The organism is Thermanaerothrix solaris (genome assembly GCF_032334255.1).
GTDB lineage: Bacteria > Chloroflexota > Anaerolineae > Anaerolineales > Anaerolineaceae > Thermanaerothrix > Thermanaerothrix solaris.
On record NZ_JAUHMF010000001.1, the window covers coordinates 287,854 to 345,524 of the forward strand.

The window sequence follows — 57,671 nt, forward strand, 5'->3', positions numbered from 1 at the left end:
TTATCAGGAAGGCGATACGAAACCCACGTTTCGGCGGGCAGATGAGGTAAAAGAACCTTCGCTTCAAGAGCAACCTGCCGAGTCTTCTAGAAGTTAATACCTGGGGGAAGTAAGTAAAAGAAAATAGTTGAGGGTGCGCATGACCTTCGCACCCTCAATTTTTTGATGGTATCGAATTTAAGATCTTATACGGTTTCCAGGAAGCGTGCCAGTTCCCAGTCGGTCACCTGGATACGGAATTCGTCCCACTCGGTTAACTTGGCGCGGCGATATGCCTGATACAATATGGGGTCAAAGGCACCTTTAATAACCTCATCCCGATCAAGTTCCTGGAGGGCTTCATAGAGAGAGCCAGGCAGTTCGCGGATTCCCATTTCTTCCCTTTCTTCGTGATTTAATTCGTAGACATTGACGTTGTTGAGAGGGGGGGGACAGGGAGTTTGGCTATCTATGCCATCCAGCCCTGCGACGAGCATGGCGGTGAATGCCAGATAAGGATTAGCCGAGGGATCAGGGAAACGCAACTCGGCCCGAGTGGCTTTGTGCTGTCCGGCGGTATAGCGAGGAATCCGAATGAGCGCGGAACGATTGATTTGTGCCCAGCAAATATAGACCGGTGCCTCATAACCAGGAACTAGTCGCTTATAGGAATTAACCGTGGGGGCAACAATAGCCGCTAAAGCGCGCGCATGGGCAAGTTGCCCGGCGATAAAACCATAGGCCACCGATGAGAGATGAAATTCATCGTTGGGATCAAAGAAGAGATTATTTCCCTGCAAGTCGAACAGTGATTGGTGGCAGTGCATCCCTGAGCCGTTAATCCCAAAAATAGGTTTGGGCATGAACGAAGCGATTAATCCATGTTGGGCGGCAATCGCCTTGACAGTGTATTTGAGGGTGAGAACATTGTCAGCGGTGCGTAGCGCATCCGCAAAGCGAAAATCAATCTCATGCTGTCCTAAAGCCACCTCATGATGTCCAACTTCAACTTCTAACCCCATGCTTTTCAGGGCCGCCATCAGTTCGGTGCGTACTCGCACAGCCTCATCATCGGAGGAAAAATCAAAATACCCAACAACGTCATGTGGGACCGGACGAATGGTTTCGGGACCATTGCGACGAAAAAGGAAAAATTCCGGTTCAGGACCAACGTTGTACACCCATCCACGCTCTTCACGTAATTTTGCCAAGATGCGCTTTAACGTACCACGTGGATCGCCAGGGAAGGGTGTGCCATCGGGTTGATAAATATCACAGAAGAAACGTGCGCGACGCATATCGGTGGGTGTCCAAGGTAGAACGGCGTAGGTATCTGGATCAACATGTAAGTGCATGTCGCTTTCTTGAATTCGGGCGAAACCCTCGACTGAAGAGCCATCGAACCAGACCCCGTTTTCAAGCGCTCCTTCTAATTGTTCAACGGGGATGTCTACGCTCTTAACAGTTCCAACCACGTCCACAAATTGGAGAGAAATGAACCTGACATTATCTTCTCTAACCCGGGTAAGTATCTCTTTGGTATCCATAGCACTATCCTCCTTGGCTTAAAAAGTTTATGGACATGCCTGGCATGCCCATTAATGCGGTGAATGGGTGCCCTTCTGTGAGTATCAAGCCAATTACAGGTGAAAACCCGAATTGACTACCACTGGTGGGGTTTTGGGCGAGAGATTGTCTCGGGTTTGAACCCACACCTGTTTCCGAAGGGAGAAAGAAGCCTGTGGTCGGGCTTCAGAGGCATCCGCTGATCTATCCGATTTTCCCCTGCATTTCACCCCCCGCAGGGTTAGCGCTCTCCTCGCGGAGAGGAACCTCCACCTCGTCGCCTTTCAGTAAAGTCCTGAAAGGTTCAGTCGCTATTTCCCCGTTATTCACTTGTCAGGTGCTTCAAAGCTTTATAAATAATGGCAAAATGTTACAGAGGATTTTATATCTTGTCAAGGGGAAAAAACGAGAAATTATGAAAATTTAAGGTTTCTGGGCATAAGCAAAAAAGGTAGGCACGAAAAGGACACGTTCACCTTTTTCCCAGGCGTTGAGGTCAAGCGCTTGCCAGTGGTCTATATCTTCAGCGGGTAGAATGGATTGTAAATCTAATCTCAATCCTAACCACTCACTGGAGGTGATCTCGAGATCGGGAGGGTATTTCCAATATGCCCCAAAGACACCTATATGTAGGTTAATAAGCCCGCTATTAGAGAACAATGAAGCCAGTTTTCGCCCTATAAAGGGATCGCCGCCTGCTTTTTGAATAGCGGTAATTTGTAATTGACCTAGTTTTTCCAGAGGAGAAGGATAGTCAATGCGTCCACCATAATCCGGTTCGGCCAGGGCTGCAATAAAACCACCTGGTCGAGTAACACGCATAAGTTCTCTCATTACGTGCGCTGGGTTAACCCACAAGAAAAAATAGTGCGTATAGCAAAGATCGAATGTGTTCGCTGCAAAGGGTAGATTATAGCCATCACCTTGGCACAAATGGCTAGAGGGAAGCAGGTGTTTGGCATGTGATAGAAAGGAAAATTGTATATCCAGACCGTAACGGAGATAAGGCTCCCAAATAGAATCTGAGAGAACTGCTCCAGTGCCGCAACCCACTTCGAGAATTCGTCTAATCGAGTGGTTTCCAATTTCTTTCAGGAGGTGTTGTCGAATTTGAGCACTCCACCCCGCTTGGGTGAGGAATCGTTGATGCCAGAACAATAGATCAACGTTGTTTGGCATGTTTCCAAATCATTTCCCAGGGATCAGTAAGTAAATTTCCCAGGATCTCTGTTGCCCCTTGGAATGGTAATACATCACCGTCTGGTTCTACATAGAGCCATACAATACCAGCCCCCTGGGGAGGGGACTCAGGTGATACGTTTATCTCTAGCGAAACGGGGTTTAAGTGTGAATAGGGGACGGGTAGATCCCATACTAGATGCAGGCCCAAACGGGCTACGAGGTCTCTGGCTTGTTGTAAGGTTTCACCAAAGTGAGGATGACTGGCCGATAGGCTAATTCGGGTAACTTTCATGTGTGCAAGGCGTTCGATGAGGTTCTGGACTTGGGTTTTATTTTCCGGGGTAATGGTTAAGTGCACTGTAAGAGCGAGATCAGCGGCCAGGACATCACGAATGGCTTCCCACGAGATTTCGTTCATGGGATCAAGGACGATCATGACATGGTCTAAGCCGCTGGCTAAAATGCGGTTGAGGTACTCTTTTTCAACCAACCGTAGGCCAGTGGTGAGCAAACCACTGACCATTCCCAGGGATTCTACAAAAGCAATTAGATCAATCAAATCTGGCCGTAATGTTGGTTCACCGCCGGTAAAGATGACGTGCGGGATACCTGCCTCCCAGGCTTTGCGCAAGCATTGCTGCCATTCTTCGTAGATCAGTTCGCGTCGCACATGTTCGACCGGGGCGACGTGGCGAATAGATTCATCCTCGGTTCGATATGTTAAAGCGCAATCTAAGCGTAGAGGAGCGCTTAGGAATTCCTGATAAGGGGTATGTCGTTCCATATCCAGATAAATTTCGGGGTCCAAATCAGGGGTGGTGAGTAGTGTTTCCAACCGTTCTAAAAATGCCGTGTAATCTGCCTGAACCTGAGCTTTCGATACGCGGTATCGTTTTGAAATTTCTCGGCTCACTTCTTCAATTGGCGTGCCTTTGATACGATGATAGGCAAATTCGGTGGCTGTCTGGTTTAGATGTAAGACGGTTGAGGCATCCAAAATCAGGATGCCTTCTCCATTTGGTTCGATTCGCAGGTGCATTCGGTGCGGTTGAGGTGCGTCGGGTGGCGATTGCCAGTGATAAACACCGGGTGGAAGCGGGTTAAATGGAGGTGGAAATAATTGGTCAATCCATTCACGCCATCTGAATTTCATATCTGCCTCCACCAATGGAGTTTTAGAGGTTTGGATTGGGTGAAACAACCTGATTGAAGGCATAGGTTAGTGGGCACCCACCCCCGCATTCCTGGAGCAATGCACATTTCTCACACGCGTCAGGTACATAATGGCGTTCACGCAGAGCAACCGCCAGATCGTGATTCCATATGCTTTCCCATGGGGTATTTAGAATATGCCCTAAGGGATGGTAGTAAGACTGACAAGGCAAAACGAAGCCATTTGGCTCAATACACATGTTATACCAAGCCGCTGTGCATCCTTTAAGCCCTAAGCCATTCAACACAGGGTCAAAATGACAGTAACGAGTGGGGGTATACCAAATTAAACGCTGGCCGTGCTGAGCGGTTTTTTCGCGGGCCAAGGCAAGCAAATCTTGCAATTGTGTTTCGGGAATGCCGGTATTAACCTTGGCACCTCCTCCGGAGTGGATTAGGCCGTTAATGCCCACCGTGGGTACCCCTAATTCGGCCAAAAAGTCCAGGGTTTGAGCAAGGTAGGGGGCGTTTGAAGAAAGCAAGGTAGTGTTGGTCATGACAAAAAGGGGGGTTCTCAGGGCATTACAAATGCCTTGGACGGTTTGTGCCCAGGCCCCAGGGCGACCCACAATGCGGTCGTGAATGGTTGGATCGTGAGATTCGAGGGTAATTTGTACATGATCCAAACCGGCTTCATATAAAGTGTCAAGGTAGCGGGGATCATGCAGTCGTCGTCCGTTAGTATTCAAACCTGTGATTTGTCCTCTACTTTCAGCATGGGCGATCAGCACAGGTAGATCTTGGTGCAAAGTAGGCTCGCCGCCGGTAAAAACGATATGGGGGATTCCTATCTCCCATAGGCGATCTATCACCTGTTTCCAGGTTTCGGTTTCTAGTTCTGGATAATTCCGGGGTCTGGCGTTGTAGCAATGGGCACAATCATTATTACAGCGATAGGTGAGCGCTAGGTCCATTCGGTAAGGGGCGATAGAACGGGAAGAAAACGGTGGGAGTGTTTCTAAATCCAGGTCGCATATGGGGCACACGTTTTCGGGTTCAATGAGTGCGTTAAGGTGCAAACGGAAATTGTCGAGATCTGCCTTAATTTGAGTGGCTTGGGTTCTAAAATGGGCGACCAGGGTTTTAATGATCACATTCTCAGGATAACCCGACAAGATAAAAAAAGCCATTAACGCTGCGGTTGCATTGAGATGATAAATCCGGCTGGCGTTTATCAAAAGACTACCTTGCCCGCTGGGTTCAATACGTAAATGAACGCGCACTTTGTTCTCAGAGGATTGGTGCAAAAAGTGATAGATCCCCGGCAAGGGCAAATTAAGGGCTTTTTGCATAGGGAAGAGTGCGTTCCACCACCCCATGGTTATTTCTCACCCTTATCGCCCACCGCCTGCACACGCGCAGGCACAACCCGCACAAGCGCACGCACATGCGCAAGCACACGAGCCACCTCCTCCACCCCGACGCGCCATTGAGGAAGAGGTTGGGGGTGGGGGAGGATTGGTGCGGGCGGTAATCTTGCCAGTAAACTCGGTCACATTGCCGATAACGCTGGCTGAGAAAGTTTCAACCCCACGCACCATCGAGGCTGCAAAATCAGAACCTGGTAGTTTGGGAAGATTAATGGTTGTTTTTGAACCACCGCTAGGCGTAGAAACGGGGGCCGCTGGCGTAGAGCGGCGGAAGACCGGGTCATATCGTCCCCACCAGGTCGGCACAAAGACTGGTCCAGGGGCGAAGACCTCGCGGGTTTGGTCTTCCCAGCGCCGGTCCAACATGGTCCAATCCATCACTTCGTCATAGGTTAGTGCACGGACTTCTGGAGTTTCGGCAGCTTTGACTTGATCCCAGGCTTTTTTAACGATACTTTCGTAATAAGCAATGGTTTCCTTGCGGCTGAAGCCGCGCATTTTCTCCGAAACTGTATTGATGAGGTTGACCATCAACTCTTGTAAGCCCTTCTGTCGTTCCTTGGCATCTTTAAGTCGCATGGCCTCAAGGAATTCAATCTCATAGGGCTGTAAACCTTCGGGCAGGGGTTGAGAAATCTCGAGTTCAAGTGGCTCCTGTTTAATGACCGTTGCAGCCCCTTTTTTGAGAACGGAGAACAAAATCATGGTGAGAATTTTGTCCACTGGTTGTTCCATTAAAATTGCGGCTTCGACTGCTGTTAGGCCGCGTTTGATCCCATGGCCTTCAATTGCAATCTTGGGAGGCAGGTATTGCAAACGTCGTTTTTGGCTCGAGCGATAACCCACATAGGCAATTGCCACAAAGAAGCCCATAAAACCCAGACAACAGAGAAGGCCGATTAAATCCTCACTAATTTGGAACGATCGTGAATTGGGAACCTCAGTGGCAACGATGGCGGCGGCAGGAATCAGCCGCGCAGGAAAGCTGGCGCCAAAGGTGTATTGCGTATAGACATTAGCTTCGGTTGAGCGCCAGGAATAATAAACACGCCCTTGAGCATCAAGGTTGGTGTAAGGTTCGTCACTACCCGGCCAATTGCCACTGGGTTTGTGATATCGCGGCTCTTCTGTTGTTAGACCGGGTGGCAGGATGATAGTCATTGTGTAGTCGGTTTTTCCTCGGACGAAGGCTTTATCAAACCATGAGGGGCTGAAGACAATACTGGCGTAAGGTTCGGATAGTTCCAGGGTTGATTTGCCAATTGCTCCCTCAATATCTGGGATGGTTACCTTAAGCGTTCCTGTGGATCCCGGTGAAATGGTATGGTTACCTAATGTAATGGCAATCCCCGGTTGCACATAAGGAGAGGGTTCGATGTCCGTAAGAGGAACACCGTCAATTTCGGCTTTTACCTTTGAAAGGCGGTAATTTTCATTGGGAAGGCCGATGTCCACGACATCAATGGGACTGGCTCCGGGCTGGTTGCGAAATTCAATTTCGTAATAGATGGTGATTGTTCCATTTGGGTTAACGTAAAGGTCGACCTCTTGACGCGGGACTTCAAAAGCATAACTTTGTGCTAAGGCGATTGGGGATTGAAATCCCAATAGACCTATCAGCCAAAAGAGAATAAAAATTGGAAAGCCCCACCGTTTCATTGTTTTCCTCAATTGGATAATTTACTGGAGTGAATAACTTACCACTTTGGCTCTTCGGTCAATTGGTAGGTCGTGCCACAATAAGGACAGGTTACCACAGGGGCCCCGGCTACCATTTTAATGTTTTCGGCTTTCAACGCACCACCGCAGGATTTACACTTAAGCGTATCCAGATTGATATTACCAGGAAGATCCACCTTGAGAGTTACCTGTGGGAGTACATCTTGCTTGGGGCGCCGCGCAGCCCAAAAAATCAGCACTAATCCTAGAGCAATGGTGATCAGTCCCACCGGAATCCACATCAGGTCACCTTGATCCCCGGTTGCCCCCCAGATAAAAAGCACCCCAAAGAAGATCAAGATGGCGGCTACGATGTAAGCGATAATCTTTCCAGCGCTCATCGCATTCTCTCCTCGAATCTAAACTCTAAGGATTAGTTTAGCATGCTTCTTGGTCGGGCACAATTGGATTAACCTCACATTGGTTAGCAGAATTGTCACACTCATCCTCGCCAATGAGGACCTTTGGAGGGCGGAGTCTAATCGGCCTGCTATAATTGAAAAGAGGAGGGCAGATGGCTATGGAAACGACATCTCTGGAAGCACTGCGCGATGAATATGAGCGCTTGAAGCGCGAGATTAATTACCATAACTATCGTTACCATGTTCTGGACTCCCCCTTAATCAGCGATTATGAATTCGACCGGTTGATGGCGCGCTTACGCGAAATTGAAGCAGCCCATCCCGATTGGGTGACTCCGGACTCGCCTAGTCAGCGTTCTGGTGGTCCACCGTTAGAGCGTTTCAACAAGGTGCGCCATCCTCGCCCTATTCTCAGCCTAGCCAATGCTTTTACGTTAGACGATGTGCGGGCTTGGTATGAACGCTTGGTGCGCCTGGATGAACGCGTACGCCAGGCTGATTTCGTGGTCGAACCTAAAATTGACGGTCTAACCGTGGTGCTTCATTATCATAATGGCCAGTTTGTCTTGGGGGCAACGCGGGGCGATGGAGAGGTGGGTGAGGACATTACGGCGAATTTGCGCACAGTACGTGCCTTGCCCTTGCGGATTCCCGTTCAAGAGTCAGCGCCAAAGCCGCCAGAACGCTTAGTGGTGCGAGGTGAAGCCTTTATCACCATTAAGGACTTTGAGGAACTCAATCGGCGGTTGATTGAGGCCGGTGAAAAACCCTATCTTAATCCGCGTAATACAGCCGCCGGGTCTTTGCGCCAGTTAGATCCCTCGCTTACGGCCTCTCGACCTTTGACGCTGTTAACCTATGCGATTGTTGATGCCAGCGATTCAGTCCCAACGACTCAATGGGAGACTTTGCAGTATCTCAAGGAATTAGGATTTCCAGTAACAAAAGATGCGGAGTATTGTGCCGACCTCGAGGCGGTGCTTGATGCGTGTGCACGCTGGCTGGATAAACGTGATACGTTGCCGTTTGAGGCGGATGGGATTGTGATCAAAATCAATGATTTACGTTTACAAGATTCTCTTGGGGTGGTAGGCAAGGATCCGCGGGGTATGCTGGCTTTTAAGTTCCCAGCGCGTGAAGTGAGCACAATTCTGCGCGATATTGAAGTCAGTGTAGGGCGAACGGGAGTGCTAACGCCCACAGCAGTCTTAGAACCGGTTGAGATTGGTGGGGTTATCGTTAAGCAAGCCACACTACATAACTTTGATTACATTGCTGAAAAGGATATCCGCATAGGGGATCGGGTGTTGGTGAAACGCGCCGGCGATGTGATCCCCTATGTTGTAGGGCCTATCGTTGAGGCACGCACCGGGCAAGAACGCATTTTTGAGCCCCCTCAGACATGCCCGGCTTGTGGACAGCCGGTTCAACATTACGAAGGTGAAGTGGCATGGTATTGCGTTAACGCCGCCTGCCCGGCTCAAATCATTCGGAATGTTGAGCATTTTGTATCGCGTTCGGCGATGGATATCACCGGCTTGGGCATTAAAATCGTGGAGCAATTGGTTAAAAAAGGACTGGTTCACGATGTTGCGGATTTATATTATTTAACAAAGGCTGATTTGTTGACCCTTGAGGGCTTTGCAGACAAAAAGGCAGATAATATTCTACGGGCAATTGAAGCCTCAAAGAGTCGCCCTTTGGCGCGCTTGATAAATGCTTTAGGAATCCACGGAGTTGGTGAGGTAATGGCGGCTACGTTGGCGGGGATTTATCCCGACCTGGATGCTTTGTCTCAAGCAACTGAAGAGGAGTTACAGCAAATTGAGGGGATTGGCCCAAATATTGCCCAAAGTATTGTGGATTGGTTTTCGCGCCCAACTAACCGCAAGGTTCTGGAAAAACTAAAAGCCGCTGGCGTTTGGCCGGTTGAGAAGAAACAAGTTGCTCCCGAGGTTCCGCTTCCTTTGGCCGGTTTGACCTTCGTCGTGACAGGCACACTCAAACGTTTTTCACGCGAGGAAGTTAAGGAGTATATTCAATCCCACGGCGGCAAGGTGAGCGAAAGCGTATCACGGAACACCAGTTATTTGATCGTGGGAGAGAATCCAGGGTCAAAACTCGAACGCGCCCGGGCTCTTGGTGTGCCCATCCTCACTGAAGAGGAATTAATCGCTATGGTTGAACATTCATCTGCTCGGAGCCAATAAGTGGGTATCAAACGACTTATCCTAAAGCCGGGGCGAGAGAAGTCTGTGCTTCAAAAGCACCCCTGGATTTACTCGGGGGCTATTGAGAAGGTTGAAGGTAAGCCAGAGCCTGGTGAGACGGTCGCTATTTATTCCTCCCAAGGGCAGTGGCTGGCATGGGCTGGCTACAGCCCACGTTCCTCAATCCGGGCGCGTATTTGGAGTTGGGATGTAAACGAAGCGATTAGGCCCGAGTTTTTTGAGGGACGGATTGCAAAAGCCATTTCGCGGCGGTGGCATCTTCAAAATGATTCATCTACTACCGCTTACCGATTGATCCACGCCGAATCGGATGGTTTACCCGGACTGATAGTGGATCGTTACAGAGATTGGTTGGTCGTACAAATCCTGACTGTGACCATGGAGGTCTGGCGCGATGTCATTTTCAAGAGTTTGCGCCAGTCAACCGGGTTTGATCATATCTACGAGCGTTCGGATGTTGAAGTTCGATCGCTGGAAGGCCTAACCTCACGAGTTGGCCCCTGTGGGGAAACTTTGCCCCCACCCGTGGTCGAAATTCAAGAGAATGGGCATCGTTTCTGGGTGGATATCCAGCATGGGCAGAAAACCGGTTTTTATCTCGATCAGCGTGAGAACCGACGCATAGTTGGCCACCTAGCGGCAGGAAAAGAGGTATTGAATGCTTTCTGCTATACAGGGGCTTTTTCGGTCTATACCCTGGCTGGGGGTGCCAAATCGGTTTGTTCGATTGATGTATCAGGTGAAGCGTTACGGCTGGCTCAAGAGAACTTGAAGTTGAACGGTTTCGATCCTGAACAACATGAATGGGTAGAGGGGGATGTATTCCAGGTGTTGCGGCATTTTCGGGATGTGGGGCGCAAATTTGATTTGATCATCCTTGATCCGCCGAAATTTGCACCCGCGACGGCACAAATTGCCCGGGCGGCGCGAGGGTATAAAGACATCAACTGGTTGGCGTTCCGGCTTCTCCGGCCTGGCGGACTTTTAGTCACATTTTCTTGCTCGGGGGGCGTGACTCCGGAATTATTTCAGAAAATCGTCGCCGATGCCGCACTAGACGCAGGGGTTGAGGGGCGTATTCTTATGCGCCTGTATCAGGCCTCGGATCATCCGGTGGCTCTTAACTTTCCGGAAGGTCTCTATCTGAAAGGCCTGGTGGTTGAGATATAAAAGCGAGCCGCGCATACATTGCTGGCTCGCTTTTGGGAGTGGAGATGGCGGGAATCGAACCCGCGTCCGAAAGATTCGACCCTCGAACATCTACGAGCGTAGTTGGTCTTTGCTTTTCGCGCTACTCCCGACGACCAACAGAACGGGAGCCACGCTAGCCGCTTTATCTTTCGCACAGCCCGCGGCTTGCTGTGCGGCAGCCTGGCTTTCTCACGCCCGCTCTACCACCGGCCAGGCAGCGGGGTAGGCAGACGTGGCCTCACACTTAGGAGGCCAGGGTGCTCGCCCTTATTGGCTTACGCAGCCAGGGGCAGAGCAGCGTAATTCGTGCGGTTGGCACTTATTTTTTGCGCTGATTTTACGAGGTCGGCGCCTCTCGGCTCGCCGTTCGGGATCAGCCTCTTCCGTCGAAGCCGTTCATCCCCTTGGCAATTTTATTATATAATATGTTGTCAAGTCTGGCAACCGCTTCATTACGGAGGTCATGGATGCGTCTGGTGCGTTATCTTCACGAGGGGGAAATTCATTATGGATGGGTGTACGGAGATTTTGTGGGACCAATTGAAGGGGATCCTTTCAGTGAATATCGGCGCCTGGAAGCACGGTTGCCGATTACCGCCGTTAAACTATTGGCGCCAGTTCAACCCAGCAAGATTATTTGCGTAGGGCGAAATTACGTTGAACATGCTCAAGAGCACGGTGTTGAAGTACCTGAGGTACCCTTATTATTCCTCAAGCCTCCCTCTTCGGTGATAGGTCCAGGAGATTACATTGTCTTGCCACCCCAGTCTCAACAAGTTGAACATGAAGCGGAACTTGCGGTCGTTATTGGACGGCGGGGAAGGTGGATCAGTACGGATGAGGCGGATAAGTATGTGTTCGGCTATACTATTGGAAACGATGTAACTGCGCGTGATTTGCAGCGCCGTGATGGACAATGGACACGCGCTAAAGGTTTTGATACTTTTTGTCCCTTAGGACCATGGGTAGAAACAAATCTGGATATAAGAGATTTGCCTATTATCTGTCGAGTGAATGGTGAGGTCCGTCAATTTGGCTCGACTCGTGATATGGTTTTCTCGGTAGCCCAGTTGATTGCTTTTATTTCCTCAATTATGACTTTGGAGCCCGGCGATGTTATTCTTACTGGTACACCGGCAGGTGTATCACCAATTTATCCAAACGACCTTGTTAGCATCACCATCGAGGGCATTGGTGAGTTAAGCAATCCAGTTAGCGTTGAAACCACGGTGCAGTAAGATATGATCATCCGTGATTTGACAGGGAGGGTCGGGTGAATACAATAAACTCTGGCGCAAGGCGAAAATCGGGGGGCACACTAACTCAACCGATTTTTGCTTAACCGAAACCCAATCATTTTTTGGAGGCTGGTATGGATATACTGGGTCTTTCCAGGCACGGATTGACGACACCATTTGAACAACTGGGCGTGCTTGGAGTATTGGTTGTCGCTGTCATTAGTTTACTTTATGCTTGGTTCCTGCGTTCCAAGGTTGTTCGTTACGATAAAGGAACGCCCCAAATGCAGGAGGTTTGGGAAGCCATTCGACAAGGGGCTGAAGGCTACCTCAATCGTCAACTGCGGACAATACTGCCCGCAATTGCGCTTTTGACCATTGCCTTGTTCTTGAGTGTGGCCATTGTGGAACCAACCCCTGAGGCCACCCGTGAGTTTGGCTACTTGGGCGAGCGCAATGTGGTCCTAATTGTTGCCGTTGGCCGAACGGTAGCCTTTATTATGGGGGCTACATTTTCTCTTCTCGTTGGGCAATTGGGAATGCGCATGGCGATTCAGGCCAGTGTGCGTGCGGCTTCTGCAGCGCGACGTAGTTTTAATGAGGCTCTGACGGTCGCTTACTACGCCGGGACCATTACCGGAATGCTTACGGACGGCCTGGGCCTCATGGGGGGAACGCTCATTTTTATCGTCTTTGGCCGCGCCGCACCGGATGCTTTGTTGGGCTTTGGCTTCGGTGGAACGCTATTGGCGCTCTTTATGCGCGTAGGAGGCGGTATATACACCAAAGCCGCAGATGTTGGAGCCGACTTGGTCGGAAAGGTTGAGAAGGATATTCCCGAAGATGATCCGCGCAATGCTGCAGTGGTTGCCGATCTGGTGGGGGATAACGTGGGAGATTGTGCCGGAATGGCGGCAGATATCTTCGAATCCTATGAGGTAACCATTGTATCGGCGTTGATCCTGGGGTTGGCGTTATTTGAAACCACGGGTGAAATTAAATGGATTGTCTATCCATTGCTCATTCGCGCCATTGGAGTCATTAGTTCGATCATTGGTACCTTCACGGTGCCAATTTGGGAGCGTTTCCCGCTCAAGTTTTTGCGTGCTCACGATGCTGAAGAGGCGATGTTCCGTTCCTACGAGGTCTCCAGCGTCAACACCATCCTTTTCTCGTTCCTGCTGGCTATTTTCTATGCCCATGACTGGCGCTTGGGATTGCTGACCACGTTAGGGGTGGGGTTAGCGGTAGCATTCAATCCGTTGACTTCCTACTTTACGTCAACGAAGCGAGCACCAGTGCAAGAAATTGTCAAAGCAACCAAGACCGGCCCTGCCACCACAATTCTCTCCGGTTTAGCCGTTGGGATGGAATCAAGTGTCTGGGCGCTGGTGGTGATTGCGATTTCGTTTGTTGGTGCGCTACTCATTTACCAGGCAGATGGTCCACAGTTTGTCTTGTATGCAGTCTCGATGATCGGCATTGGTATGCTCAGCCATACCGGTAACAACGTCGCCATGGATTCTTATGGCCCAATCTCCGATAATGCCAATGGGATTGCCGAGATGGCCTGGCACGACATGACCGATGAGGTCACACTTAAGGCGCGGCAAATTATGGCCGATTTGGACGCTGTGGGTAACACGACTAAGGCCATAACCAAGGGGATTGCAATCGCTTCGGCAGTAATTGCGGCGGTCAGTCTCTTCGCCTCTTATATCACCGATGTCAATCGAGTCATGCCCGGTGCTTTGGAGTCCATCCGGGTTTCGGATACCACCGTGTTCATCGGTTTCCTTTTGGGTGGGGCTCTTCCTTGGCTCTTCAGTTCTTTGTCCATTCGCGCGGTTTCGCGCGCAGCAGGACAAATTGTGGAAGAGGTGCGTAATCAATTTAAGATTCCTGGCATCATGGAAGGGACACGGAAACCCGATTATGCACGCGTGGTATCAATTTCGACACGGTCGGCACAGAAGGAACTCATCCCATTGGCTGTTATCGCTATTGCGATGCCGTTGCTCGTGGGCTTGATCTTGCAAGTCGAATCCCTCGGTGGATATCTGGCGGGTGTCATCCTCAGTGGTCAGTTACTGGCAGTCTTTATGGCCAATGCTGGCGGCGCTTGGGATAACGCCAAGAAGTCTATTGAGGACGAACCCCGCAATTTAGAGCAAAATACTGGCAAGGGTTCAGAACGGCATAAGGCCGGTGTGGTCGGTGATACCGTTGGTGATCCTCTAAAGGATACGGCTGGTCCAGCGCTTAACCCGATGATTAAGGTGGTCAATCTGGTCAGCCTCTTGGCGGCGCCGTTGATTGTGCGGGCGCGGCTCGGCGATCCGATCATCTGGGTAGCCATTGTGATTTTGTTTGCTGGAATGGTCTGGGCCATTTACCAAAGTAAGCGCCCTGTCCCTGAACTAGAATAGGACATCTAAGTAAATTACCGCGAGAGGATGAATAGCAACATCCCGGTTGACAATGGCCGGGATGTTGCTTTATTTACATCTAAGGATCTCGATCAGGGTTGAGAAGTCAGTAGGATACGATGCAACCACAGTAATCTCTCTGGAGGATTGGGAAGGGTGGAAAAAGGTCATCGCATACGCATGAAGGGCAACCCGCTCAAAATCAGGGGTGTCAGTGGGTAAAAGAAATGTGGGATATCTTTCCGATATGGGATGGGGTTTATAAAGTTTGTCTCCAAGGATTTGAAGACCAATGCTCGTAAGATGGGCGCGAATTTGGTGCGTGTAGCCACTCAAGGGCTGCGCTTCAACCAATGAAAATTCCCTTCCCAGAGAGCATAAATGGCGAAAAATCGTACGGGCTGGCTTACCACGAGAGAGGTCTACGACTGTGCGATGCCGTCGGTCACCATTTACCATAAGCGGGTAGTTGACCTCGATTTCTTCATGTGGCAAGCGACCAAAGGTGACAAGATGGTAAATTTTTCGCACTTGTCGTTGCTCGAATTGGTCATTAAGAGCACGATGTGCCTGTGGGGTGCGCGCAAAGAGCAATACGCCGCTTGTATCCCGATCCAAGCGATGAACGGTCCACAGCTGTCCAAATTCTTCTCTGAGGAGGCGAGTTAGAAAAGGTTTATCGGGATCATAACCATCTGGGATGGTCAGGATGCCAGCGGGTTTATTAATGACCAATATGTCCTCATCAACGTAGACGATCTCAATATGTTCCATTAGAGCGCCTCATCATTTACCTGCCAAAATTTTATCAGACCCTCAATAGGACTCTGAGATAAAATAATGATAATGTTATTTTCACAGCAGAGTCGGAGGTTAGCCATGCATATTGTTTTCGTCCATGTGCACGTTAAGGAAACAAACGTTGATGATTTCATTCAAGCGACGTTAGAAAATGCCCGTCACAGTGTACAAGAGCCGGGGATTGTGCGATTTGATGTCCTGCAGCAAGTAGAAGACCCCACCCGTTTTGTTCTAGTTGAAGTCTATCGTCAACCTGAAGACCAGGCTAAACATCGAGAAACCGCCCATTATCAAAAATGGCGCGACACTGTGGCAGATATGATGGTAGAACCTCGTCAAGGGGTTCGTTACCTTAACCTTTTCCCAAGCGATGAGGAATGGCAATGATGGCCTTTGAGTTTGCCACAGCGCATCGTATTCGCTTTGGATGGGGTGTCTTTGAAGAAAGCGGTCGTATTGCCAGCATGCTGGGGAACGTTGCGTTTTTAGTCCGGGGCAAATATCACCCAGATCAGGATAGATTGAGAGACCTTCTTCGTGAAAACCAGGTCTTATTTCACGAATTTATTGTTGATGGTGAACCCACGGTTGATTTGGTCAAGCAAGCCGTCGCCCAGGCTATAGAGGGTGGTTGTAATTGTGTGATCGGTTTTGGTGGCGGTAGCGTTATTGATACGGCCAAAGCGGTTTCGGCAATGTTGACTAACCCGGGACAATTGGAAGATTATTTAGAAGTAATCGGCGCAGGTAAAACTTTAGAAGTACCGGCGGCACCATGTCTTGCGATTCCAACCACCGCTGGAACTGGCTCTGAGGTTACGCGTAACGCCGTTTTAGGGATTCCTGATGTTGCGATCAAGGTGAGTTTACGTAGCCCTCTTATGTTGCCTGCCGTGGCTTTAGTGGATCCTGCTTTGACTCGTTCTGTACCCCCCTCCATTACGGCTTATACTGGCATGGATGCTTTGACCCAAGTTTTAGAACCCTATGTTTCTGTGCGTGCCAATGTGATGACGGATATGTTTTGCCGAGAAGGTTTACAACGAGTAAGTAAAGCGTTACCCGCTGCCTTCAAGGATGGTGCGGATCAAGAGGCGCGCAAAACAATGGCATGGGTAAGTCTGTTGGGTGGATTAGCCTTGGCCAATGCTGGTTTAGGGGCAGTGCATGGCCTGGCAGCTCCCATTGGTGGAATGTTTAAGGCACCCCATGGGGCAATTTGTGCTCGCTTGCTACCATTAGTGGTGCGAACAAACCTCAAAGCCTTGCGGAGTCGCCAGCCTGAAAACCCTGCGCTTGAGCGCTATCGTGAAATCGCGGGTTGGTTAACTCAACGCCCAGATGCTCAACCTGAAGATGGGGTAGCATGGTTAGAGCAGATGGTCAGCCAATTCGGAATCCCTGGTCTGGGCACGTATGGAATGACAAGGCAAGATATCCCGGTGGTGGTGGAGCGAAGTCTCCGCGCCAGTAGTATGAAAGGAAACCCGATCCCACTGACATCGGATGAACTTACGGCGATTTTAGAAGACGCGTTGTGACTTATCCCTGAGTGAAGTAACTCACGGCCAGGACACCGGGCCCCGCATGAACCAAGATCGCGGGTGGAAGATCGCAAATGGCGACTCGGCTCAATCCAAGATGTCTCTTAAACTCCTCGGCCAGCCTTTGAGCCTCTTCCAAGGCATCACCATGCATGATTGCTAGGTATGCCTCATCATTGTGTGGACAGTCTGCGTAAACCAGTTCTTTTAACCGCTCAATTGCGCGGCGCTTAGTCCGCTGGGATTCGACCGGCTCGGTGCGACCATTCTTAAATTGGAGAATTGGCTTGATCTGAAGCAGGCTTCCCACCAGCATTTGCGCCCCTCCGATGCGGCCCCCTTTATGCAGGTATTCCAACGTATCTACGACAAAGTAGACCCGCTCTCGAGCTGCCCACTCTTTGACCTTCTGTACAATGGTATCAGCATCCATGCCCGATTGAGCCCATTGATGGGCTAAGCGCACTAAGGTGCCAAGGCCTGCACCAATGGTTCGAGTATCCACAATGCGGATGTCGGCATGGGGAAAATCTTGCGCAGCAACCTCAGCGCTACGATAGGTACCGCTTACCTCCGCTGATGGGGCGAGCACAATAACTGTATTACCGGGTTTAGCGTATTCCTGATAAATGGGGTAATACAGGGCTGGGGGTGGGGCTGCCGTTTTTGGGAGTACTGGAGAGGTTTTCAGCCGTTGCAAGAAAGTTTTGGAATCCATTTCATAATCATCACGGTAGGTTTCGTTACCGATGACGATGATCTGAGGAATATAAGGAATGCCTAGTTGCTTGGCTTCTTCAGTAGGGATTGTTGAGGTGGTATCAGCAACAATGATAACCATATGTGATAATTCCTTTCATTTATTCAAAGGTTAGAAAATTATACTCGAGGATGAGAACGAATTGCGCCCCATTCCCCAATGGTATAGAGTAGCGCGAAATTAGGAGGGCGACGTAAGCCAACCGGAAAGCCGGTGATAACTACAACTTGTTGACCCGGTCGAATGGTGGTAGCAGAAAGAATGGCGGCTTCGAGACTAAGGATCATCCCCTCTACGGTTGAAGCGAAGGGAACCAAGAAGGGGGTAACGCCCCAGTACATCCCTAAACGGCGATAGGTCCGTTCTTCAGGTGTAAATGCTAGGATGGGTACCTCGGGACGAGATTTTGACATCAAAAGGGCGGTTTTCCCGGTTTGGGTGAATACCGCGATCCCGGCGGCTTTACGGTCGTGAGCCAGTTCCCGTGCGGCGCGAGTGATGGCAAAGGCATCTTCTTCACTGGCATCGGTAGGGCTCGTGGTGTAATGTCCCCAGGTTTTGGCGTTCGCCTCGGCTTCACGGATAATGCTGTCCATCATTTTGACACTTTCAACCGGGTATTTACCACTGGCTGTCTCACCTGATAACATCACGGCATCCGTCCCATCAAAGATGGCATTCGCCACATCTGAGGCTTCAGCACGCGTGGGGCGTGGATTATTGATCATGGAGTCAAGCATTTGAGTGGCAGTGATCACATATTTGGCATGACGATTGGCCATATCAATAATGCGTTTCTGGACAATCGGAACGCTAGAAGGCGAGGTTTCCACGCCCAAATCCCCCCGTGCAACCATGACCCCATCGGCTGCGTGAATAATCTCATGCAAGTTTTCAATAGCTTGGGGCCGCTCGAGTTTGGCAATAATAGGTGTATCGGCTTTATCGGGCGCCATCTGACGAATGGCTTCACGCACGGTTTCAACGTCTTCCGCGGTGTGAACAAAACTGATGGCCACTGCGTCAACCCCTGCTTGGAGACCAAATTCTAAGTCCGCGCGGTCTTTTTCGGTAAAGCAAGGAATCCCCAATGATACACCAGGCAGATTTACACCTTTATGGGAATATAGGATCCCTCCCAGAACAACTTCAGCCTCAATGATGCCATCTTTAACGTCTAGGACCTCCAATTCGAGGTGGCCGTCATCCAGCAAAATACGGTTACCTTTTTTCACCGCTTGGGCAAGGTTGGGCACTTCCATAGGGATAAGCGTATGTTCACTATAACGATAGGCAAAATCCCGTAGTTGTTCGCTCGGGGCCAGCAATATTCGTTCGCCCTCTTTAAGAGGAATGCCTTCTTTAGGCAAATCACCCACCCGCATTTTTGGGCCTTGGAGATCCTGTAGAATGGCGATCGGTTTGTCTAACTCTTGAGAAATTCTACGAATAGTAGCAATTCGGACGGCGTGTTCCTCGTGAGTGCCGTGGGAGAAATTAAGTCTAGCGACATCCAAGCCCGCTTCGACGAGGCGGCGTAGGATATCTTCGCTTTCAGATGCGGGACCAATTGTGCCTACAATTTTTGCTCTACGTTCCATGAAACCTCCTTAGTTGATTTAAGGATAACATTAAAATTTGGAACGGAGTGTGGAAGGTTGGCAGAATTCGGGATGATGTTTGGCACTTATTCGATCCATAATGGATTCGATAAGATGATTAGAAGGATTGAATGTGTTTTTTCCCTCGGAAAGGGTGGTATCAAATGGCCAAATGGGGTTATGTGGATAATGAGGGACGCTTGGTCATACCCGATGAACTTGCGCGGGTGTATGGATTGAAACCCGGAGCGAAGTTTGTTGTTTCGGAAGAACAAGATGCGCTTCGCTTAAATCGTTCTGTTTGGCAATTAAACCGAATTTACTTAGAGGTCACCAATCAGTGTAACCTCTCATGTGCGATGTGCATAAGACGTACCTGGCATGAACCGGTTGGATTCATGAGCGAAGAGACCTTTGCTCAACTAGAAACGGCCTTGCGGGACATTGAACCTAAGCCATCCGTTTGTTTGAGTGGATTGGGAGAACCCCTTTTTCATCCAAAGGTCGTCGAGTGGGTGCATCGGTTGAAGCAGGTTGGAGCAAGTGTTGAGATTATCACGAATGGCACATTGCTCTCACGTGAACGTTCAAAAAAGTTGATCGAGGCAGGATTAGATATCCTGTGGTTTTCACTAGATGCAGAAGATCCCGAGCAATATCGGGCGATTCGAAGCGGAGCGGTTTGGGAGCAAGTGATTGAAAATATCCAAAATTTTAAAGCGTTGCGGCCGCCCAGTCATAAACCCAGACCACAGATAGGTCTCGTATTCGTAGCGATGAAGAGTAATATCCACGAGTTGCCGGGGGTCTTGGAATTGGGACGTAAATTAGGAGCGATTTACTTCATCGTTAGCAACGTGTACCCTTATTCGGCCGATATGGATGAAGAACGATTATACGTTCATTCGCCTAAAAATATCGCCTTTTTTAAGTCTCCGTGGATACCGGTATTGCGATTTCCTAAAATGGATTTTGAAACGATGGAAGAAACTCAAAAAGGACTGCAACTGGCGCTCAGCGGCCTTTGGAATCTCGAGTTTGGTGGCATAAATCTAAACCAGACCTGCGACCATTGCCCATTTATCGAGCGTGGTGCAGTTGTGATCGGCTGGGATGGATGTGTTAGCCCATGCTTAGTGCTCTTACGCTCGCACACCACCTATCTTCATGGAAAATCCAAATCAGTGCGGGCTTATCACGTAGGAAATTTGAACTCCTTGCCTTTGAAGGAAATTTGGGAATCTCCAGACTACGTGGCATTTCGTGAACGCGTACATGCTTTTTCCTTCTCTCCCTGCACATTTTGCGGAGGGTGTGATTTATCTGAGGCTAATGAAGAAGATTGTTTGCGTAATACCTTCCCTACTTGTGGAGGGTGTTTTTGGGCTCAGGGAGTTATTCAGTGTCCATAAGGGGTCTCAATTTTTTACTTGATCTATAACCCTGGAGTAGTCATTGTCGCCCATGATATACTTTGGACATAACCTCATCAATCCCATAATGCTCGGAGTGAACCATGAAGCGAGATTTCATTCACGTTTCGGATTATTCTGCTACCGAGTTGCAAGCCATGCTGGATTTGGCCGTGCAACTCAAAAAAGAATGGCAAGCGGGTGGTAATCCGCCTTTGCTCAAAGGTAAAGTCTTAGGAATGATTTTTCAAAAACCGAGTCTACGGACACGGGTAAGTTTTGATATGGCTATGCGTCATTTGGGAGGTGATGCGCTTTATCTCTCTCCCAATGAAATCGGGTTGGGCCAGCGTGAATCAATAGCCGATGTCGCGCGCGTGCTCTCAGGATATGTGGATGCCATAATGGCACGAGTATTTGCTCATGACCATGTGCTGGAATTGGCTAAATGGTCAACCGTGCCTGTTATCAATGGGCTGAGTGATTACAACCATCCCTGCCAGGCCATGGCCGACGCGTTGACCATCCAGGAAGAGTTTGGCAGTTTGAAAGGACTTAATGTCACTTTTGTGGGTGATGGAAACAATGTAGCCGTTTCGTTAATGCATATTTGCACCAAATTGGGGGCGAATTTCACCATAGCCTGTCCTGAAGGTTATGATTTACCACCCCAGGCGGTTGAACTGGCTCGTTTCTTCGCTTCAACCAGCGGGAGCCGCTTACGCTTCTTGCGAGATCCTCACGAAGCCGTGCGCGATGCTCACGTCATCTATACCGATACCTGGACCAGCATGGGACAAGAGGCCGAAGCCAAAAAGCGTGAGGCTGTATTCCCTCCTTACCAGGTCAATGCAGCTTTGGTTGCCGAAGCACGGCCCGATGTCATTGTGATGCACTGCTTGCCGGCCCATCGCGGGCAGGAATTAACGGACGAAGTAGCAGATGGACCGCACTCGCGCATTTTCCCTCAGGCGCATAACCGTTTACACGCTCAAAAGGCGATCTTGGTGAAGTTACTAGCAAGTTGAAATTGGAGTTTTAAGGGATAAAAATATGCTGACAAAAACTCAGGAATTAATCGAGTTAGAAGAACTGCATGGTGCTCACAATTACCATCCCCTGGACGTGGTGCTCACACGAGGTGAAGGAGTATGGGTGTATGACGTGGAAGGAAAGCGCTATTTGGATTGCTTGAGTGCCTATTCTGCGCTCAACCAGGGGCACGTGCATCCGCGCATTCTTGAAGCGATGATTGAACAGGCTAAAAAGATCACCCTCACCTCGCGGGCGTTCCGAAATGATCAATTACCCCTATTTTACAAAGAGATTACTGAGTTAACCGGCTACGAGATGGTGTTACCCATGAATAGCGGTGCAGAAGCGGTCGAGACGGCGATCAAAGTTGCCCGAAAATGGGCGTACCAGGTTAAAGGGGTGCCACGTTATGAGGCCGAGATTATTGTGGCTGAGGGCAACTTTCATGGGCGCACCATTTCGGTTATTTCCTTCTCGACTGAACCACTGTACAAAAAGGACTTTGGTCCCTTTACCCCGGGTTTCGTGATCGTACCTTTTGGTGATGCCAACGCTATTGAACGGGCAATAACACCAAATACCGCGGCGGTATTGCTAGAGCCTATTCAGGGAGAGGGTGGAGTTAGAATTCCACCTGCAGGCTACTTGAAAGACGTTAGCCGCATTTGTCGTTCTCATAATGTGCTTTTCATTGCCGATGAAATTCAAACAGGCTTGGGGCGAACCGGTAAGTTGTTCGCCTGTGATCATGAGGGGGTGCGTCCTGATATGATGATTGTGGGCAAGGCACTCTCAGGCGGTTTTTACCCCATTTCAGCCGTGCTTGCTGATCGCGATATAATGGGTTTAATTCAACCGGGAGAGCATGGTTCTACGTTTGGCGGGAATCCGTTGGCGGCAGCGATTGCCCGCGCTGCTTTACGCGTGATTGTAGAAGAAGGCTTAATTGAAAATGCGGCGCAAATGGGGGAGTATTTCTTGGAACGACTGGCGGAAATCCCTCAACGGAACATCAAAGAGGTTCGTGGTAAGGGACTTTTGATCGGGGTAGAACTGAAGCATGAATTGGGCAACGTGCGGCGATATTGTGAAGCGTTACGCGAACGGGGTATCCTGGTTAAGGACACTCATGAGCACGTCATTCGCTTCGCACCGCCCCTGATCATTAGCCGGGATATTATTGATTGGGCTATGCCGCACATCCAAGAAGTGCTCACGGCCAATCTTTAATCATGAGAGAACGATCAAGATTGCTCCTGAGGAGGAAAACCGTCCTTGGGAGCATTTTTAAAAATGGAATATTTCAAAAAATTTGAAGGAGTTTTATCCTTTTGAGGCCTTTGGGTTGGAAAAGCGCTCTCGGAAAATAATCCCTTTTTTTGTTCTTCTTCTTGGCATCTTGGCAATATCCACCGCATCCATTCTGATCCGTTTCGCCCAGCGCGAGGTGCCCTCATTAGTTATTGCCGCCTATCGTTTAGGTATTGCAACACTGCTTTTATTCCCCCTGGGGTGGAAACGTAAATACACCGCTAACCTCAAGGGCAAAGATTGGGTGTGGCTCGTTCTGGGTGGTTTTTTTCTGGCCTGTCATTTTGCGGCGTGGATCACCTCTTTAGAACACACCACTGTTGCCAGTTCGGTGGTGCTAGTAACCACGACGCCGCTTTGGGTGGCACTTCTGTCCCCTTTAGTTTTGCATGAGAAACCCGGTTCATCTGTCTGGTTAGGGTTGATTATGGCAATGGTGGGCAGCATTTGGATCGGCCTGCAAGGAAATTGCGCCTTTGAGGGGATGAGTATTTCCTGCCTGATGGGAGATTCGATCCAAAAACGAGACTACTTGGTGGGTAATCTCCTCGCCCTATCCGGGGCTCTTTTTGCTTCAGGTTATATGTTGGTAGGCCGGTATTTTCGTCCCCGAATCTCACTATTGCCATATATTACGATCGTGTATGGTGTGGCAGCAGTGTGTTTACTGGGCTTTGTCGGGATCGCCCACCAACGCCTATGGCCTTATTCGGGGCGGGCCCTGATCATTTTAGTAGCGTTGGCGATCGGACCACAGATTCTGGGACATTCAGCCTTTAATTGGGCCCTGCGCTTTCTGCCGGCTTCTTTCGTAACCCTTGGTTTACTAGGTGAGCCAGTGGGAACAATGATTTTAGCCTCGTTATTTCTGGCAGAATTGCCTACCTGGGGGGAAATTGTGGGAGGCGGGATTATTCTTGCGGGAATTTACCTCGCCTCCCGTTCTACCCTTTCCACGCCAAATTAATTGGTTTGAAGATCTACCTCACCTGACGGTTGAAGCGAGTTTTCGGAAGAATCACGGCGGAAAATGTAATTAATCTCCGCTAAGCGTTCTGATAATGCAGGATTGAGGTCATTACTTTTCATACGCCAGGTCCAATTCCCATAGGGGCGCCCTGGGTAGTTCATGCGTGCTTCGTTCCCCAAGTTAAGCACATCCTGCATTGGGGCAAGAGCCATAATGGCAACGGAAGACCAAATGGCTCGTATCATGTACCAAGCGATGTCGTGATCGGAACAAGCCAGATAACGGCGGGCGTAATCACGGGCTTTTTCGTCAACGCGGTTGTACCATCCACGAGCGGTATCGTTATCGTGAGTTCCGGTATAAGCCACACAGTTTTTCTCATAGTTATGAGGCAAGAAAGGATCCTCGGGCCCTCCCTCAAAACCAAACTGGAGGATTTTCATACCTGGAAAGCCAAAGCGCTCCCGTAACGCGACAACGTCTGGGGTGATAACCCCCAGATCTTCGGCAATAAAGGGTAAGTCGCCGAGTGCTTTCTGCACGGCTTCAAAGAAGTGCAGACCAGGACCAGATACCCATTGTCCTTTCTCTGCTGTAGGGTTACCGGCGGGAACTTCCCAGTACGCTGCAAACCCACGGAAGTGATCCAAACGGATGATGTCCACAAGTTGAAGCGTAGAACGAACGCGTTCAATCCACCAGGAATATCCCTCTTGGGCGTGGTAATCCCAGCGATAAAGTGGATTACCCCATAATTGGCCGGTAGGAGAGAAATAGTCCGGTGGAACGCCAGCGACAACGGTTGGGTTTCCGGCTGTATCCAGGTAAAACAGATTGGGATTTGCCCACACATCACTGCTATCGTACGAGACAAAAATTGGAATATCTCCAATGATCTGGATTCCCTTACTGTGGGCGTAGTCACGGAGAGCATTCCATTGCCGGAAGAATAAAAATTGAGAAAACTTAAAACTATCAATACGCCTGGAGTTTTTTTCCTTGAATTCCGCCAAAGCCTGAGGATGACGTTGACGAAATGCGGGATCCCATTTATTCCAAGGAGCGCCTTGGTGCGCAGTTTTCAAAGCCATGAAGAGCGCAAAATCATCTAACCAATAGGCCTGTTCATTTTTGAACCTCTCGAACTCTTCCGCCCATGGAGCGGGGTTCTTTTCATATTCTTGAAAAGCACGGTCGAGCAGTCCCAACTTCCAGGGGATTACTGCACCGTAGTCCACAGCGTTTTCTGGAAATGCCGGTCGCTGGCTCAAGTCGTTTGTTTGGAGTAGTCCTTCTTCATATAGAAGAAACGGGCTGACAAGATATGGATTTCCGGCAAAGGCGGAAAAACATTGATAGGGTGAATCTCCGTAACCGGTTGGTCCCAGAGGGAGCACCTGCCAGAGTGTGCACTGTGATTCGGCAAGAAAATCAATCCACTGGTAGGCTTCTGGGCCGAGGTCGCCGATTCCATATGGACCCGGCAGGCTGGTTGGGTGCAAAAGAATACCTGAGGCACGGGAAAATTCCATTGGTGATCCTCCATGTGCTGAAATGGGTTATGTATCGAGTAATTTCTGATAAAGCTCAAAATACGCCTGTGCGGACCGCCGCCAGGAGAAATCCTTCTGCATTGCCCGTTTTTGAATTTCCACCCAAAGATTGGGGTTGTGATAACAAATTAGTGCTTCACGCAGTTTTTGAGCAAAAGCCTGAGGGGTAGGATCTGTGAAAAGAAAACCCGTTGAGCGCTGTAGGGTGGGGTCATCTTCAATGGTGTCTCTTAGGCCTCCGGTAGCACGGGCAACTGGAATGCATCCATAACGCATAGCAATCATTTGTGTTAACCCACAGGGCTCATAGCGCGATGGCATCAGCAAAATGTCACCCGCTGCATAGAGTTTGCGGGCTAATGTCACATCCAAGCGTGGGAAGAAGCGGACCCTATCAGGATAGGTTTGAAAAAAGTCGGTACACATTTTTTCCAAATTGGCATCCCCGTGCCCCAGGATGATCAAATTCCATGGTTGGTCGGGCAACAAGGCCAAGCCTTCCAAGGCGATGTCAATTCCTTTTTGGCGATCCAGACGACTGACAATGATGAGTAATGGAACGTGAGGCTCAGTATCCAATTGCACTTCACGCAACAAGACTTCTTTATTGTGTTGTCGTTCTACCAAATGCTGCCAGTCATAGGGAACGGCAAGGGTGAAATCTTTGGCCGGATTCCATTCTTCTTCATCCAAACCATTTAGGATCCCACTCAGGTGGTCCTTGCGTCCTTGAAGGAATATCTCCAGCCCACAACCGAATTCGGGCGTAAGGATCTCTTGGGCGTAGGTTGGAGAAACAGCATTGATGTGGTCAGCTGCCCAGAGCCCCATGGGAAGCGGAAGGTTCTGCGCCCATTCCGGTAACGCAGTAGACTGAGCAGGTGGGATTAAATAATAATCAAGCACAGGGCGAGCTTCTTGTCCCATGTATGGCAAGTTGTGAATGGTCAGCAAAGACCGCACTTTTCTAAGGCTGGGGTGCGTGATTTGCTGCATTCGCAGCATGTATACCGCTAAAGCCGTATGCCAGTCATTCGCATGAAGAATGGTTTCGCCCCACGCCGTGACAAGGTATTGAGTCAGAGCGAGAGCGGCAAGGGAAAAGAAAACGTATTTCTCCCCATCGGTTGTACTACCAGTGTAAATGGGAGCATCCGGCGGAATTGGTGAACCGCTGATCAAGTAGAGAGGAACGCCTTGAAATTCACTTTGGAATATGGTGGCGGGTAATGCTCTACCATTGGCCGTTTCAATCTCGAACTCGGTGAATTTTTGAACGGAGTCCAGTTTTTGACCGATGCCCGCATGCATGGGAAGCACTAATCGAACGTCGCATGAGGAAGACGTTAAGCGCCGCAGAGCGCGTGGGAGCGAGCCGGCTACGTCAGCGAGCCCGCCGACCTTGATTAATGGTGCGGCTTCTGCGGCGAGGAAAAGCACCCGGACAAGACGAGACGAAGCCTTTTCTAGCATCGCGCTTTTGTTAGGTGTGAGTTGAAGGGGTGTCTTGCAATATCATCTCGATGTAATCCTGAGAGATGGTCTTTTCCGGCGAGGCACCCAGTAACTGGATCAAGTCTACCACACGCTGGGATTTTTGTTCGGCGTCTTTGCGACTCCAAGTACGGCTTTTGACCTCTAGGAAGTGGCCCAGAGGGGGATGGGTCACACTATCTACATTGACAAAGAATTCTGTGCCCTGAAAACGCACCAGATAGCGATAGCGTTCTTTCTCAATTTCAATCATTTGCTGGGGTTTGAAGTATTCGCGATAAAAGCGCAGGCTGTGAGTGGCTGTGGCCAGGTAACGGCTGCGGGAAAGCAAAACTTGTTTCGCAAATTGCCCTTCGCGGCTAGGACCGATCAGGGTCAATCGTGTGCGAACTCGAGACACTCGTCCATCGGGTTCGACAAAGTGATCTTCGCGGAAGCGCAGGCGGCTGTTTTCCGGGGGAGCAAACAGGAAGTAGGTATCATATTCTTGATAATGGCGTTGACGAAGGATTTCAATATCGGGATGACTTTCAATAATCTGGCGGATTAATGCCGGATCATCAACGACAACCTTAGCTTGCACTTCAAAGGATTCTTCCTCAGCGGTCTCTTCACCCAAAGCAAGCAGTTTGGAGAGCAGGGATTGTTCACGTTGAATGAGGAAGTAATCAATTCGTCGGGCATAATCCTGGCTGGCGCGGATTAAATCGGCTTCGTTGATGCGTAGTAATTCACGATCGCGCATGAGCCAGCGCCCGTTGACCATCACATCGGTAACATCAGTGGATTTTGCCGCATAGACGATTTGGGCGTAGATTCCCTGAGAGTCGCGGTGAAAGCGAGGTGAATTATGAATTGCGCGTAAATCCACGAGGATTAAATCGGCACGTTTGCCGGGTTCGAGGGAGCCAACCTGATCGCCGATATGTAATGCTTTTGCTCCTAGCCGGGTTGCCATGGCTAAAGTTTGGCGGGCAGGCAGTGCTGTTGGATCACTACTGGCGCCTTTTGCCAGGAATGAGGCTAACCGAATTTCCTCAAACATGTCAAGGTCGTTATTCGAAGCGGGTCCATCCGTGCCGATTCCCACATTAACGCCCAATTCCAGCATACGCTTCACCGGCGCGATTCCGGAAGCCAGTTTCAAATTGGAAGAGGGGTTGTGTGCTACACCAGTGTTGTGATGCACCAGGGTACGAATCTCCCCTTCATCGATATGAACGCAATGGGCCGCAATCACCTTTGCTTGAAGCACATTTTGCTTCTTGATATAAGGCACCACTGGCATTCCCTGCTCGAGGCGCATGGTTTCAACTTCTTGTTGGGTTTCCGAAATATGGATATGGAGAGGGACATCGAATTCCAAAGCCAGTTCGGCAGCGGCTTGCAACATTTCCGCGGTGCAGGTATAAGGGGCATGAGGTCCAACGGCTGGCGTAATGAGGGGGTGCCCTTTCCAGCGCTGAATAAAATCACGGGTGTACGTCAGGGCCTCTTCAAAGGATTGAGCATCGGGGGTGGGAAACTTTAAGACGGTTTCGGCACAAACGGCACGCATACCGATTTCTGCGGTCGTCCTCGCGACGTCATCCTCAAAGTAATACATATCGGCAAAGGTCGTAACACCACTACGAATCATTTCGGCACAGGCGATTTGAGTGCCCAGGCGAACAAAATCAGGCGAAACAAATTCACGCTCAACGGGCATCATATAGCCCAGCAGCCAGACGTCCAGGCGTAAATCGTCAGCTAGGCCACGAAGCAGCGTCATTGGTACATGGGTGTGGGCGTTGATCAAGCCGGGCATCAGGACTTTACCCTGGCAATCTATCATTTGGAGCGTGGTATATTGATTCAAAATCTCATTTTCTGAACCTACAGCCACAATGGTGTCACCCCGGATGACGATGGCGCCGGGTTCGTAAATGTGGAAGGCTTCATCCATAGTAAGAATTACGGCATTTTTGAGGATCAAATCGGCGGCAGGCATAGATAATTGCTCTCCTGTATGGGTATGAATTTAAATCGGGTTGGTGATCAGCACGCGACGGATGAAATCAAAGGCTGTATTAATTGCCCAAATTGAGCGGTTGGCAGGGGGACCACCAAAATAACGCTTATCCGAAATCATAATGGTTGGGGTTCTGGTTTGTAGTAACAATTCGGCGACAGGCCCATTCTCTTGCATATTTGCAACTAAGAACACATCAGCCAGATGATCAAATTGGGAGAGTTCTACCTCGATTGTGGGTTTTAACTCAAGACAGGGGGCTTGAACATTGAATATTGCAATATTTTCAAAGTGGCCGTTGATCAACATATCGGTCAGCGAGTTACTGTCAAAGCCACAGGTAAGTACGTGTAGTGACCAGCGTTTTTTATTTAGTAAATCAGCAACGGTCTGAACCAGTGTTTGTTCGTTCGTCCCATAGATGGAGTCCCCTAAGAGGGTACGGATTTGGGCCGCGAGGTTCTCGAGCATTTGGTCGGCTTCGGCTTCGGTAGCGGCTTTGACGGTCAGTCGAATATCCACCATTCCGGGGTGGGCGGCAAGCCCAACGGTGGGATTGATCAAGCGCTCAAAATCAGCCAACCATTCATCAATCTGAGATTCGGGAATTCCGGCGGTTCGGAGCACAAGCGTTTTGATGATTCCCTGTTGACCATAATGCTCTTTTAAGTAAGGGGCTACTTTATTATTCATGAGATATTCGAGTTCTTTTGGAACGCCAGGTAGACTGATGACAACACGTGAACCAATTTCACAATAAAAGCCGGGTGCAGTTCCAACCGGGTTTTCAATGGGAACTGCTCCTTGGGGAATATATGCCTGGCGACGGGCGTTTTCTCCGGGTTGGCGACCAAAGCGATGATAGCGTTCTGTGATTTGTTGCCAGAGTTCAGGTCTAAATTCCAGCGGCACTCCCAAGGCCATGGCTATAGCTTCACGCGTGGGGTCGTCAACGGTGGGCCCTAGACCACCGCTAGTGATTACAATATCCGCTCGTTGCAGAGCTTCGCCTACTGCATTGGCAATACGGGTAACATTATCTCCCACCAAGGTGGCTCGGAACATGTCAATACCTAAATTTCGCAAGATGCGTGCGATGAACTGGATATTGGAATCCCGTATCTCGCCTAAGAGCAACTCGGTACCAATGGCAATTACTTCAGCGTTCGTCATAACCTTCCGTTGACTTCAGTTGTTTCTCGATTATACCCACCATCCAAGCACTGCGGGGAATAAAAAGGATATTTTCGCGTTCAACCGCAAATTGATCTAATTGGTTGATGCTTTCGATGAGTTGAGACGGATCGGTCAAAATCAAAAAATTGTTATCTAACCAGGCCCTCAAAGTTTCACTACGAGAAGAGGAATCACACATTAATACCAGCGAAGCGATTAACGTGGGCTGTGAAAAGGATGCCACCAAACCATTTTCGATGGCTTTATCAGTACTATAAGTATCCCATATGCTAAGATCTATCGGATGTCCTTTGATCTTTTTCCCAGTTATGCTTTTCTGGAGATTTTCCAGTGTGGTGCGAACTTCAGAACACGATTGGTCACCACTCAATGGTGCGATAACGCCAAAAAGGATGGTTTCGCCAGGATAAATCACGTAACAGCCCGCAGGATCGTTGCAAGGGGATCCTGGTTTTGCACACGCTGCTAACATCAATAGAAGAAGCGATAGCAGGAAAGGCTGAATTGCGCGCATACGTCGTTTACTATCTGAGTTTAGCATAGAATTATGGTACGGCGGAAACCAGAAGTGATTTTGAAATCCCGAATTGGCTGGGGTAAAATCATGGACGAGATTGCAAATGATATCCCATAATCGGGCTTTAGGCGCCTGGGGCGAACAACAGGCAATAGATTATTTAGTGGCTCGTGGGTTTGTGATGGTAGAACGGAATTTTCACACACCTTACGGGGAAATTGATCTGATTGTAAAACGAGCCGATGACTTAGTTTTTGTGGAAGTCAAAACTCGATCTTCGGATGCCTTTGGATGGCCGGAACTAGCCTTGACGAGACAAAAGCGAGCACATCTGCTTAATGCTGCGTTGTATTATCTGCAACAACACCCGGATTTTGAGGGAAACTGGCGCGTGGATGTCATTGCAATTCGGCATTCTCGGGAAAAAGGATCCCCAGAACTAGTTTGGATTGAAAATGTCGTGGTGTGAAATTCCCCGACCGCTTGTTGTTATTGTTGGGCCGACCGCGGTGGGCAAAACGGAGATTTCTATCCAGGTTGCCGAGCGCTTAGATGCAGAGATTGTTTCGGCGGACTCGCGTCTCTTCTATCGAGGTATGGATATTGGCACGGCTAAACCTTCATCTGAGGAACGCCAGCGCGTTATTCATCATTTGATTGATGTTGCCGAACCAGACGAGGTGTGGAGTTTGGCGTTATACCAGCGAGAGGCCGCTCGAATTATTGAGGAGATTCATCAGCGCGGTAAATTACCCCTTTTGGTAGGTGGCACCGGTCAGTATGTGCGAGCGATCATTGAGGGTTGGGAGATTCCCCCTCAGGCGCCCGATCACCGTTTACGGGAGACCTTGGAGCGATGGGCAAAAGAGATCGGTGCTGAGGAATTGCACCGGAAATTAAGGCTCCTTGACCCGGCTGCTGCTCAAGCCATTGATCCACGTAACATCCGACGCATAATCCGTGCCCTCGAGGTTATCTTGGGAACAGGAAAGCGTTTTTCAGAACAACGGCGGCGTGGAAAGGTGCCCTATTCCTTGCTGATCGTGGGGTTAAAGCGTCCGCGCACGGAACTCTATAAAAGGATAGACGAACGGATAGAGAAAATGATTCATGAAGGATTGGTTGAGGAAGTTAAGGCATTACTGGCTAAGGGTTATTCGCCTGAATTGCCGCCGCTTACTGCCATTGGGTACCATGAAATTATTCGCTACTTGCGAGGTGAAATAACCTTGGATGAAGCAATCACCCTGATGAAAAGGCGAACACGTGATTTCGTACGCCGACAAGCCACCTGGTTTCGTGAAGATGATCCCCGGATTCATTGGCTTGAGGTCAATGAAGGGACTGTAAATGAAATCTTAGTCTTGGTTGAAGATAAGACGGCGTGGCAAATTTACTCAGAGGAGCGTGGTTCCGCGCTCCAATTCCAAGGCACAGAAAAGAAGGGTTAGATTTACTATGGAAAGACCCTGGTTAAATTACTACGATCCAGGCGTACCTCATACGATCCATTATCCTCAAGTTGCTTTACCGTGGTTTTTAAGCCAAGCGGCTCAGCAGTTTCCTTCGCGGGCTTGCACCATCTATCGCGACCGAACCCTTTCTTATGCTCAGGTGGACGCGCTAAGCACCCATTTATCGCGATGGCTGTGCGCCTTAGGGCTACGGAAGGGGGATCGGGTTGGGGTTGTGTTACCCAATTCACCCCAATTTGTGATTACCTTCTATGCCGTTCTTAGGGCCGGTGGTATTGTGGTGGCATTAAACCCGGCATATCGAGAACGTGAACTGGCCTACCCGATAACTGATGCGGGAGTTCGAATGGTGGTGGGGTTGCGGCAACTGGCCGGGGTATTTACAGCCCTAGCGGATTACACGCCATTGGAATGCTGGATTTTAACCGATGATGAAGACTTAGACCTTTTGGAGAGATGGGCACAACCTCTGAAAAGCAACCAAGCGGCGATTGAAGGACAGCGTGAACTACATCTTTCTGAACTTCTTGGTGTTCATCCAAGCAATGAAGTTCCCTTGCCGTTGTTGAACCCGGAGGATGCCGCGGTTTTTCAATATAGCGGAGGTACTACCGGAATTCCCAAGGCTGCTATTGGGTTACATCGCAATTTGGTCGCCAACACATTACAGTTTCGGCATTGGCTGGTAGGGTTGCGCGAGGGGGAAGAGGTAGTCCTAGCCGCCATCCCACTATTTCACGTTTATGGCATGGTGATTGCGATGAGTGTGGGAATCGCCTTGAGCGCAAGCCTGGTGTTGGTTCCGGATGCACGAGATACCGAGACCGTTATTTATAACATCCAAAAGTATCGCGCGACACTCTTCCCCGGTGTACCATCCTTGTATCAGGCCATCAATCGCCATCCCCAAGTGTTGGCAGGTAAGGTAAACCTCACTTCAGTGAAGGCGTGTATTTCGGGCTCTGCACCGCTGCTCCGTGAGACCAAGTTGGAGTTTGAAAGGTTAACAGGCGGAAGAGTAATGGAGGGTTATGGATTGTCCGAGGCACCAACTGCCACGCATTGTAATCCAATGCAAGGCGAGAATCGAATTGGTTCTATTGGTCTGCCTCTCCCGGATGTGGACTGCCGAATTGTCAATGTGGAAGATGGGATCACACCATGTCCGGTGGGGGAACCAGGTGAGTTGATCATCCGTGGGCCACAGGTCATGGCAGGTTATCATCAACGACCCGAAGAGACTGCACTTACCCTACGTGAAGGTTGGTTGTACACCGGTGATATTGCCTACATGGACACCGAGGGCTATTTCTACTTGGTAGACCGAAAGAAAGATTTGATTAAAGTGGGGGGATTTCAGGTCTGGCCGCGTGAAATTGAGGAGGTACTCTCAACTCACCCCGGGGTAAAAGAGGTTGCTGTCGCGGGTGTGCCTCATCCTCAGAAAGGAGAAATGGTTAAGGCTTGGGTTGTACTAAACCCCGGAATAAGTTTGAAGGCTGAGGATTTAAAACGTTGGTGTTCGGGCCATCTTGTACGATATAAGGTGCCGGAGGAGATTGAATTTGTGGATATTTTGCCACGCACGGCTGTGGGTAAGGTTTTGCGTCGCGAATTGGTGCGTATTGAGGTTGAGAAAAGGCAGAAGAACAGCGAGGCCGGTTAACTCACCGGCCTCGCCTTTTCTAATGCAACTTTTACTTCAACGGTTTTTTCTTGAGAATTATCCGCGCATCTACGACTTTAACCCCCTTACCAATCTCATAAACCAGTACGGGGTTGGCGTCTGATTCACTTACCTCGTCAGCGAGGTCAAGAATCATGGTCGCATAACGGCAAATGGTTTCGGCCAAAGCCTGGCGGTCACGCGGCCCTTCACCACGAACCCCTGCTAGAACCGGGGCGCCACGGATTTCATCCAACATGCGTTGAGCCTGGGTTGCTGAAACTGGTGCAACGCGAAAAGTTACATCTTTGAGCACCTCGACAAAGATCCCACCCAAACCAAACATAACCGTGGGGCCGAAGGTAGGATCGTTTACCGAACCCAAAATCACTTCGGTACCCCAGGGAGCCATTTCCTGTACTGCAATCCCATGAATGCGCGCATCGGGCTTGTAGGATTTGGCGTTGTTCAAAATGGTGCGATAAGCCTCACGCACCCCTGCATCGTCTTTGATGTTGACCTTTACTCCGCCAGCATCCGATTTATGGATAATGTCGGGTGAAACGATCTTCATTACCACCGGGTAGCCGATTTCATGAGCAATCTGTACGGCTTCCTGCTCGCTGGTTGCCAGGCGGGTTTCTGCTACCGGGAGATTGTAGGCTGCAAATACTTCTTTCGCCTCGATTTCAGTGAGCACATCACGTCCTTCGGCTCGTGCATGGGCAATGATCTGGCGGGCGCGCTCTGGGTTGTTGGCATCGCATGTAGCGAAGTTTTCGCTTAGTGTTTCCTTCATACGCGCGAATTCCCGTAGTGCGGCTAAGGCATTTACGGCAATATCCGGGGCCCCATAGGCAGGAATGCCGTGTTCAACCAACCAGCGCATGGCATCTTCGGAACGTTCCCCACCAACAAATGAGACAGCGACGGGTTTGTCGGTAACGCCGCTTTCGTCCACCGCTCGGCGGATACTTTCGGCAATCTCTTGGGGATCGGTCATCGCGGTTTCGCAGTAGAGAACGGCCAAACCATCCACCCAGGAATGAGGTAGAGCGTGGCGAATGGCATCGAAATACCAATCAGCGCCGGCCATTCCGGTAAGATCTACTGGATTCTTGGGCGAACCAAATTCGGGCATGTATTGGCGCAATTCATTCTGAAGATCCGCAGGTGCAAATTGTAAAGGTAAGCCGTATTTTTCAGCGGCGTCGGTGGCTAGAACGCCAACCCCACCGCCGTTGGTGATAATCAAAAGATGATCGCCACGCATTGGAGGCTGTAGAGAGAGGGCAAGTGTGCGATCAAAGAGATTATCCAAGTCGCTGGCCTGGACAACACCAGCCTGCTGGAAGGCGGCGCCGTAGACCCGAGCCGCGCCAGCCAAGGAGCCGGTGTGAGAAGCCGCAGCAGCGGCGCCATGTGCAGACACACCTGCTTTCAGAGCGATAATTGGCTTACGAGCATTTCGGGCGGCTTCAATAAAACGACGTCCTTCTTTGAAACCTTCAATATATAGGGAAATACAAGAGGTGTTCTCGTCCTGGTCCAGCCAGGTGATCAAGTCGGAAAAATCAACATCCGACATGTTTCCGATTGAGATCAATTTATCGAACCCAACGCGGCGAATAAACGTCGCGGCGTCAATTGCGATTAGTAATGCCCCACTCTGGGAGACTAAAGAGGCTTTGCCAGGGAGTGGAAGGAAGGGGGCAAAAGAGCCGTTGAAACGGTCGGTGTTACTGAGAACGCCTACAATATTGGGCCCCAGTATGCGCATTCCATAGCGGTGGGCTGTCTCGACAAGGGCTTGTTCCAGGTCTTTTTGGCCAACCTCGCTGAAACCCGACGTGATAATGATCAACCCTTTGACCCCTTTTTGCCCACATTCTTCAATCGCAGGAAGTACGGCCTTGGCCGGAATGGTGATAATGGCGGCATCTACGGAGTCGGGAATTGCGGTAACATTGGGATAGACCTTAAGTCCAAGGAGTTCTGAGGCGTTAGGGTTGACGGGATAAATGCGCCCAGAAAACCCCCCCTCAATCAGATTTTTAACAACGGTGTAACCAATCTTTCCGGGTTGCGTAGAAGCGCCGATAACCGCCACACTGCGCGGACGTATTAAACTGGTTAAGACGTCTTGGGTCACGATAGTCCTCCCATTTCTGAAGTCGTAAACATGCCGAATTTTAACCGCATTTGGTCTGAACAAATGTACCGATTTGGTGGGTCATTAATCACAAATGAGGGATAAATCATTGATAAACCTCGGGGTTAACGCAATAGGGGATGGGTTTACCTGCTAGTGCCGCAACAACATTATCCACTGCCATGAAAGCCATACGGCGTCGCGTTTCGCGGCTTGCGCTGGCGATGTGCGGGGTGAGGACGACGTTTTCCATGAACAGTAATGGGTGGTTGGGGGGTATTGGTTCAGGGTCAAATACGTCTAACGCCGCGGCGGCAATGACTTTGTTTTGTAATGCCCACACCAGTGCCTCTGAATCCACAACGGCACCGCGTGAGGTGTTGACCAAGATTGCTGATGGTTTCATTAGGGATAATCGTTCACGATTTACCAAATGGTATGCCGCAGGTGTATAGTTCAAGTGCAGGCTGAGGATGTCAGAAAAGCGGAAGATATCTTCGAGAGAGACATAACTGGCACCAAGTTCTTGCTCGGCGTCTGGTTTGCGTTGTCTACTATGATATATGATGCGCATATTAAATCCTTTGGCACGCCGCGCAACGGCCTGACCAATGCGCCCAAAGCCAATGATTCCTAAGGTAGCGCCATAGACATCAAAGCCAGTAAGTACGTCAGGACCCCAAGGTTTCCAAATGCCCTTTCGAACCTGGCGGTCTGCTTCGACAACACGGCGAGCGGCAGCGAGGATAAGCGCCCAGGCGAAGTCGGCGGTCGTTTCGGTGAGTACACCTGGGGTATGACCCACGGGGATTTTTCGTTCTGTTGCTCTTGCGACATCTATGTTGTCAAAGCCAACCGCCATTTGACTGATGACCTTTAATTTAGGCGAGGCGGCTTTGATAACTTCGGCGTTAATCGGATCGGTAAGCATGGTGATAATCCCATCGACATGAGAAATCTTATCTAACAGCACACTTAATGGGGGAGGGTCTTCCTGGGGCCATACTTCCACATCAGCCACTTCCTGCAAGCGCGCGGTGGCATCAGTAGCGATTTGTCGGGTAATAAAAACCAGTGGTTTTGTCATCTGAATTACTCCTGCTGGTGTTTTGCTTTGAGAGCGTGAAGAAGGATCTCATATTGGCGTTTGACCATGTCATTAGGATTAGGATGGAGACCTTCCAGCAGTAGCATACCCTCGTAAATTTGTTCCACACTTAACCGGAATAGTGGATCGGTCTCTGGGAGAGTATTTAGATAGTGGATGAGCGGATGAAAAGGATTGATCTCTAAGACCAATTGAGGGATGGACTGATCGGCATTCAGCAGGCGATAGAGGCGTTGGAGTTCTTGAGGTGGATCACCCTGCCTCCCAACCAAACGTGCGGGTGATTCGTCCAAGCGTTGGGTTGTGCGGACATCGGCAACCCGGTCACCAAGGATAGATTTTATTCGCGAAATCAAGCGCGCTTCATCTTCAGTGGAAAGTGGTTTTTTTTCAGTTTCTTGTGCTTCAGAAGTTGTATCCGGTGGTGATAGTTCTTCGGTGGCTGCGTTGGCAATTTCAAGGTTTTGGTATTTCTTAAGGTGAAGCATCATAAAAGGATCCATTGGGTCGGTCAACAACAGCACATCGTAATGGTGGCGGCGATAAATCTCGAGGTGAGGACTGTTGAGCGCACTTCCGACCGAATCACTGATCAGGTAATAGATTTTATTCTGGCGGGCGGGCATGGTGAGGATGTAGTCATCTAAAGAAAGCCACTGATCTGGCTTGTAGAGTGTGGGGAAGCGGAGCAATGGGGTGAGCAATTCACCGAATTCCTCATCGGTTGCAATACCTTCGCGGATGTAACGACCGAAACGTTGCCAAAAAGTGATGTAATCCGCCGGTTTTTCCTTGGCCCAGTTTTTCAGGGCTTCGATAAGGCGGGTAGTAAGGATGCGTTTCAATTGGGCTAAGAGACGTGTGGCTTGCACTGACTCGCGAGACACATTGAGTGGTAAATCCTCGGAGTCAACTACACCATCCACAAAACGGAAAAACGAGGGAAGTAGATCGCGATTGTACTCTTGAATCAACACCTTGCGGGCATATAATTTCAAGCCTTCCTCTTGGCGGGCGCTTAACAAGCCGCGCTCAGGTGAGGCTGGAATATACAGAAGGGCGTAAACTTGGACCGGTGCATCAATGACCAAGTGCAAATGGAAAAGCGGCGGTTGGAAATCCAGCGTAAGTTGTTTATAAAAGGACTCGTAGTCTTCAGGCTTGATCTCTTTTGCGGGTTGACGCCAAAGAGCACTTTGACGGTTGACGGGTTGTTGGTCATCCCCAAGATATATTGGATAGGGAATGTATTCGGAGTGCTTTTTGATGATTTCGCGCAAGCGAACGCTCTGGGTAAATTCATTCGCGTCTTCCTTCAGGTAAAGGATTACCTCTGTTCCGCGATTGGTTTTCTCGGCGGGTTCAACTTGGAATGTCTCTTGTCCTCTTGAATACCAACGGGCTGCTGAAGCATTAGGTTGGTAAGAACGTGAAATCACTTCTATCTGATCGGCAACCATAAAGGCTGAATAAAAACCAACTCCGAATTGACCAATGATATCATTAGGATTAGCCTGCGTCTCCTTAACAGCCTGGATAAAGGCCCGCGCTCCTGAGTGGGCGATTGTTCCCAGATTTTCGATCATCTCCTCGGCGGTCATGCCAATGCCAGTATCAATAATGCGCAGAATCCTTTTCTCAGGCTCTGGGATGAGGGTGATTTTTAATTCGACCTCGGGGTCAACTACCTCGCGCTCGGTCAGGAGGATGAATTGCATCCGTGTTAGGGCATCGGCGGCGTTGGAAATTAGTTCGCGCAAGAAAACTTCACGTTCCGTGTAAAGTGAATGAATCAAGATATCAAGCAGTTGTTTCGTCTCAGCCTTAAAAGTAAGGGTTTGGCTCTGAAGGTTGGCCTCATGAGTTGATTCGACCATTGTTTTACCTCCGATCACATGATTGAGGTGTTAACAACGGTAAAATCCACAGTCCGACCAAAAGTAAGCCTGTATGTCCAGGAATAGATGGGTTTATCTGACTTGGCGTGCCACTTCGTACCGCTGGCGTACTGCTGGTATCAAATACTCTGAAAAGGCGCGTTCCAAATCATAGTCGGGTTGCCAGCCCCAATCTTGGCGGGCTGCGGAATCATCTACATCTTCCGGCCAGGAATCAACGATTTTCTGACGGTTGGGATGGGGGTCGAAAGTGATCTCGGCTTCTGGGAAGGCTTTTTTGACAATCTGATAAAACTCTTCAGCGCTAATGCTAAAACTAGTGACGTTATAGACGTATTGGCTGAGGGCACTGCGCGGAGCGGCCTCTAGCTGAAGCAAAGCCTTAATGGCATCGGGCATTGCCATAAAGGGCAGGCGTGTATCAGGGCGCACAAAGCACTTATAAGGGAGACCCTGAGCGGCATGATGGAGCATTTCGGGGCCATAATCGCTCGTGCCTCCGGTCGGGAGAGTAACAGCGCTGATTAACCCCGGGAAGCGAATACTGCGGAAATCCACGCTACTTTGCCCATAATCCGCTGCTAATTGACGGTAGTAACGAGCATAGTACCGCCCGAGGTGTTCGCAATAAAGTTTATTGCAGCCATACATGGTGGTGGGTTCAAGCCAGTTGTATTCCTTTACTTTTCCAGCACAGCGTTTAGTCTCGAGATCAGGGAGACCGTAGACAGCGATGGAACTAGGATAAAGGAATTTTACCGGCTTGCCTTGCCATTGAGACTGCTCCACCGCTAGCCGCAGCAGGTTCAAAGTCCCCTCGACATTTACTCGATGAGCTGCTTCAGGGTTGTATTCGGCTTTCGTAGAAAGGATGGAGGCTAGATGATAAATGGTGCGTATTTCAAACTCAGCCACCAAACGGCCAAGAAGCATCGTGTCTAAGATATCCCCTTGAATTGCACGCAAACAGTAAGGCTTAAGATGATCATCCAGGGGTTGAACATCCAGGGCGATAATGTCGAAAGTGCCTTGCTGTCCAAGATGTTGAATAAGGCCATGGCCCATCTCGCCATTGGCACCAGTGATCAAAACCACCTCTTTGCGCATGGAAAATCCTCTCCTCTCAAGAGTTATCTTTGGATGGATAAATTGGCCGTTTCCCAACGCCAATATAATTGTAGCCGTCTTGTAGCGTGTCGTCATTCGCCAGATTTCTTGACTTTTGTTGATAATTGACACCATTCGGCAACAAAAAGCCGGCGACCAAAACCTTAGCCGCCGGCTTTCGTTGATAAGGTGAAGTGGTTAGGCAGTAGCCTGCCGCTTAAACCACGTCTTCCACTCTTGATTCTCCCATACCACCAGGATAGGAGCAGCAACAAAGATCGAGGAATACGTACCGCTGAATAACCCAACCAACAAAATGACTGCAAATTCGCGCAAGGTAACACCTCCAAAGAGCGCCAACGAGAGCAGCATAAATTCAACCGTCATCAATTGGGTGTTAATGGATCGTTGGAGGGTCTGAATGATCGAGTGATTGGCCAGTTTCTCAAAAGGCAATTTGCGGTAAATACTGCTGTTCTCGCGAATGCGGTCAAACACCACGATCTTATCCTGGGTTGAGAATCCAACTACGGTAAGCAACGCCGTTAAGAAAAGCGAGTCCATTTGCCAACCGAAGAGGATGCTGCCGATTCCAACCAAACTGAACACGACCAGGATGTCGTGAATCATGGCGATAATAGCACATACCCCATAACGGAAAGCATGGGGGATACCGCGGAATGCATAGGTGATGTACAAGACAACAGCCAAGGCCGCTACGGCTACAGCCAGCGCTGCTCGTTCGGTCACTTGTTGGGCGATCACCGGACCCACACTATCAAACCGGTTGACGACGATATCCGGGGCGTTAAACCGTTCTTGCATGGTTTGAACAATTTTGATTTTAGTCTCATCGTCTATGAAAGGAGAACGAATAACTAGAAGATCACGTTGGCCACTAGGGCTGAGGGCTGTTTGAACTTGTACTTCTTTGAATCCGAGTTCGGTGTAGAGATTGACCACCGATTCGGTGTCTGGCAAATTACCGCTGGGAAATCGCAATTCCAATATGGACCCACCCTTGAAGTCAATGGCTAAAGGGAGACCATTAACAGCGAGGATGATTAACCCTGGGACAATGACCAGGAGGGAGAGGGCAAAGAAAAGATAGCGTTTTCCAAGGATATCTAACATGGGGGCTCCTTCTAGAGGCCAAACCAGCCTGGTTTTTTATCCACGTTCTTGAAGAGATCGAAGACAGTTGTTTCAAGTAGTGCCCGGGTGACAACAATAGCCGTGAAGAGGCTAACCATAACACCAAGGGCTAAGGTTAGCGCAAAACCCTTAACAAAACTGGCACCAAAGGTTGAGCCAAACCAGAAGAGAATGGCACTGGTGATCAGCGCCGAGATGTTGGAGTCGCGAATAGACGACCACGCACGTTTCCAACCCAAATCAAGAGCTTGGCGCAGGTTGCGACCGTTTCGCAACTCTTCTTTGAGGCGTTCAAAGATGAGGATGTTGGCATCCAAGGCGCTACCCGTGCTGAGCAGGAATCCGGCAATACCCGGTAAAGTTAAGGTTACCGGAATGGTCTTGAAGACGGCAAAGGTAATCGCAGCATATGTCAATAGGGCGAGATTAGCAACTATTCCCGGTAAACGATAATAAATACCCATAAATAGCATCACAATTATGAAGCCAATGATTCCCGCCAGTAAGCTCTTCTGCAAGGAATCCTGCCCCAGGGTCGGACCGACAACGCGAATTTGCTCGATATTTAGCGGGATAGGAAGGGCGCCATAGCGTAACTGAACAGCCAAGGCATTGGCACTCTCGCTGGTGAAGTTACCTTCAATTTGGCCTCGGCCTTCGGTTATGGGTTCGCGAATTACCGGGGAGGAAATGACGCGTTTATCCAATACAATTCCCAAGTACTTACCGACATTTTGGGTTGTCCATTCCTTGAAAATACGCGCCCCTTCGTCGGTGAATTCGATATCCACAACATAGCGTCCTAAAGTATCGCGGCTTACGCCCACGGATTTCAAATCACGTCCGGTAAGCACAGTGTGATAGCGGGTGGTTGGTGTAGCAGTTGGAGTGGGTGAACTTTCAGGAGTGGTTTCCGGTGTAGGCGTTTCACCAATTGTAGGGGTTATCGTGGGAGCAGGGGTCTCGGTACTCGTGTTGGTTGTTATACCGAAATCGGTCTCGATGATGGTGCCTTCTGGCACGGGAGTGTCGCCAAAGTCTACAAATTCCAGTTGACCGACCTGGCGAATTTTGTTAATGACATCCTCAGCATTGGTCGCTCCGGGGAACTCTCCCACGATGATTCGTTCGCCTGCGGTCTGAAAAACCACCTCACTAACTCCCAGTGCATTACTCCGGTTTTCCAAAATAATAGCGGCATCCTGGAGGTTCTGTTGAGTTACGGCTATCTCCGGAGGAACGCTGAGGATGACCTGCATACCACCACGCAAGTCAAGTCCCAAGACGGTTTCAAATCGTTTTTCAAAATTACCTATCTTGATACCGGGGTTTTGGGGAAGGTCTATCCAGATGGCAGCAATGAGGAGAATAGCGATGAGAATTAAGTTGACGTGTCGTTGCTCCATTCGCATTGGCCTCCGATTCACAACAATTGCCAGCGTGGTCGCTGGTGCTCGCACGGATTATACTCCGGTTGAGGTGGAAGAGGTAGATATCGCATTCTATCAAATAAAATGTTACCGAGGTATGATCGTTCACTCAAAAGAAAATGTTACCGGAGTGAACGAGATGGCCGAAACCGATCCAATGACCGTAGATGAGCGTCGCAAGTACTTACACAAGATACGGCTGCGGTACTGGCGGGCGGAAGGGCGCAAAGAGCGCAGCCGTCTGCTGGATGAAGCCCAGGCCGTGACCGGCCTGCACCGCAAATCGCTGATCCGTTTGCTGAATGGGGAGCTAGGACGCAAGCGGCGTAAGCGGGAGCGCGGCAAGAGGTATGGGCCGGAGGTAGATGCGGCGATTGCGGTGATCGCTCGCAGTCTGGATTATCCCTGTGCCGAACGTCTGCAACCGAACCTGGTCTGGATGGCCAGGCACTTGCAAGCGCACGGTGAATTGCTCCTGAGCGAGACAACGCTGGAATTGCTGGGAAAGATCAGCATTTCCAGTGTGCGGCGGCGCTTGCCGGCTTCGCAACGGGCTGCCCAGCGCCTGGCGCATCGGGTGGGACGCCCGGCCCCGACTTCCAGCGTGAAGTCGTTCATCCCGATGCGGCGCATTGCCTGGGAGGAACGTCAGCCCGGGCACCTGGAAGTCGACCTGGTGCACCACTGCGGCTTAAGCTCCCAGGGACAATACGTCCACACCCTGCAACTGGTGGACGTGGCCAGTGGCTGGAGTGAGTGTGTGGCAGTGCTGGGACGCTCCTGGCTGGTCATGCAGGACGGCTTTGAGCGCATTCGCCAGCGTTTACCCTTCGCAATCCGCGAATTGCACCCGGATAACGGCAGCGAGTTCCTGAACGCCCATCTCCTGCGTTACTGGAAGGACAAAGTGAAAGCAGACGTTTCGCGCAGCCGTCCCTTTCACAAGAACGACAATCGCTTTGTGGAAGAAAACAACTTCTCGCTGGTGCGCGCCTATGTCGGCTATGGTCGGCTGGACACGGTGGAACAGACCCATTTGCTCAACCAACTCTATGACAAACTCTGGCTATACCATAACTTCTTCCAGCCCGTCCTGCGCCTGCAAGAAAAACGCATCCGCTCCGAACAAACGCCTGCCAAAGTCAAACGTATGTACGCTCCTGCCATCCCGCCTCTCGAACGGCTCATCCAGGCCGGTGCACTCTCCCCGGAGAAACAGGCGGCCTGCCTGGCCCTGCGTGAGCAAACCAATCCCATGCGCTTGCGTGAAGAGATCCAGGCGCTGGTTGACCGCCTCGCCCACCTGCCCTGTGCTCCAGAGGGTCAGGTGGAGGATGTCCGCCTGACCTTACAACAGCCAGAGCATTCACATGTCTGATCGGCTGGTCGTTGGCTATCAGCGCTTGTGTGGCACCCCCGAAGGCCAACTGGCCAGATTGTTCTTTGACATTCAGCTTTTCCATCCCACCTTCCCTGAAAGGAGTGGCCGCTTGGGTAACATTATCTTTTGGCAGAACAATAGCCGTTCGGTAACATTATCTTTTGGCTTGACACGGATATTGGAGGAATTTCCGCCCTGGTCAGGGTGAAGAATTATGCATAAAATTCACCTTGCCAATGGATGAAAAGAATTCTCAACTCACAAATGCACCCAAGCGCCTCTCTCTATGGCGGTTGATTGGCACGCTCCTGGGGATAGCATTGACAATCTATCTACTATTCTCTTATGGGTTAGATGAATTTCTCCGTATGCTTAAATCGGTTCCGTTAGGTGTTTTCCTCTTAGCTTTGGTCTTCACCTTTCTTTCGCGGTTCATGGTGACACTTCGATGGTTAGCTCTCTTGCGCGCGGCGGGAGTACGCATGACCCTCCGGCGAGCACTGCGCTTGGTTTTTATGGGGCTATTTGCGTCAAATTTCTTGCCCACCACGGTGGGGGGTGATGCTGTGCGGCTAATCGGTGTTCTTCAGCATGAGATGAAAGCCAGCACAGGGGTGGCCTCACTACTGATGGATCGCGTTGTTGGTTCTATCGGAATGGCAACGTTGTTACCTTGGGGAATTCCAATGATCTGGCCAACGATTGAACGCTTTTTTATGACGTGGTGGGCTCTACCAGTAATGGTGAGAACTTGGTCAAATGTTGTTGATCGAAGCCGTCGCTTTGTGAAAGGTGTAATTGAAACTATCGGTATTTGGTTGAAACGCCCTTATGGCATTGTGTTGGCTCTTTTAGCGACCTATGGTCATATGGTATTTACATTTCTAGCGGCATGGGTGCTTTTGGGGAGCATGCAACAGACCATATCGTTTTTTCAAGTAGGGACTTTGTGGAGTCTGGCCTATTTTGTTACACTGATCCCTATATCCATCAATGGGCTAGGAATTCAAGAGTTTTCCCTTACCTTTCTGTTCACCCATTTTGGGGGAGTGGAGCCAAAGGCCGCGCTGGTTTTGGCAACACTCATGCGTTTGCTTTATATGCTAGCCAGTCTGCCAGGGGCTTTATTTCTTTCAGAAATTACTGCCAATTTAGGAATGCGTCCGCGCGGCTAAGTGGGGAGGGCATCTTTTTATAAATCTTCACCCTTGAGATTATCGAGTAACTGCAAGAAGCTTTCAACCACTTTAGGATCAAAATGACTACCGGCTTCCTCTCGCAGGTAGGCGCGCACTTTTTCTTCGGGCCAGGCCGTTCGATAGGGGCGATCATGCCGAAGAGCATCCCAGACGTCCACAACGGCAAAAATCCGTGCCGGAAGAGGGATTTCTTCACCTTTAAGCCCGAAGGGATAACCCGTTCCATCCCATCGTTCGTGATGGTAGGTGGGGATGGCCAGGGCAGGGCGTAAAAATGCAATAGACTCGAGCATTTGGCGGGCAAAAAGAGGGTGCAAGCGCATGATAGCGGCTTCTTCTTCGGTAAGCGAGCCAGTCTTGCGTAGTATGTGATCAGGTATAGCCATTTTTCCAATATCGTGAAGAATTGCACCGCGACGAATTTGTGTTAGGTCTTCACCAGTGATTCCCATGGCCTGAGCAAGGCGTACTGTCATTTCTGTAACACGTCGAGTATGGTTCTCGGTGCTCGAGTCGCGCATCTCAAGAGCGAGTGACCAGCCTAAGATAGTTTCATCATAGGCTTGGACCAATTCAGCATTTGTGCGTTTTAGATCTTCGATAAGGCGAGCGTTATCAATGGCAATTGCTGTAGTGGATACCAGGGATTCAAGAAATTCTTTTTGATCGTTGCTTAGTTTCAGGGGTTTACGGTGAAAAAGTTCGAGAACGCCATGTAGACGACGGCGTGAAATGAGCGGCAAGCCATAGTAAGCAATAAAGCCTTCTTCTTCCAACGGCACTGTGTGGCGGATAGAAATGTTGCTTTTTCGTAAGTCAGGTATGAAGAGTGGGGAACCGTTTTTAGCCACCAGCCCAGGAAGAGAATACTCTAACTGAAGAGGAGCGGTACGTATATTTAGTCCGCGAAAGCCATACCCCCCACCATAACTTAAACGGCCACTTTGTTCGTGATAGAGCCACACATCGGCGGCGTCTAGGTTAAGACGATGGATTACCTGGTCGAGCAAGATATTTAGGGTGAAGCGCAAGTCAAGATTAGCGTTGATGGCAGTTTCAATGGTGCGAAGCGCACTCATTTGGTTGAGACGTTTTTCGGTTTGCTCAGCGAGCATAACCCGACGTAATGTCACCGCTGTGATATCGGCTATGGCATTGACTAGACGCACTTCACTCAAGGTAAAAGAGCGATTACGTGCGATGATCGTTGCTCCTAACGTTTGCTCATGATCTATCAATGGGATCGCTAAAAGTGAATGAACTGTACCAGGAAGGGCCAGTTCGGGATCAATAGATGAGGTTACTTGTTCAATGAATTGCATTTGCCCATTCGACACCACTTTACGAAGGATCCCATACTCGGGAGAGAGACGCTTTCCTGTTAAGGACTCAAAACATCCTAACGCTTTTTCGATGATGATCTCGTTAGCCTCGGAGTTGTAAATAGTTAATGCTATCCCTTCAGCATTCAAAAGGCGGTTAAGACGGGCGAGGATAATGGGATACACCTCATATTGAGAGCGTGCGCTCCTCAGTGCATGGCTAAGGCTTGTAATGATTTCAAGTTCTTCTTCTCGTTGCTTTAAGTCCGTGATATCGCTGATATAACCTTCAAGGGCTTCGAGATGTCCGTTGGGATCATATATGCCTCGTCCTTGCTCCCAGACCCAACGTATCTGACCATCCGCATTGCGGATGCGATAGATCAGTTGGTAGGGTTGATGCTGATCAATCGCTGCTTGCACTTGTTCCCAAACTTGCTGGCGATCTTCGGGGAGGATAATGTCTGCGAAGGATCTTTTCTGGTTTTGGATAAAATCCTCTGGTGGGTAACCGGTAAGGGCATAACAACCCCGACTGATAAATTCCATGCTCCATTGGGAATCGTTGCGGCAACGATAGGCCGCGCCAGGTAGGTTGGCAAGAAGAGTGCTTAATGTGGCTTGACTTGTTGTTAAAGAATCGGATAAGGAGCTATTTTCCGGAATGGGTTCAAAGGTTAAAAGCAGGACATCATCCTGTGGAAGCAACGATAAGACCGCGGCGCGGAGATGGACTAGTTTTGCTACCCCACTTTGGGTTTTTAACGCGATTCGAATGGGAAACTGAGCCGGTGGGTTAGAATTCCATAATGTTTCTCGTGTCATGAATTCATCGCCCCAATAGGGGGCGGGTTGCTTTAATATTTCTTCTGCTGGCCACCCCAGTAAATTCTCGGCTCTAGCATTCCACCCCAAAACATAACCCTGCCGATCCTCAATTGAAGCGGGTATGGGTAAAGCCTGTGCAAGAGCCCCCAAATCAAGATGATGCGTTGCCATTGCTAGATTGCCTAAATCAATGATTTTTGTGACAGATGCTGTGGTGGTGTTACCCGTTCATCACTTATTCTATCGCCTTCTTCTCGAAAATGCAAAACCGCTCTGGTATAATTTTGACATAGACAGTAAATTTTTTTCTAGGACTTGGCTAGGTCTGAAAGCAAGGTGAAGGGTTGGATTGGGAGAAAGGGCGGGTCTTTAAGTGATTGATGTTCTATTTGCTAAAGTTAACCCCAAATGGGAGCAGATTAAAAATTCCCAACATCGTTCTGCCCGCGAAAAAATTCGATTGCTTGTGGTAGCCCTTATCATAGGGAATATTGGGGGCCTCATTTCTTTGGTGGGTGGCCTTGATGTCCATTGGCGAATCATCTGGGGAATGTTCGTTTTTGCACCATTTTTGTTCTGCTTTGGGATGGAGGAATTAATCAAAGAAGGACACCAAAATCCGGAGCTACTCTTAACGCTGGTTATTCTAATCACTACACTGATGGGCATTTCAGCGGGTCTCAGTTATCCCTTAAGGGATGGTTTTGTCTTGTCCGGTCGGTTTTGGTTAATCATTGCAGGCTTGTCTGTGCTTCCTTTATCGGTATATTTTCTCTCTATAAGAGGGGTGCCGTCCGCGTTGCGGGGGCTAGGATTACGATCATATAACTGGGGGCTCTATTTATTAGGCGGTGGAATTGCGGGAATCACCTTAGGTGTCCATTTAGCCTATTTGTCTAATCATTATTTTTCGCTTATGGATCTCCTTTCACAGAATGATGGTTTAGGAAAAGTCTATTGGTGGGGGGCAGTGGCAGGCGCGCTGTTAGCGCCCGCTGAAGAGATTGCCCTGAGGGGACGTGTAACCCAATTGTTGCAAGATCGATTGGAATTCCCCGAATGGAAAATTCTAACCGCAAATGCTATTTTTAGTGCATTAGTCTGGTTGCCCTTTGGATTGGTTATTTGGTCATGGCCAATTGGAATGGTCGTGTTGGGGTATCGGATAGTAATAGCATGTCTGAATACTTATGTTCGGCTGCATGAACATTCTACATTGTTTGGAATTGCAGCTAATTTCGGCCTTACTTTTTCTTTAGTTTGGGTATTGCGGATATGAAACGCAAAATTGTCACCTGGGATCAAACCAGCTCCCGCTTTAGGGATAATCAATTGGGAAAAGGGATCACTCTTCTTGCAACCTGCTTGGTTATATTGGTACTATTCCAGAGTGGACCCGCCTTTAGAGCCGGTTACCCTAATCCTTTAATATACCTCAGCCTTATTCCGGTTTTATTGGCTGCGGCTTTCCTGGGAACATTGCCGGCTTTGGTCATTGCTCTTTTCTACAGCGTAGTTTTCGTCGTGCACATGATTATGTTGTATGACTCTGCTTGGGGGTGGCGGCCTGTGTTTGAAATGGGAGGGGTGACGGTTGCACTCGTTTTTTTGGCAATGATTATTGGGGATATGACAAAAAGCCTGCGAAGGCGGGCTGAACTGCAAAGTGCTTTTGAAGCGAGCCTGAGATTGATGGGGCGTACGCTGAATATGCAAGATGTATTGACGTTGCTTTATCGGTATGTGCTGAGACAGTTGCCTTCAGAAGGTGGTGGTTTTTTGATCAGGGACCCAGTTTCCCAAGAATGGGAAGCAATAGGATTTGCGGAAAGTGGTTATTGGCGCCGAGAACCATTGACTTCTACAACCTACGAGAATTCTTTAGCCCAGTGGTTGGTGGAACAAAGACGTCCGCTATTTTTGAATGGATTGGATTTTCATAAGGGCTTCCTGGAGCAAGGCCAAAGATATTTATTGCATTCTATATTGGCCATTCCGCTGGTCCGATCAACAGGTGAGTTGATTGGGATGTTTGTTCTATTCAACAAGAAAGGCCATGGTTTCTTTGACAGTACCGATATTTTTCGTCTCCAAACGCTTATGGAATTAGGAGAGCAGGCTCTGGAACAGGCGGGCTTACACACGATTACAGATCAAGCCTTAGAGCAGCGTGTTCGTCAGTTGGGAATGATCCAAAAAGCCTCGCAGAGGCTCAATGAAATGTTAGATCCCCAAGAAATTGTGGATTTCACGTTGGAAACTGCCATGTCCTTGATTCAAGCAAAAGCTGGGCTGATTGTTTTAGATGGAAACGAAGTTTCGATGCATTCAGGTGCTTCTGCCGTGAATTTTTCCGAGATGAGTGAGCGTTTTAAGCAGGTTTATGATATGTATTCCTCGGATCGCGAAACTAGACAACGGGCAAAATCATCACAACCATTATACTTTTTCCCTTCATCGAGGTCACAATTGGTCATCCCAATTCGTACTGGAGAAAGATTTTGGGGGATCATTGTGCTAGAGTCAGAGGAAGAAAGAGCGTTTGATCAGACATCTCGATGGGTGGTATCACTCCTAGCCGATCATGCTGCGACTTCACTAGAAAATGCCTATTTGTTCCATACTATCGAGAAAGACAAACATCGTTTGAGTCTGATTGTAGAGGGGATGAAGGAAGGATTGCTGGCTGTTAATGATCGTGGGATTGTATTGTCTGCAAATGCAGCAGCCAGAGAACAAGCGGGATTAGATGCAGACTCTCTGATAGGCCAGCCTATTGGAGTCATTTTCGATGGAGAGGAAGTTGAGAAGCGCATTTATACCGCATTACAGCATGTCCTGATTGAGCGTCACCCCTTAGTTATAGAGGGTGTTGTCATTCGTCAGGGAAATGGTACACGTCGAGTCGTTTCACTTAGTTTAGCGCCATTGCTACAAGCCGATGAGCAGGGGGCAGTTATTTTGATGCGGGATGTCACTGAAAAGGAAATGTTGACCCGTCTGCAGGATGAACTAATCTCTGCCTTTTCCCATGAAATGCGCACGCCGTTAACTAAAATTCGATCTGCAGCGGAACTTATTCTTTCGGGTGCACATAACGAGGGAAAAATTAAGGAGTATGAGGGGTATTTACACCTATTAATTTCGGAAAGCGATCGTTTGGCCGATTTTTTGGATCGTATTCTGGATATTTATGCCATGGAGACGCATGAAATTGAGGTTGAACTACGCCCAATGCCGGCCGATTTCTTGATTTCAGAGGTTGTGGGACATTGGCGTATGATAAATCCAGAACGGGAGATACAAGTTTTAGGGAGTTCGTCACCAGTGTGGGTGTTAGCCGATGAACGTGCGTTTTACTCGGTATTGAACAATCTTGTTGAGAATGCGATTAAGTATTCTCCATCTGAGAATCCCATTTGGGTTGTCTTTGATCAGAGTGTGGATAGATCAGCGCAGATTACGGTTATTGATCAAGGACGAGGTATCGCGCCCGAGGATCAACCTTACTTATTCGACCGATTCTACCGTGCGGATGCAGGCGATGCTCAAACGGTATACGGTCATGGTGTGGGGCTCTATATTGCCAAGATATTGGTAGAGGCAATGGGGGGTAAAATATGGGTAGAGAGTGAACTCGGTAAAGGAAGCCGTTTTACGTTTACCCTCCCGTTAGCTGAGGAGGTGGGCCATGAATCCTAAGATATTGGTGGTTGATGATGATCCGACCTTAAACGAATTAGTACGGCTTAATTTAGAACGAAAAGGCTTCGCTGTTTATTGCGCTGAGGATGGGGAAGAAGCGTTACGATTGGCTTATCAGGTTCACCCAGATGTTATTATCTTGGACATTATGATGCCACGCGTGGATGGGTATGAGGTCTGTCGGCGTTTACGTGCCTTAACCGATGTACCCATATTATTCTTAACCGCAAAAAGTCGCGATACGGATGTTTTGCGAGGCTTTGATGTAGGCGCTGATGATTATATGCGTAAACCTTTCAGCCTACGGGAACTCGAGGCCCGGATTCTGGCATTACTTAAACGGCGCAATCGGGGCGAAAGCGCCCAATTATCCGAAATTTTTGATGACGGAAATCTGCGCATTGATCTAAATCTACAAGCGGTATACCGTCGAGGGCAGCCCATACGATTAACCCCGACGGAGTTTCGTTTGCTGGCCTGCCTGGTCCGCGACCAGGGGAAAGTCCTAACCCATGAGGAGATATTACGAAAGGTCTGGGGTGAGGGATACATTGACGCGATACCTACCCTTTCCCTCTATATTCGTTATTTGCGTGAAAAAATCGAGGATGATCCAGGGCGTCCTCGGTACATACGGAACAAGTGGGGTGTTGGTTATTGGTTTGCACGCCCGGGGGAAGAATGAAGGTTGATCCGGCAGGGAGTGGTATTAAAAGGGGGGTGCTATGTCAATAGAGTCTACTACTATAGAAGAATTGCTTCAGGAAATCAGACAAAGTTATTTAGAGGCATGGCTCTATAGTGAGGGGGGTGGTTGGTCTAAACCGGTGATGGTCATCAAGCCGGATTGGCAAATTGCGTTTGCGACACCTTTGATAGAGCGATTTTTATACCCTCAACAATCGCCCGTGGGAAAGTACTTAAAGGTGCTTGTGAAAGAAGAAACATTATCAGCCAATATGTGCCACTTGAAACTGGATGCTATGCCCTATGAGATTCGAGTGCATCCTATCACTTGGTGGGGAACCCAAGCCTATTTGCTTGAACTTCGTTGCGTTCAAGAATTAGAAACCCAGCAAGTAACTTATCCAATGAGCACTCAAGGTCTCCCTTCAATGGATTTACCTTCGTGGTTAGTGGAACCTGGAAATGAGAACGTCAACGAAGTGTTGAGGCAAATGGGAGAACGTCTGGACGCAGATCGAGTCTCGTTCTTTTCGCTGTTCTCGCGAGAAGGACGTCTGCTAGTTCGATGGCAATACGGGTGGCAAATCCAGGAGAACGCTAGTGAGCCTAAGCCGGAGATAAGGGGAAAGACAGGGTCACTGACAGGTTGGGGACTTGATTTGTGGGAAAACAATTTGAAGAATGGGGGAGTTGTGCAAGCTCATGTGCGCGACCTTCCAGCACGCCAGAGTGCCATTCTCCGTGCCCTTCACATTCGCTCACTAATGGTTATACCCGTTTTTGTTCGCGGGGCTTGGTGGGGAATCCTACAAATTGACGCCTGTGCCAGTGAAAAGACGTGGTCGGAAGAAGAGATTTATTATGCGCGTGCGATTGCCGGACAATTGGGAGCAATTCTATTGAATCAAGATGCCCGCAACGCTCTTTCAAACCTATTCAAGCACCAGGCAGAGGCTCATGAAAAGGCAATGCTTCTTTTTGAGGCAACGCTGACTCTTAGTTCAATCATGGATTGGGAAATAGCGCTGGATCGGGCATTAAGCCTCTTATACAAGATTATTCAGTTTGATCGGGGGAGTATTGTATGGTTGGAGAGGGATAATCTGGTCGTTTTACGCGTTCTAGACCTGGCACGCGCGGCCACAAAACTTCAACGGACACCACCAATTCCCCCTATAACTGTAGATCGAGTTCCCTTTTTAACCCCACTTCTTAGTGAAGGAAAACCTGTTCTAATTCAGGATACGTTGAATGAACCCACTTGGGTTTCCTTTGAACAAGGCACGCGAATTCGCTCTTGGATGGGGATTCCTGTCTGTTTTGGGGAACAAGTAGTTGGTTTCTTATCGTTGGGACGGAATGAGCCTCGCGGTTTTGAGGAGGAATCTCTTGATATAGCCCTTGCCTATGCGCGCGCCATTGGCCGGGTGCTTCAAAATGCGCGACTTTTTGACGAAGTCGCTCATGCGCTCGTAAGTGAACAGCGACTAAATGAGATCTCTCGCGAGATCAACAGTACCTCAGATTTGGGGAGTATGTTGCAATCGGTGTTAAGGCTGACGACGCAATTGGTGTCAGCGGATATGGGAACTGTGGGCTTATATAACCCTGAAGATGAGGTTGTTCTCATCGCCAGCACATACAACCTACCACGGCCTATTTTTCAAACCCGACTTACCAAGGGTCAGGGCGTAGTGTGGGAGGTGCTGATAAACAAGACGCCACTAGTGCTTCGGGAGTACGCTGAACATCCACAAGCCTTGGATGAATGGGTACATATGGGCGCTCATGGTTATTTAGGGGTGCCCCTTATCGCTGGTGATGAAGTACTTGGTGTATTAAACCTGTTTAAACTTTCTCCACTGCGTGATTTTTCAGAGCGGGATCGGATTCTGGCCGAAATGGTAGGACGGCAAGTTGGGATTGCGATCCAGAATATTCGTCGCTTTGAGCAAGCCCAGCGCTTGGCAACCCGAGACACACTAACTGGACTTTTTACCCGTCGTCACTTTTTTGAAATTGCTCGGTTGGAGTTCGAACGCAGCCGTCGTTATCAGCGGCCAATGGCCATTATTCTAATGGACGTAGATAATTTAAAGCCCATTAATGATACTTATGGCCACTTGGTTGGTGATATGGTACTCCAAAGGGTGGCTCAAACGTGCCTGAAATTGTTGCGGCAAATGGATGTCATTGGACGTTTTGGCGGTGATGAATTTATTGCCTTACTTCCTGAAGCCAACCAAGAACAGGCTGTACAAATTGCAGAACGGTTGAGAGAAGCCATTGTTCATAATCCCTTAGCCGTTAGCGGCAAGGAGATCCCCCTTTCTGTTAGCCAAGGTGTTGCTGTATTGAATTGGTCATTTAAGTCAGTGGAGCAATTGGTACAATTTGCTGACCTGGCTCTGAACAAAGCGAAACAAGCAGGTAAAAATCAAGTGCTGGTATGGAATCCGTAAAGAAGGAGATGATTAAGTGCTTATCTCGAAGCCATTAACAACTAGCGTGATTGGTAGCTATGCGTGGCCTTCTTGGTATGTATGGGCTGTGGAGGCTATCCGCCGTGGTGAGTTTGGTGCGAGAGACGTTGAAGAAACGCTCAATGATGCAGTGGACTGGGCATTACACGAGCAAGAAGAGGCGGGTATAGATATTGTCAGTGATGGTGAAATGCGGCGATTGGGATTTTTCACTGCCGGGTTTTATGGGCGATTGCAGGGTTTACGCGAACTACCACCTGAGCGACGTTTGGGCGTTCCTGGACACGATCAACGTGAACGGTATGAGGCTGTGGCACCCATAACTGCTCCTAATGGGTTGGGATTGGTTGCAGAGTTTGTCTATGCACGTGAGCGCACGCAGAAACCTATCAAGGTGACCTGTCCTGGTCCGTTTACACTTGCAGGTCGGATACTTCCAGGCGCAATATATCGGGATCGAGTTGAAATTGCATACGCTTTGGCAGAGATCATCAACGCCGAACTACGTGCGGTGGTTCAAGCAGGAGCAAAATTCATTCAGATAGATGAACCCAGCATGGCGGTTCATGTTGGTGACCCACGCACGTTTTTAGATTTGTTGTCGCGCGTGTTTGAAGGGATTAGTGTTCGCAAGGGAATACATTTGTGTTTTGGTAATTTTATGGGGCGCCCGGTGGCGCAGAGACGATACCGTCCTTTGTTTCCAGCCATCTTAGACGCCAATGTGGATGAATTAGCCTTAGAGTTTGCCAATCGTGAAATGGCAGAGGCGGAGATTGCGCGTGAGGTGGCAGCGGCAGGGAAGTTCCTCGCGGCGGGAGTGGTAGATGTGAAAAACTATTATGTTGAGACCCCTGAGGATGTTGCTGAGCGCATACGGTTATTATTACCTTATGTATCTCCGGATTTTTTGATAATTGTTCCAGATTGCGGTTTTAGCCAGACAGCGCGCTGGGCAGCCAGAGCTAAGTTAAGGGCCATGGTTGCTGGGGCGCAAATGGTACGGCGCGAATTGGGATTTGAATAAACCGCGGCCCGATTCTTGCACCCTTGAAATTCACCAATGATTCTATTTGTAAAAGGGATAAAACGGGTTTATGTTTCGTCGTTCTTTAATCACGGCCGTTGTTATCACATTACTACTTGCCCTGATCCCATATCCTGTCTTAGTTCATGCCAGTCAAGTGACAACAGGCGGAGTTCGGGTAAACCGGGATGTTGTACCCGATGAAGTGTTAGTGGCTATTAAACCTGGTTATATGCCCTACCTACGCCTTAATGAACTTTCAGCATTTGCAACCGGGATAAGTGGATTAGATAGGGTGAACCGGAATCTGCAAGTGCGCAGTATGCAATCTTTGCTTGGGTCAGAATCTGGTAATGGTGCTAAGAGACGAGAGTTTGGAGGACTGGAACGAGTATTGGTGATTAAGTTGGCCCCGGGAAGTGATTTAGAAGAGGCGCTGGGCGTTTTCCAGGCCCAGGATTTTGTTGAGTATGCGGAACCAAATCATATTTATCAAGCCCTAGATTACTACCCTAATGATCCGTATTGGTCATATCAGTGGGCGCTGCCTAAAATTGAGGCTCCCAAGGCGTGGGAACTCTCTCGCGGAAGCCCCAGCGTGATTATAGCCATTTTGGATACCGGGGTGGATTATAACCATCCGGATTTAAAGGCGAAAGTCTTAACCGGAATTGATAAAGATTTTGTAAACAATGATAATGATGCTATGGATGATCACGGTCACGGTACGCATGTGGCAGGGATTGCGGCAGCGGCTACGAATAATAGCAAAGGTGTGGCCGGGGTCTGTCCTGAGTGTAAGATTTTACCAGTCAAAATTCTTGATAAATGGGGTGGGGGAACAGATGACATATTGGTAAAGGGGATAGACTATGCCGTTCAACAAGGGGCGCAGGTTATTAACTTAAGCCTGGGAGGTAATAATTGTTCTAAAACACTGGCGAACGCGATCAATGCGGCTTTTGAACAGGGAGTATTGATTATTGCCGCAAGCGGGAATGATGGCTACAAGACCTCAATGGCTTATCCGGCTCGTTCACCGCGTGTGGTTTCCGTGGGTGCAGTTAACCAATATGATATGGAGACAGATTTCTCGCAACGTGACGAGACATTGGACTTATTAGCGCCTGGGGATAATATCCTTAGCACAGGTCTTTGGGGAGGATACATGTCTCTGACTGGTACATCTATGGCGGCACCCCATGTGGCAGGCGTGGCCGGGTTGATTTGGGGTCGGTATCCGAGTTGGAAAAACACCGAGGTGTGGTGGGCGTTGCGGTATACTACGGATCCGGTTACCCTCAATGGGAATATCACCCTTAATGAGGTGACCATGATTCCTAATAGTAGCCAGTGGCAGTTATATTTGCCGTTCGTTGCCAACCGCTGGCGGTTATTGGGGCGCCTCAATGCCTACAGTGCCTTGCAAGTGATCACGCCAGAGCAGGTAGAGGCACCTCCGGATATGTGTGCCAACTGAAAATGGGGAATTTTTTGTCTACTCGGTTTATTGAGTTTGTGCCTTATGGACGTGACAACGGGGATCAAAATGGTATATGTCCCATCATTGAGCGGCGCTTGGAGGGGCATAACCGCATCGTGACCACCTATTAATGGGGGCATTTTTTACTATGTAGATGGTAATAATTCTGGCCTCCCCCGCTGCGTTGATCATTTTCCTGAAGCGCCGGTAAAGCCGCTTAGGCACGGTAGCGGTTGATAAATTCCGGCCACAATGGAAGTGTGGGATAACTGATGTTGGTTGGGGCTGAATTTATTAGCTAGCAAAAGCATCGCGTAAATTCTCTAAGCAAATAGATCTTGGTTATTATATCCCCCAGTACTCTCTCAGGTTGCTATACGGCAAGAAAATAAATTGCCACCCCAGGAATAAGGGTGGCAATAGAACTCATTTATAGTGCTGAACTAAAAAAGGCGAAATGGCCAGGGTTGGGGGATGGCTAGATACATCAGCGCTGAACCCATGAGGGCAAGATTTTTCATGAAATTAACCATTTCCATAGTGCGCATCATGGGATCCTGAATTTTCCAGAAGGCGTGCATGATAAATGTGACGGGCAGGAAAAATGCAACCAGAGAAATAACCCCTAAAGTAGGTTGGAAACCGGTGAGGATGCTTAAACCACCAATTAACAAAAGGACGCCTGAGCCTAATACGGCAACTTGAGGCGCGGGAACCCCCTTGGATTGCGCATAGCCACTAAGTGCTTTCATTTGGAAAAAATGATTTGCAGCATTGAACAAATAATACAAGCCAACAATTAGACGACCAATGAGAAAGACTGCTTCCATCGCTCTACCTCCTTGAAAATCTCAAAATTTTGACAGACGCTATCCTTTGA

General features: G+C 49.3%; 45 protein-coding genes and 1 other RNA gene (1 of these 46 running past the window's edge). 23 read left to right on the forward strand and 23 right to left on the reverse strand.

What is annotated here, in order from left to right; translation table 11 throughout:
* A protein-coding gene (locus QYE77_RS01365) for an ATP-dependent Clp protease ATP-binding subunit (RefSeq protein ID WP_399389872.1) crosses the window boundary here: on the forward strand, positions 1-97 show its final stretch. It extends 2,390 nt beyond the left edge of the window; only the last 97 of its 2,487 coding nucleotides appear in the window; its start codon lies beyond the left edge, outside the window; it ends in the stop codon at positions 95-97.
* Positions 98-185: 88 nt separating this feature from the next.
* Here the strand turns inward: QYE77_RS01365 and glnA are convergent, their stop codons facing one another.
* The 6 genes from glnA to QYE77_RS01395 form a co-directional block, all read right to left on the reverse strand.
* On the reverse strand, positions 186-1,526 hold the full coding sequence (gene glnA / locus QYE77_RS01370) for a type I glutamate--ammonia ligase (RefSeq protein ID WP_315623524.1): 1,341 nt from the start codon (positions 1,524-1,526) through the stop codon (positions 186-188).
* A 442-nt stretch (positions 1,527-1,968) separates the two neighbouring features.
* Complete coding sequence (locus QYE77_RS01375) at positions 1,969-2,724, reverse strand: class I SAM-dependent methyltransferase (RefSeq protein ID WP_315623526.1); 756 nt, start codon at positions 2,722-2,724, stop codon at positions 1,969-1,971.
* Positions 2,708-3,880, reverse strand: coding sequence for a radical SAM protein (locus QYE77_RS01380; RefSeq protein ID WP_315623528.1), 1,173 nt, complete (start codon positions 3,878-3,880; stop codon positions 2,708-2,710). Before QYE77_RS01380 ends, QYE77_RS01375 begins: the two co-directional genes overlap by 17 nt.
* A gap of 22 nt (positions 3,881-3,902) precedes the next feature.
* A complete protein-coding gene (locus tag QYE77_RS01385; RefSeq protein WP_315623530.1) occupies positions 3,903-5,258 on the reverse strand; it encodes a radical SAM/SPASM domain-containing protein in 1,356 nt (451 codons plus the stop codon).
* 15 nt (positions 5,259-5,273) lie between these two features.
* Positions 5,274-6,968, reverse strand: a complete 1,695-nt coding sequence (locus QYE77_RS01390; protein ID WP_315623532.1) for a hypothetical protein — start codon at positions 6,966-6,968, stop codon at positions 5,274-5,276.
* A 38-nt stretch (positions 6,969-7,006) separates the two neighbouring features.
* The gene (locus tag QYE77_RS01395; protein WP_315623534.1) at positions 7,007-7,369 is read right to left on the reverse strand and encodes a zinc-finger domain-containing protein; all 363 of its coding nucleotides are present in this window, start codon (positions 7,367-7,369) and stop codon (positions 7,007-7,009) included.
* Positions 7,370-7,548: 179 nt separating this feature from the next.
* Here QYE77_RS01395 and ligA point away from each other — a divergent pair, with 179 nt between their 5' ends.
* The gene (gene ligA, locus QYE77_RS01400; protein ID WP_315623536.1) at positions 7,549-9,600 is read left to right on the forward strand and encodes an NAD-dependent DNA ligase LigA; all 2,052 of its coding nucleotides are present in this window, start codon (positions 7,549-7,551) and stop codon (positions 9,598-9,600) included.
* 6 nt (positions 9,601-9,606) lie between these two features.
* Entirely contained in the window at positions 9,607-10,791 is a 1,185-nt protein-coding gene (locus QYE77_RS01405) for a class I SAM-dependent rRNA methyltransferase (protein WP_399389875.1), read from the forward strand.
* A gap of 36 nt (positions 10,792-10,827) precedes the next feature.
* Here the strand turns inward: QYE77_RS01405 and ssrA are convergent.
* Positions 10,828-11,216: a transfer-messenger RNA gene (gene ssrA / locus QYE77_RS01410) on the reverse strand.
* A 63-nt stretch (positions 11,217-11,279) separates the two neighbouring features.
* On the opposite strand from ssrA, the gene QYE77_RS01415 reads away from it, so the two are divergent.
* Positions 11,280-12,050 carry a fumarylacetoacetate hydrolase family protein gene (locus QYE77_RS01415; protein WP_315623541.1) on the forward strand — a complete coding sequence of 257 codons (771 nt, stop codon included), beginning with the start codon at positions 11,280-11,282 and terminating at the stop codon, positions 12,048-12,050.
* 134 nt (positions 12,051-12,184) lie between these two features.
* Positions 12,185-14,479, forward strand: coding sequence for a sodium-translocating pyrophosphatase (locus tag QYE77_RS01420; protein ID WP_315623543.1), 2,295 nt, complete (start codon positions 12,185-12,187; stop codon positions 14,477-14,479).
* 69 nt (positions 14,480-14,548) lie between these two features.
* Here the strand turns inward: QYE77_RS01420 and QYE77_RS01425 are convergent, their stop codons facing one another.
* Positions 14,549-15,253, reverse strand: a complete 705-nt coding sequence (locus tag QYE77_RS01425; RefSeq protein ID WP_315623545.1) for an RluA family pseudouridine synthase — start codon at positions 15,251-15,253, stop codon at positions 14,549-14,551.
* A 105-nt stretch (positions 15,254-15,358) separates the two neighbouring features.
* Here QYE77_RS01425 and QYE77_RS01430 point away from each other — a divergent pair, with 105 nt between their 5' ends.
* Both QYE77_RS01430 and QYE77_RS01435 read left to right on the forward strand, forming a co-directional pair.
* Entirely contained in the window at positions 15,359-15,667 is a 309-nt protein-coding gene (locus QYE77_RS01430; RefSeq protein WP_315623547.1) for a putative quinol monooxygenase, read from the forward strand.
* On the forward strand, positions 15,664-16,821 hold the full coding sequence (locus QYE77_RS01435) for an iron-containing alcohol dehydrogenase (protein ID WP_315623549.1): 1,158 nt from the start codon (positions 15,664-15,666) through the stop codon (positions 16,819-16,821). The genes QYE77_RS01430 and QYE77_RS01435 overlap by 4 nt, the downstream gene beginning before the upstream one ends.
* A 1-nt stretch (position 16,822) precedes the next feature.
* Here the strand turns inward: QYE77_RS01435 and QYE77_RS01440 are convergent, their stop codons facing one another.
* Both QYE77_RS01440 and pyk read right to left on the reverse strand, forming a co-directional pair.
* Positions 16,823-17,665, reverse strand: a complete 843-nt coding sequence (locus QYE77_RS01440; RefSeq protein ID WP_315623551.1) for a DegV family protein — start codon at positions 17,663-17,665, stop codon at positions 16,823-16,825.
* Between the two features lie 38 nt (positions 17,666-17,703).
* A complete protein-coding gene (gene pyk / locus QYE77_RS01445) occupies positions 17,704-19,185 on the reverse strand; it encodes a pyruvate kinase (protein ID WP_315623554.1) in 1,482 nt (493 codons plus the stop codon).
* A 164-nt stretch (positions 19,186-19,349) separates the two neighbouring features.
* On the opposite strand from pyk, the gene QYE77_RS01450 reads away from it, so the two are divergent.
* From QYE77_RS01450 to QYE77_RS01465, 4 genes are all read left to right on the forward strand, one after another.
* Positions 19,350-20,597 (forward strand): radical SAM protein, encoded by a 1,248-nt coding sequence (locus QYE77_RS01450; RefSeq protein ID WP_315623556.1) that lies wholly within the window; start codon positions 19,350-19,352, stop codon positions 20,595-20,597.
* Positions 20,598-20,701: 104 nt separating this feature from the next.
* The gene (gene argF, locus QYE77_RS01455) at positions 20,702-21,625 is read left to right on the forward strand and encodes an ornithine carbamoyltransferase (protein WP_315623558.1); all 924 of its coding nucleotides are present in this window, start codon (positions 20,702-20,704) and stop codon (positions 21,623-21,625) included.
* Between the two features lie 25 nt (positions 21,626-21,650).
* Entirely contained in the window at positions 21,651-22,862 is a 1,212-nt protein-coding gene (rocD, locus tag QYE77_RS01460) for an ornithine--oxo-acid transaminase (RefSeq protein WP_315623560.1), read from the forward strand.
* A gap of 115 nt (positions 22,863-22,977) precedes the next feature.
* Positions 22,978-23,910 carry a DMT family transporter gene (locus tag QYE77_RS01465; RefSeq protein ID WP_315623562.1) on the forward strand — a complete coding sequence of 311 codons (933 nt, stop codon included), beginning with the start codon at positions 22,978-22,980 and terminating at the stop codon, positions 23,908-23,910.
* Here QYE77_RS01465 and malQ read toward each other — a convergent pair.
* The 5 genes from malQ to QYE77_RS01490 are packed head-to-tail and all read right to left on the reverse strand — an operon-like array spanning position 23,907 to position 30,682.
* Positions 23,907-25,445 carry a 4-alpha-glucanotransferase gene (malQ, locus tag QYE77_RS01470; protein WP_315623564.1) on the reverse strand — a complete coding sequence of 513 codons (1,539 nt, stop codon included), beginning with the start codon at positions 25,443-25,445 and terminating at the stop codon, positions 23,907-23,909. The genes QYE77_RS01465 and malQ overlap by 4 nt on opposite strands.
* A 27-nt stretch (positions 25,446-25,472) precedes the next feature.
* Positions 25,473-26,939 carry a glycogen synthase gene (locus QYE77_RS01475; protein WP_315623566.1) on the reverse strand — a complete coding sequence of 489 codons (1,467 nt, stop codon included), beginning with the start codon at positions 26,937-26,939 and terminating at the stop codon, positions 25,473-25,475.
* Between the two features lie 10 nt (positions 26,940-26,949).
* The gene (locus QYE77_RS01480; RefSeq protein ID WP_315623567.1) at positions 26,950-28,950 is read right to left on the reverse strand and encodes an amidohydrolase family protein; all 2,001 of its coding nucleotides are present in this window, start codon (positions 28,948-28,950) and stop codon (positions 26,950-26,952) included.
* A 30-nt stretch (positions 28,951-28,980) separates the two neighbouring features.
* On the reverse strand, positions 28,981-30,144 hold the full coding sequence (locus QYE77_RS01485) for a competence/damage-inducible protein A (RefSeq protein WP_315623569.1): 1,164 nt from the start codon (positions 30,142-30,144) through the stop codon (positions 28,981-28,983).
* The gene (locus tag QYE77_RS01490) at positions 30,131-30,682 is read right to left on the reverse strand and encodes a hypothetical protein (protein ID WP_315623570.1); all 552 of its coding nucleotides are present in this window, start codon (positions 30,680-30,682) and stop codon (positions 30,131-30,133) included. The genes QYE77_RS01485 and QYE77_RS01490 overlap by 14 nt, the downstream gene beginning before the upstream one ends.
* A 106-nt stretch (positions 30,683-30,788) precedes the next feature.
* Between QYE77_RS01490 and QYE77_RS01495 the strand changes: the two genes are divergently transcribed.
* From QYE77_RS01495 to QYE77_RS01505, 3 genes are read left to right on the forward strand one after another with little or no spacing between them, the layout of a single operon-like run.
* A complete protein-coding gene (locus tag QYE77_RS01495) occupies positions 30,789-31,154 on the forward strand; it encodes a YraN family protein (RefSeq protein ID WP_315623572.1) in 366 nt (121 codons plus the stop codon).
* On the forward strand, positions 31,141-32,136 hold the full coding sequence (gene miaA, locus QYE77_RS01500; protein ID WP_315623573.1) for a tRNA (adenosine(37)-N6)-dimethylallyltransferase MiaA: 996 nt from the start codon (positions 31,141-31,143) through the stop codon (positions 32,134-32,136). Before QYE77_RS01495 ends, miaA begins: the two co-directional genes overlap by 14 nt.
* A gap of 7 nt (positions 32,137-32,143) precedes the next feature.
* Positions 32,144-33,826, forward strand: coding sequence for a long-chain-fatty-acid--CoA ligase (locus tag QYE77_RS01505; RefSeq protein WP_315623574.1), 1,683 nt, complete (start codon positions 32,144-32,146; stop codon positions 33,824-33,826).
* Positions 33,827-33,857: 31 nt separating this feature from the next.
* On the opposite strand, the gene QYE77_RS01510 is transcribed toward QYE77_RS01505, so the two are convergent.
* The 6 genes from QYE77_RS01510 to secD all read right to left on the reverse strand — a co-directional run bounded on the left by QYE77_RS01510 (position 33,858) and on the right by secD (position 42,652).
* On the reverse strand, positions 33,858-35,978 hold the full coding sequence (locus QYE77_RS01510) for an acetate--CoA ligase family protein (RefSeq protein ID WP_315623575.1): 2,121 nt from the start codon (positions 35,976-35,978) through the stop codon (positions 33,858-33,860).
* Between the two features lie 106 nt (positions 35,979-36,084).
* Positions 36,085-37,065 (reverse strand): 2-hydroxyacid dehydrogenase, encoded by a 981-nt coding sequence (locus QYE77_RS01515; RefSeq protein WP_315623576.1) that lies wholly within the window; start codon positions 37,063-37,065, stop codon positions 36,085-36,087.
* A 5-nt stretch (positions 37,066-37,070) separates the two neighbouring features.
* Complete coding sequence (gene htpG, locus QYE77_RS01520) at positions 37,071-38,963, reverse strand: molecular chaperone HtpG (protein WP_315623577.1); 1,893 nt, start codon at positions 38,961-38,963, stop codon at positions 37,071-37,073.
* 93 nt (positions 38,964-39,056) lie between these two features.
* Positions 39,057-40,091 carry an NAD-dependent epimerase/dehydratase family protein gene (locus QYE77_RS01525; protein WP_315623578.1) on the reverse strand — a complete coding sequence of 345 codons (1,035 nt, stop codon included), beginning with the start codon at positions 40,089-40,091 and terminating at the stop codon, positions 39,057-39,059.
* A gap of 198 nt (positions 40,092-40,289) precedes the next feature.
* Complete coding sequence (secF, locus tag QYE77_RS01530) at positions 40,290-41,225, reverse strand: protein translocase subunit SecF (protein ID WP_315623579.1); 936 nt, start codon at positions 41,223-41,225, stop codon at positions 40,290-40,292.
* Positions 41,226-41,236: 11 nt separating this feature from the next.
* The gene (gene secD, locus QYE77_RS01535; RefSeq protein WP_315623580.1) at positions 41,237-42,652 is read right to left on the reverse strand and encodes a protein translocase subunit SecD; all 1,416 of its coding nucleotides are present in this window, start codon (positions 42,650-42,652) and stop codon (positions 41,237-41,239) included.
* Here secD and QYE77_RS01540 point away from each other — a divergent pair.
* The 3 genes from QYE77_RS01540 to QYE77_RS01550 are packed head-to-tail and all read left to right on the forward strand — an operon-like array spanning position 42,621 to position 45,232.
* Complete coding sequence (locus QYE77_RS01540) at positions 42,621-44,054, forward strand: hypothetical protein (RefSeq protein ID WP_315623581.1); 1,434 nt, start codon at positions 42,621-42,623, stop codon at positions 44,052-44,054. The two genes, secD and QYE77_RS01540, sit on opposite strands and share 32 nt — an antisense overlap.
* Entirely contained in the window at positions 44,047-44,265 is a 219-nt protein-coding gene (locus QYE77_RS01545; RefSeq protein ID WP_315623582.1) for a hypothetical protein, read from the forward strand. Before QYE77_RS01540 ends, QYE77_RS01545 begins: the two co-directional genes overlap by 8 nt.
* A 28-nt stretch (positions 44,266-44,293) precedes the next feature.
* Positions 44,294-45,232 carry a lysylphosphatidylglycerol synthase transmembrane domain-containing protein gene (locus QYE77_RS01550; RefSeq protein WP_315623583.1) on the forward strand — a complete coding sequence of 313 codons (939 nt, stop codon included), beginning with the start codon at positions 44,294-44,296 and terminating at the stop codon, positions 45,230-45,232.
* Between the two features lie 17 nt (positions 45,233-45,249).
* Here the strand turns inward: QYE77_RS01550 and QYE77_RS01555 are convergent, their stop codons facing one another.
* Positions 45,250-47,577: an HD domain-containing phosphohydrolase gene (locus tag QYE77_RS01555; RefSeq protein WP_315623584.1), complete on the reverse strand. Its 2,328-nt coding sequence runs from the start codon at positions 47,575-47,577 to the stop codon at positions 45,250-45,252.
* A gap of 202 nt (positions 47,578-47,779) precedes the next feature.
* On the opposite strand from QYE77_RS01555, the gene QYE77_RS01560 reads away from it, so the two are divergent.
* The 6 genes from QYE77_RS01560 (at position 47,780) to QYE77_RS01585 (ending at position 56,788) form a co-directional block, all read left to right on the forward strand.
* Positions 47,780-48,685, forward strand: coding sequence for a hypothetical protein (locus QYE77_RS01560; protein ID WP_315623585.1), 906 nt, complete (start codon positions 47,780-47,782; stop codon positions 48,683-48,685).
* On the forward strand, positions 48,682-51,108 hold the full coding sequence (locus tag QYE77_RS01565; protein ID WP_315623586.1) for an ATP-binding protein: 2,427 nt from the start codon (positions 48,682-48,684) through the stop codon (positions 51,106-51,108). Before QYE77_RS01560 ends, QYE77_RS01565 begins: the two co-directional genes overlap by 4 nt.
* Positions 51,098-51,796: a response regulator transcription factor gene (locus tag QYE77_RS01570; RefSeq protein WP_315623587.1), complete on the forward strand. Its 699-nt coding sequence runs from the start codon at positions 51,098-51,100 to the stop codon at positions 51,794-51,796. The genes QYE77_RS01565 and QYE77_RS01570 overlap by 11 nt, the downstream gene beginning before the upstream one ends.
* A gap of 40 nt (positions 51,797-51,836) precedes the next feature.
* Positions 51,837-54,260 (forward strand): diguanylate cyclase, encoded by a 2,424-nt coding sequence (locus QYE77_RS01575; RefSeq protein ID WP_315623588.1) that lies wholly within the window; start codon positions 51,837-51,839, stop codon positions 54,258-54,260.
* 16 nt (positions 54,261-54,276) lie between these two features.
* On the forward strand, positions 54,277-55,308 hold the full coding sequence (locus QYE77_RS01580; protein WP_315623589.1) for a uroporphyrinogen decarboxylase/cobalamine-independent methonine synthase family protein: 1,032 nt from the start codon (positions 54,277-54,279) through the stop codon (positions 55,306-55,308).
* 70 nt (positions 55,309-55,378) lie between these two features.
* Positions 55,379-56,788, forward strand: a complete 1,410-nt coding sequence (locus QYE77_RS01585) for a peptidase S8 (RefSeq protein ID WP_315623590.1) — start codon at positions 55,379-55,381, stop codon at positions 56,786-56,788.
* A gap of 446 nt (positions 56,789-57,234) precedes the next feature.
* Here QYE77_RS01585 and QYE77_RS01590 read toward each other — a convergent pair whose 3' ends face one another.
* On the reverse strand, positions 57,235-57,621 hold the full coding sequence (locus QYE77_RS01590; protein ID WP_315623591.1) for a DoxX family membrane protein: 387 nt from the start codon (positions 57,619-57,621) through the stop codon (positions 57,235-57,237).
* Between the last annotated feature and the right edge of the window lie 50 nt (positions 57,622-57,671).

Excerpts from the sequence above, each read along its gene's own strand:
- glnA (WP_315623524.1), bottom strand. The coding sequence starts at position 1,526 with ATGGATACCAAAGAGATACTTACCCGGGTTAGAGAAGATAATGTCAGG.
- QYE77_RS01375 (WP_315623526.1), bottom strand. The coding sequence starts at position 2,724 with ATGCCAAACAACGTTGATCTATTGTTCTGGCATCAACGATTCCTCACC.
- QYE77_RS01380 (WP_315623528.1), bottom strand. The coding sequence starts at position 3,880 with ATGAAATTCAGATGGCGTGAATGGATTGACCAATTATTTCCACCTCCA.
- QYE77_RS01385 (WP_315623530.1), bottom strand. The coding sequence starts at position 5,258 with ATGGGGTGGTGGAACGCACTCTTCCCTATGCAAAAAGCCCTTAATTTG.
- QYE77_RS01390 (WP_315623532.1), bottom strand. The coding sequence starts at position 6,968 with ATGAAACGGTGGGGCTTTCCAATTTTTATTCTCTTTTGGCTGATAGGT.
- QYE77_RS01395 (WP_315623534.1), bottom strand. The coding sequence starts at position 7,369 with ATGAGCGCTGGAAAGATTATCGCTTACATCGTAGCCGCCATCTTGATC.
- ligA (WP_315623536.1), top strand. The coding sequence starts at position 7,549 with ATGGAAACGACATCTCTGGAAGCACTGCGCGATGAATATGAGCGCTTG.
- QYE77_RS01415 (WP_315623541.1), top strand. The coding sequence starts at position 11,280 with ATGCGTCTGGTGCGTTATCTTCACGAGGGGGAAATTCATTATGGATGG.
- QYE77_RS01420 (WP_315623543.1), top strand. The coding sequence starts at position 12,185 with ATGGATATACTGGGTCTTTCCAGGCACGGATTGACGACACCATTTGAA.
- QYE77_RS01425 (WP_315623545.1), bottom strand. The coding sequence starts at position 15,253 with ATGGAACATATTGAGATCGTCTACGTTGATGAGGACATATTGGTCATT.
- QYE77_RS01430 (WP_315623547.1), top strand. The coding sequence starts at position 15,359 with ATGCATATTGTTTTCGTCCATGTGCACGTTAAGGAAACAAACGTTGAT.
- QYE77_RS01435 (WP_315623549.1), top strand. The coding sequence starts at position 15,664 with ATGATGGCCTTTGAGTTTGCCACAGCGCATCGTATTCGCTTTGGATGG.
- QYE77_RS01440 (WP_315623551.1), bottom strand. The coding sequence starts at position 17,665 with ATGGTTATCATTGTTGCTGATACCACCTCAACAATCCCTACTGAAGAA.
- pyk (WP_315623554.1), bottom strand. The coding sequence starts at position 19,185 with ATGGAACGTAGAGCAAAAATTGTAGGCACAATTGGTCCCGCATCTGAA.
- QYE77_RS01450 (WP_315623556.1), top strand. The coding sequence starts at position 19,350 with ATGGCCAAATGGGGTTATGTGGATAATGAGGGACGCTTGGTCATACCC.
- argF (WP_315623558.1), top strand. The coding sequence starts at position 20,702 with ATGAAGCGAGATTTCATTCACGTTTCGGATTATTCTGCTACCGAGTTG.
- rocD (WP_315623560.1), top strand. The coding sequence starts at position 21,651 with ATGCTGACAAAAACTCAGGAATTAATCGAGTTAGAAGAACTGCATGGT.
- malQ (WP_315623564.1), bottom strand. The coding sequence starts at position 25,445 with ATGGAATTTTCCCGTGCCTCAGGTATTCTTTTGCACCCAACCAGCCTG.
- QYE77_RS01475 (WP_315623566.1), bottom strand. The coding sequence starts at position 26,939 with ATGCTAGAAAAGGCTTCGTCTCGTCTTGTCCGGGTGCTTTTCCTCGCC.
- QYE77_RS01480 (WP_315623567.1), bottom strand. The coding sequence starts at position 28,950 with ATGCCTGCCGCCGATTTGATCCTCAAAAATGCCGTAATTCTTACTATG.
- QYE77_RS01485 (WP_315623569.1), bottom strand. The coding sequence starts at position 30,144 with ATGACGAACGCTGAAGTAATTGCCATTGGTACCGAGTTGCTCTTAGGC.
- QYE77_RS01490 (WP_315623570.1), bottom strand. The coding sequence starts at position 30,682 with ATGCGCGCAATTCAGCCTTTCCTGCTATCGCTTCTTCTATTGATGTTA.
- QYE77_RS01495 (WP_315623572.1), top strand. The coding sequence starts at position 30,789 with ATGATATCCCATAATCGGGCTTTAGGCGCCTGGGGCGAACAACAGGCA.
- miaA (WP_315623573.1), top strand. The coding sequence starts at position 31,141 with ATGTCGTGGTGTGAAATTCCCCGACCGCTTGTTGTTATTGTTGGGCCG.
- QYE77_RS01505 (WP_315623574.1), top strand. The coding sequence starts at position 32,144 with ATGGAAAGACCCTGGTTAAATTACTACGATCCAGGCGTACCTCATACG.
- QYE77_RS01515 (WP_315623576.1), bottom strand. The coding sequence starts at position 37,065 with ATGACAAAACCACTGGTTTTTATTACCCGACAAATCGCTACTGATGCC.
- htpG (WP_315623577.1), bottom strand. The coding sequence starts at position 38,963 with ATGGTCGAATCAACTCATGAGGCCAACCTTCAGAGCCAAACCCTTACT.
- QYE77_RS01525 (WP_315623578.1), bottom strand. The coding sequence starts at position 40,091 with ATGCGCAAAGAGGTGGTTTTGATCACTGGTGCCAATGGCGAGATGGGC.
- secF (WP_315623579.1), bottom strand. The coding sequence starts at position 41,225 with ATGTTAGATATCCTTGGAAAACGCTATCTTTTCTTTGCCCTCTCCCTC.
- QYE77_RS01540 (WP_315623581.1), top strand. The coding sequence starts at position 42,621 with ATGAGAATTAAGTTGACGTGTCGTTGCTCCATTCGCATTGGCCTCCGA.
- secD (WP_315623580.1), bottom strand. The coding sequence starts at position 42,652 with ATGGAGCAACGACACGTCAACTTAATTCTCATCGCTATTCTCCTCATT.
- QYE77_RS01545 (WP_315623582.1), top strand. The coding sequence starts at position 44,047 with ATGTCTGATCGGCTGGTCGTTGGCTATCAGCGCTTGTGTGGCACCCCC.
- QYE77_RS01550 (WP_315623583.1), top strand. The coding sequence starts at position 44,294 with ATGGATGAAAAGAATTCTCAACTCACAAATGCACCCAAGCGCCTCTCT.
- QYE77_RS01555 (WP_315623584.1), bottom strand. The coding sequence starts at position 47,577 with ATGGCAACGCATCATCTTGATTTGGGGGCTCTTGCACAGGCTTTACCC.
- QYE77_RS01565 (WP_315623586.1), top strand. The coding sequence starts at position 48,682 with ATGAAACGCAAAATTGTCACCTGGGATCAAACCAGCTCCCGCTTTAGG.
- QYE77_RS01570 (WP_315623587.1), top strand. The coding sequence starts at position 51,098 with ATGAATCCTAAGATATTGGTGGTTGATGATGATCCGACCTTAAACGAA.
- QYE77_RS01575 (WP_315623588.1), top strand. The coding sequence starts at position 51,837 with ATGTCAATAGAGTCTACTACTATAGAAGAATTGCTTCAGGAAATCAGA.
- QYE77_RS01585 (WP_315623590.1), top strand. The coding sequence starts at position 55,379 with ATGTTTCGTCGTTCTTTAATCACGGCCGTTGTTATCACATTACTACTT.
- QYE77_RS01590 (WP_315623591.1), bottom strand. The coding sequence starts at position 57,621 with ATGGAAGCAGTCTTTCTCATTGGTCGTCTAATTGTTGGCTTGTATTAT.